Origin of the sequence: uncultured Ramlibacter sp. (genome assembly GCF_936925435.1) — a bacterium.
GTDB lineage: Bacteria > Pseudomonadota > Gammaproteobacteria > Burkholderiales > Burkholderiaceae_C > Ramlibacter.
Genome location: NZ_CAKZHQ010000033.1, coordinates 1 through 48,734, shown reverse-complemented (window position 1 = coordinate 48,734; position 48,734 = coordinate 1). Strand labels below are relative to the sequence as shown.

Annotated in this window: 46 protein-coding genes, 4 tRNA genes and 2 pseudogenes; 31 read left to right on the top strand and 21 right to left on the bottom strand. The window is 67.3% G+C overall.

Annotation, left to right across the window (positions count from 1 at the left end):
* From Q0632_RS14925 to Q0632_RS14915, 3 genes and pseudogenes are all read right to left on the bottom strand, one after another.
* A pseudogene (locus Q0632_RS14925) lies at positions 1–384 on the bottom strand (hypothetical protein); the annotation flags it as partial.
* 256 nt (positions 385–640) lie between these two features.
* A complete protein-coding gene (locus Q0632_RS14920) occupies positions 641–1,645 on the bottom strand; it encodes a response regulator transcription factor (RefSeq protein ID WP_298931529.1) in 1,005 nt (334 codons plus the stop codon).
* On the bottom strand, positions 1,642–5,004 hold the full coding sequence (locus Q0632_RS14915; RefSeq protein WP_298931537.1) for an ATP-binding protein: 3,363 nt from the start codon (positions 5,002–5,004) through the stop codon (positions 1,642–1,644). The genes Q0632_RS14920 and Q0632_RS14915 overlap by 4 nt, the downstream gene beginning before the upstream one ends.
* Positions 5,005–5,232: 228 nt before the next feature.
* Here Q0632_RS14915 and ureA point away from each other — a divergent pair, with 228 nt between their 5' ends.
* From ureA to Q0632_RS14880, 7 genes are all read left to right on the top strand, one after another.
* Positions 5,233–5,535, top strand: coding sequence for an urease subunit gamma (gene ureA / locus Q0632_RS14910; RefSeq protein ID WP_298931527.1), 303 nt, complete (start codon positions 5,233–5,235; stop codon positions 5,533–5,535).
* A gap of 2 nt (positions 5,536–5,537) precedes the next feature.
* Positions 5,538–5,843, top strand: coding sequence for an urease subunit beta (locus Q0632_RS14905; RefSeq protein WP_298931535.1), 306 nt, complete (start codon positions 5,538–5,540; stop codon positions 5,841–5,843).
* On the top strand, positions 5,843–7,561 hold the full coding sequence (gene ureC / locus Q0632_RS14900; protein WP_298931525.1) for an urease subunit alpha: 1,719 nt from the start codon (positions 5,843–5,845) through the stop codon (positions 7,559–7,561). The genes Q0632_RS14905 and ureC overlap by 1 nt, the downstream gene beginning before the upstream one ends.
* 6 nt (positions 7,562–7,567) lie before the next feature.
* Positions 7,568–8,143 (top strand): urease accessory protein UreE, encoded by a 576-nt coding sequence (gene ureE, locus Q0632_RS14895; RefSeq protein ID WP_298931523.1) that lies wholly within the window; start codon positions 7,568–7,570, stop codon positions 8,141–8,143.
* Positions 8,115–8,801, top strand: coding sequence for an urease accessory protein UreF (locus Q0632_RS14890; RefSeq protein ID WP_298931521.1), 687 nt, complete (start codon positions 8,115–8,117; stop codon positions 8,799–8,801). The genes ureE and Q0632_RS14890 overlap by 29 nt, the downstream gene beginning before the upstream one ends.
* Positions 8,798–9,445, top strand: coding sequence for an urease accessory protein UreG (gene ureG, locus Q0632_RS14885; RefSeq protein WP_298931519.1), 648 nt, complete (start codon positions 8,798–8,800; stop codon positions 9,443–9,445). The genes Q0632_RS14890 and ureG overlap by 4 nt, the downstream gene beginning before the upstream one ends.
* A gap of 14 nt (positions 9,446–9,459) precedes the next feature.
* Positions 9,460–9,549: transfer RNA gene (locus Q0632_RS14880), tRNA-Ser, on the top strand.
* Between the two features lie 20 nt (positions 9,550–9,569).
* On the opposite strand, the gene Q0632_RS14875 is transcribed toward Q0632_RS14880, so the two are convergent.
* The 7 genes from Q0632_RS14875 to Q0632_RS14845 form a co-directional block, all read right to left on the bottom strand.
* Positions 9,570–9,734, bottom strand: a complete 165-nt coding sequence (locus Q0632_RS14875; protein WP_298931517.1) for a hypothetical protein — start codon at positions 9,732–9,734, stop codon at positions 9,570–9,572.
* 117 nt (positions 9,735–9,851) lie between these two features.
* Positions 9,852–13,013 carry a DUF4214 domain-containing protein gene (locus Q0632_RS14870; RefSeq protein ID WP_298931515.1) on the bottom strand — a complete coding sequence of 1,054 codons (3,162 nt, stop codon included), beginning with the start codon at positions 13,011–13,013 and terminating at the stop codon, positions 9,852–9,854.
* A gap of 122 nt (positions 13,014–13,135) precedes the next feature.
* Entirely contained in the window at positions 13,136–14,365 is a 1,230-nt protein-coding gene (hemW, locus tag Q0632_RS14865; RefSeq protein WP_298931512.1) for a radical SAM family heme chaperone HemW, read from the bottom strand.
* A complete protein-coding gene (locus tag Q0632_RS14860) occupies positions 14,362–14,910 on the bottom strand; it encodes a non-canonical purine NTP pyrophosphatase (protein WP_298931533.1) in 549 nt (182 codons plus the stop codon). The genes hemW and Q0632_RS14860 overlap by 4 nt, the downstream gene beginning before the upstream one ends.
* Positions 14,911–15,009: 99 nt before the next feature.
* Entirely contained in the window at positions 15,010–15,738 is a 729-nt protein-coding gene (rph, locus tag Q0632_RS14855; RefSeq protein ID WP_298931510.1) for a ribonuclease PH, read from the bottom strand.
* 9 nt (positions 15,739–15,747) lie between these two features.
* The gene (locus tag Q0632_RS14850; RefSeq protein WP_298931508.1) at positions 15,748–16,650 is read right to left on the bottom strand and encodes a PP2C family serine/threonine-protein phosphatase; all 903 of its coding nucleotides are present in this window, start codon (positions 16,648–16,650) and stop codon (positions 15,748–15,750) included.
* Between the two features lie 13 nt (positions 16,651–16,663).
* Positions 16,664–17,656 carry a serine/threonine-protein kinase gene (locus tag Q0632_RS14845; RefSeq protein ID WP_298931506.1) on the bottom strand — a complete coding sequence of 331 codons (993 nt, stop codon included), beginning with the start codon at positions 17,654–17,656 and terminating at the stop codon, positions 16,664–16,666.
* Between the two features lie 77 nt (positions 17,657–17,733).
* Here Q0632_RS14845 and Q0632_RS14840 point away from each other — a divergent pair, with 77 nt between their 5' ends.
* The 4 genes from Q0632_RS14840 (at position 17,734) to Q0632_RS14825 (ending at position 21,912) form a co-directional block, all read left to right on the top strand.
* The gene (locus tag Q0632_RS14840; RefSeq protein ID WP_298931504.1) at positions 17,734–18,651 is read left to right on the top strand and encodes a YicC/YloC family endoribonuclease; all 918 of its coding nucleotides are present in this window, start codon (positions 17,734–17,736) and stop codon (positions 18,649–18,651) included.
* A 21-nt stretch (positions 18,652–18,672) separates the two neighbouring features.
* Positions 18,673–19,293, top strand: a complete 621-nt coding sequence (gene gmk, locus Q0632_RS14835) for a guanylate kinase (protein WP_298931502.1) — start codon at positions 18,673–18,675, stop codon at positions 19,291–19,293.
* A 40-nt stretch (positions 19,294–19,333) separates the two neighbouring features.
* Positions 19,334–19,537 (top strand): DNA-directed RNA polymerase subunit omega, encoded by a 204-nt coding sequence (gene rpoZ, locus Q0632_RS14830; RefSeq protein ID WP_298931500.1) that lies wholly within the window; start codon positions 19,334–19,336, stop codon positions 19,535–19,537.
* Between the two features lie 92 nt (positions 19,538–19,629).
* Positions 19,630–21,912 carry a bifunctional (p)ppGpp synthetase/guanosine-3',5'-bis(diphosphate) 3'-pyrophosphohydrolase gene (locus Q0632_RS14825; RefSeq protein WP_298931498.1) on the top strand — a complete coding sequence of 761 codons (2,283 nt, stop codon included), beginning with the start codon at positions 19,630–19,632 and terminating at the stop codon, positions 21,910–21,912.
* Here Q0632_RS14825 and greB read toward each other — a convergent pair.
* Complete coding sequence (greB, locus tag Q0632_RS14820) at positions 21,909–22,472, bottom strand: transcription elongation factor GreB (RefSeq protein ID WP_298931496.1); 564 nt, start codon at positions 22,470–22,472, stop codon at positions 21,909–21,911. The two genes, Q0632_RS14825 and greB, sit on opposite strands and share 4 nt — an antisense overlap.
* A 124-nt stretch (positions 22,473–22,596) precedes the next feature.
* Between greB and Q0632_RS14815 the strand changes: the two genes are divergently transcribed.
* Positions 22,597–22,896 (top strand): hypothetical protein, encoded by a 300-nt coding sequence (locus Q0632_RS14815; RefSeq protein ID WP_298931494.1) that lies wholly within the window; start codon positions 22,597–22,599, stop codon positions 22,894–22,896.
* A 77-nt stretch (positions 22,897–22,973) separates the two neighbouring features.
* Here Q0632_RS14815 and Q0632_RS14810 read toward each other — a convergent pair.
* The 3 genes from Q0632_RS14810 to hrcA all read right to left on the bottom strand — a co-directional run bounded on the left by Q0632_RS14810 (position 22,974) and on the right by hrcA (position 24,212).
* Positions 22,974–23,050, bottom strand: a tRNA-Arg gene (locus Q0632_RS14810).
* Positions 23,051–23,109: 59 nt separating this feature from the next.
* A tRNA-Ile gene (locus tag Q0632_RS14805) sits at positions 23,110–23,186 on the bottom strand.
* A gap of 24 nt (positions 23,187–23,210) precedes the next feature.
* A complete protein-coding gene (hrcA, locus tag Q0632_RS14800) occupies positions 23,211–24,212 on the bottom strand; it encodes a heat-inducible transcriptional repressor HrcA (RefSeq protein WP_298931492.1) in 1,002 nt (333 codons plus the stop codon).
* Positions 24,213–24,253: 41 nt separating this feature from the next.
* Here hrcA and Q0632_RS14795 point away from each other — a divergent pair, with 41 nt between their 5' ends.
* The 3 genes from Q0632_RS14795 to rapZ are packed head-to-tail and all read left to right on the top strand — an operon-like array spanning position 24,254 to position 27,690.
* On the top strand, positions 24,254–25,144 hold the full coding sequence (locus Q0632_RS14795; RefSeq protein WP_298931490.1) for an NAD kinase: 891 nt from the start codon (positions 24,254–24,256) through the stop codon (positions 25,142–25,144).
* 3 nt (positions 25,145–25,147) lie between these two features.
* Positions 25,148–26,809: a DNA repair protein RecN gene (recN, locus tag Q0632_RS14790; RefSeq protein WP_298931488.1), complete on the top strand. Its 1,662-nt coding sequence runs from the start codon at positions 25,148–25,150 to the stop codon at positions 26,807–26,809.
* Positions 26,806–27,690, top strand: coding sequence for an RNase adapter RapZ (gene rapZ / locus Q0632_RS14785; protein ID WP_298931486.1), 885 nt, complete (start codon positions 26,806–26,808; stop codon positions 27,688–27,690). The genes recN and rapZ overlap by 4 nt, the downstream gene beginning before the upstream one ends.
* On the opposite strand, the gene mutY is transcribed toward rapZ, so the two are convergent.
* The 3 genes from mutY to mutM are packed head-to-tail and all read right to left on the bottom strand — an operon-like array spanning position 27,687 to position 31,547.
* Positions 27,687–28,724, bottom strand: coding sequence for an A/G-specific adenine glycosylase (mutY, locus tag Q0632_RS14780; RefSeq protein WP_298931484.1), 1,038 nt, complete (start codon positions 28,722–28,724; stop codon positions 27,687–27,689). The genes rapZ and mutY overlap by 4 nt on opposite strands.
* Entirely contained in the window at positions 28,721–30,682 is a 1,962-nt protein-coding gene (locus tag Q0632_RS14775) for a dynamin family protein (protein WP_298931482.1), read from the bottom strand. Before Q0632_RS14775 ends, mutY begins: the two co-directional genes overlap by 4 nt.
* A 49-nt stretch (positions 30,683–30,731) precedes the next feature.
* On the bottom strand, positions 30,732–31,547 hold the full coding sequence (gene mutM, locus Q0632_RS14770) for a bifunctional DNA-formamidopyrimidine glycosylase/DNA-(apurinic or apyrimidinic site) lyase (protein WP_298931480.1): 816 nt from the start codon (positions 31,545–31,547) through the stop codon (positions 30,732–30,734).
* Positions 31,548–31,579: 32 nt separating this feature from the next.
* On the opposite strand from mutM, the gene Q0632_RS14765 reads away from it, so the two are divergent.
* The 8 genes from Q0632_RS14765 to Q0632_RS14730 all read left to right on the top strand — a co-directional run bounded on the left by Q0632_RS14765 (position 31,580) and on the right by Q0632_RS14730 (position 37,751).
* Complete coding sequence (locus tag Q0632_RS14765) at positions 31,580–33,319, top strand: tetratricopeptide repeat protein (protein ID WP_298931478.1); 1,740 nt, start codon at positions 31,580–31,582, stop codon at positions 33,317–33,319.
* Positions 33,316–33,828, top strand: coding sequence for an outer membrane lipoprotein LolB (locus tag Q0632_RS14760; RefSeq protein ID WP_298931476.1), 513 nt, complete (start codon positions 33,316–33,318; stop codon positions 33,826–33,828). The genes Q0632_RS14765 and Q0632_RS14760 overlap by 4 nt, the downstream gene beginning before the upstream one ends.
* Positions 33,825–34,670, top strand: a complete 846-nt coding sequence (ispE, locus tag Q0632_RS14755; protein ID WP_298931475.1) for a 4-(cytidine 5'-diphospho)-2-C-methyl-D-erythritol kinase — start codon at positions 33,825–33,827, stop codon at positions 34,668–34,670. Before Q0632_RS14760 ends, ispE begins: the two co-directional genes overlap by 4 nt.
* Before the next feature lie 35 nt (positions 34,671–34,705).
* Positions 34,706–34,782: transfer RNA gene (locus tag Q0632_RS14750), tRNA-Gln, on the top strand.
* A 74-nt stretch (positions 34,783–34,856) separates the two neighbouring features.
* A complete protein-coding gene (locus Q0632_RS14745; RefSeq protein WP_298931472.1) occupies positions 34,857–35,834 on the top strand; it encodes a ribose-phosphate pyrophosphokinase in 978 nt (325 codons plus the stop codon).
* 127 nt (positions 35,835–35,961) lie between these two features.
* On the top strand, positions 35,962–36,630 hold the full coding sequence (locus Q0632_RS14740; RefSeq protein ID WP_298931470.1) for a 50S ribosomal protein L25/general stress protein Ctc: 669 nt from the start codon (positions 35,962–35,964) through the stop codon (positions 36,628–36,630).
* 85 nt (positions 36,631–36,715) lie between these two features.
* Positions 36,716–37,324 carry an aminoacyl-tRNA hydrolase gene (gene pth / locus Q0632_RS14735; protein WP_298931468.1) on the top strand — a complete coding sequence of 203 codons (609 nt, stop codon included), beginning with the start codon at positions 36,716–36,718 and terminating at the stop codon, positions 37,322–37,324.
* Between the two features lie 34 nt (positions 37,325–37,358).
* On the top strand, positions 37,359–37,751 hold the full coding sequence (locus Q0632_RS14730) for a hypothetical protein (protein ID WP_298931466.1): 393 nt from the start codon (positions 37,359–37,361) through the stop codon (positions 37,749–37,751).
* On the opposite strand, the gene Q0632_RS14725 is transcribed toward Q0632_RS14730, so the two are convergent.
* On the bottom strand, positions 37,748–38,038 hold the full coding sequence (locus Q0632_RS14725; protein WP_298931464.1) for a YfhL family 4Fe-4S dicluster ferredoxin: 291 nt from the start codon (positions 38,036–38,038) through the stop codon (positions 37,748–37,750). The two genes, Q0632_RS14730 and Q0632_RS14725, sit on opposite strands and share 4 nt — an antisense overlap.
* Before the next feature lie 45 nt (positions 38,039–38,083).
* Here Q0632_RS14725 and Q0632_RS14720 point away from each other — a divergent pair, with 45 nt between their 5' ends.
* The 7 genes from Q0632_RS14720 to Q0632_RS14690 all read left to right on the top strand — a co-directional run bounded on the left by Q0632_RS14720 (position 38,084) and on the right by Q0632_RS14690 (position 46,039).
* Positions 38,084–39,034, top strand: coding sequence for an ABC transporter permease (locus tag Q0632_RS14720; protein ID WP_298931462.1), 951 nt, complete (start codon positions 38,084–38,086; stop codon positions 39,032–39,034).
* Positions 39,031–39,900: an ABC transporter permease gene (locus Q0632_RS14715; RefSeq protein ID WP_298931460.1), complete on the top strand. Its 870-nt coding sequence runs from the start codon at positions 39,031–39,033 to the stop codon at positions 39,898–39,900. The genes Q0632_RS14720 and Q0632_RS14715 overlap by 4 nt, the downstream gene beginning before the upstream one ends.
* A complete protein-coding gene (locus tag Q0632_RS14710; protein ID WP_298931458.1) occupies positions 39,901–40,893 on the top strand; it encodes an ABC transporter ATP-binding protein in 993 nt (330 codons plus the stop codon).
* Positions 40,890–41,711 (top strand): ATP-binding cassette domain-containing protein, encoded by an 822-nt coding sequence (locus Q0632_RS14705; protein WP_298931456.1) that lies wholly within the window; start codon positions 40,890–40,892, stop codon positions 41,709–41,711. Before Q0632_RS14710 ends, Q0632_RS14705 begins: the two co-directional genes overlap by 4 nt.
* Before the next feature lie 76 nt (positions 41,712–41,787).
* Positions 41,788–43,272, top strand: coding sequence for an ABC transporter substrate-binding protein (locus tag Q0632_RS14700; RefSeq protein WP_298931455.1), 1,485 nt, complete (start codon positions 41,788–41,790; stop codon positions 43,270–43,272).
* 12 nt (positions 43,273–43,284) lie between these two features.
* Positions 43,285–44,721 carry an amidase gene (locus Q0632_RS14695; RefSeq protein WP_298931453.1) on the top strand — a complete coding sequence of 479 codons (1,437 nt, stop codon included), beginning with the start codon at positions 43,285–43,287 and terminating at the stop codon, positions 44,719–44,721.
* On the top strand, positions 44,711–46,039 hold the full coding sequence (locus tag Q0632_RS14690) for a tetratricopeptide repeat protein (RefSeq protein WP_298931451.1): 1,329 nt from the start codon (positions 44,711–44,713) through the stop codon (positions 46,037–46,039). The genes Q0632_RS14695 and Q0632_RS14690 overlap by 11 nt, the downstream gene beginning before the upstream one ends.
* On the opposite strand, the gene Q0632_RS14685 is transcribed toward Q0632_RS14690, so the two are convergent.
* A complete protein-coding gene (locus tag Q0632_RS14685) occupies positions 45,994–46,668 on the bottom strand; it encodes a histidine phosphatase family protein (protein WP_298931449.1) in 675 nt (224 codons plus the stop codon). The genes Q0632_RS14690 and Q0632_RS14685 overlap by 46 nt on opposite strands.
* Positions 46,669–46,729: 61 nt before the next feature.
* On the opposite strand from Q0632_RS14685, the gene Q0632_RS14680 reads away from it, so the two are divergent.
* Entirely contained in the window at positions 46,730–47,434 is a 705-nt protein-coding gene (locus Q0632_RS14680) for an alpha/beta fold hydrolase (protein ID WP_298931447.1), read from the top strand.
* A 50-nt stretch (positions 47,435–47,484) separates the two neighbouring features.
* Here the strand turns inward: Q0632_RS14680 and coaD are convergent, their stop codons facing one another.
* Together coaD and rsmD are read right to left on the bottom strand one after the other, a co-directional pair.
* A complete protein-coding gene (gene coaD, locus Q0632_RS14675) occupies positions 47,485–47,985 on the bottom strand; it encodes a pantetheine-phosphate adenylyltransferase (protein WP_298931531.1) in 501 nt (166 codons plus the stop codon).
* Positions 47,986–48,050: 65 nt separating this feature from the next.
* A pseudogene (gene rsmD, locus Q0632_RS14670) lies at positions 48,051–48,614 on the bottom strand (16S rRNA (guanine(966)-N(2))-methyltransferase RsmD); the annotation flags it as partial.
* Positions 48,615–48,734 lie beyond the last annotated feature (120 nt).

Sequence of the window (48,734 nt, the reverse complement as noted above, 5' to 3'; positions counted from 1 at the left end):
ACGCCTTGTCATGGGTTGGGACAGGCCGGCACGGTATCCAGCCGCGCCGGGGCCGGCCATCGTCCGAATCGACGAAGTTGCGGACACACCGTGGCCGGCCAGGCCAGCCGGTCCCTTGAAGCGGTCCTGATGCCGTCCTGATGCGCCGCCTGCTACCGTGCAACCCATGTCGGACACCAGCACGATGGCGCCCCGCACGGGCGAACTGCCCGCCGCGCCGCCGCTCGCCTTGCCGTTGCCGGCGCGCCCGGCGCTCGCCGCGACCGACAGCCTCACGGTGCCCGTGGAGCGTTTCACCGTCACCGGCAACACGCGCATCGCCAGCGCCGACATCGCCCGCCTGCGGGCCGAGGGGCGGCAGGCCCCCGACGCGGTGGTGGGCACGCAGGTGGGCGATGCTGCTGTCGTATTTGCGCTGCACCTTGGCCAGGGCGGCAGCGGCGTCATCGAAGGGCTGAGGCGGAATGGGCTCGGGGAGGTGGTACATGGTTGGATTCTGCCAGCCCGCCATGACAGTTGCTGCGCTCCAGAGCGAGCATCACCGCCCCGGCAGGCGACGACGGTGCGCCCTCACAGATCCCACTTGACCCCGACACGCAAAGTGCGCGGCGCGCCGGCGGCCAAGTGTGTGCCAGTTCCCTCACCCCTCAAACTGTGGATGCAACTGCCGGATGCGGCTCAGCGCCATGGCCGCCGCCGCGGTACGTGTCTCCACGCCGAGCTTGGCAAACACCCGTTCCAGGTGTTTTTTCACCGTCATGGGGCTGGTGCCCAGGATGTCGCCGATGTCGCGGTTGATCTTGCCCTTGACCACCCAGTACAGCACCTCGGCCTCGCGCGCGGTGAGCTTGAAGGACAGGCTCATGGCCTCGATCACCGCCGCATCCGACACTTCGCGCATGACGATCAGCCAGTCGCCGCCGCCCTCGCTGTCGCCGGTCTGCTGGTGCAGGCGGAAGGACAGGCGCCGCGCGCCCAGTTCGGCCGTCAGCCGCGGCGGCTCGATCTGCGCCTGCGCCTCGCGCAGGTGGCGGCGCAGCCAGTCGGCCACCGGCTGCGGCGCCAGCTGGTGCGGGCCCGGCGCCGGAGGGCCGAAGTAGGCCAGCAGCAGATCGCGCGCCAGCGGCGTCTGCCACATCAGCCTGCCGTCGGAGGCGCGCACCGTGATGCTGGCGTAGCCGAAGGCGTCCAGCGCGTTGCGCGCCTGGCCGGCCTGGCGCGCCTCCTGCCGGGCCTGGCGGGCGCCGCCCAGATGCACGCCCATGCGGGCCAGCACCTCCTTGGGCTTGATCGGCTTGGTGACGTAGTCCACCCCGCCGGACTCCAGCGCCGCCACCAGGTGCTCGGTCTCGGTCAGGCCGGTCATGAAGATGATGGGGATGTGGGCCGTGCGCGGCGAGGCCTTGAGGCGGCGAGCCACCTCGAAGCCGTCCATGCCCGGCATCATGGCGTCGAGCAGCACGATGTCGGGCAGGGCCTGGTCGGCACGCTGCAGGGCCGCCTCGCCGCCGGTGGCCACCAGCACGGTGTAGCCCGACTCGTCCAGCGCGTCGTGCAGCACCGCCAGGTTGTCGGGCACATCGTCGACGATCAGCACCAGGTCGCTGTTGGCGCGCTCGCGGGCCAGGGCTTCGCTGCCGTTCATTTGATCTCCGTCGCAGTGGCGGCCAGGCGCTTGGCCATCTGCTCGAACTGGAACTGGCGCGCCAGCTCGCGCATGGCGGTGGTGAAGCCTTTGCATTCGGGCTCGGCCGCCTCGATGGCGTCGAGCTTGTTCATGATGCCGCGCAGATAGCCCAGCTGCACCACCTGCTGCAGCTCCTGCAGGGCCGTGGCATCGGGCAGGCGGCCCGTGTCTGCGGCCTCAGGTGCCGCCACCGAGGGCGGCGAAACCACTGGCGCCTCCAGCCAGCGCAGACCCAGCTGGCGCTCCAGCCAGTCGAGCAGCTCGCTGTGGCGCAGCGGCTTGAGGATGAAGTCCTCGGGCCGGATGCCCACATCGTTGTCCAGCCCCTTGTCAAAGGCGTTGGCCGAGACGATCGCGATTTTGGAATTGACATGTTCCATGCGGCGCAGCCGCCGGATGGTCTCCCAGCCGTCGATGCCGGGCATGGCCAGGTCCATCAGGATGGCGTCGGGCTGCAGGCCGGCGGCCAGCAGGTCGAGCGCGTCATGGCCGCTGGCGGCGCTGCGCAGCTCGAAGCCCAGCGGCTCGAGCAGGTGCACCAGCAGCTCGCGGTCGGCCTCCTCGTTGTCGACCACCAGCAGCTTGCGGCGCGGACCCTCGTAGCCGTGGCGCGGCCTGGCCGGCGCCACGACAGCAGCGCGCGCGCCATGCACCTCGGGCAGGAACAGCTTGATGCGAAAGGCCGCGCCGGCGCCCGGCGTGCTTTGCACCGTCAGCTCGCCGCCCATCAGGTCGGTCAGCATCTTGGCGATGGTCAGGCCCAGGCCGGCGCCCGGCGCGGCATGGGGCGCACTGGCACTGGCGCCGCGCGCGAAGGGCTCGAAGATCTGCTCGATCTCCTCGCGCTGCAGGCCGGGGCCGGTGTCCTCGATCTCGATGGTGGCCATCTCGCGCGCATGGCGCACGCGGAAGGTCACCTTGCCCTCGCTGGTGAACTTGATGGCGTTGCCCAGCAGGTTGATCAGGATCTGGCGCACCCGCTTCTCGTCGGCCCGCACCACCTCGGGCAGCGTGCCCTCAGCCTCGAAGCGGAAGGCCAGGCCCTTGCCGGCGGCCTGCAGCTCGAACATGCCGGCCATCTCGTGCACGCAATCGGCGAAGTGCATGGGCTTGACGTTGAGCGTGAGCTTGCCCGCCTCGATGCGGGCGATGTCCAGCGTGCCTTCGATCAGCTGCAGCAGGTGCTCGCCGCCGCGCTTGATGACGCTGACCGCCTGGCGCCGGTGCGGCGGGATGGCCGCGTCCTCGCCCATCAGCTGGGCGTAACCCAGGATGGAGTTGAGCGGCGTGCGCAGCTCGTGGCTGATGGCGCTGATGTAGCGGCTCTTGGCCTGGTTGGCCTGCTCGGCCTGCTGCTTGGCCCGCTCCGCCAGCAGCTTGGCGCTTTGCAAGGCCTCGTCGGTCTGGCGGTGCGACTCGATCTCCAGCATCAGCAGATGGGTCTGGCGGTTGGACTCCTCCTGCGCCACCTGGCGGCTCTTGTGGGCCAGCACCAGCCACCAGGCGACGATGCCCGCGATCACCAGCAGGGCCATGTAGGCCTTGAGAAAACCCGAGCGCAGCGTGCCGTCCGAGATCGCCAGCGGTTCGGCCAGCAATGCCAGGGCCTGCAGCTCCTGGCGGTAGAGCAGGCCGAACACCGTGGCCAGCAGCGGCACGACGATCAGCATCAGCAGCAGGAAGTGGCCCAGGCCGGTGTCCAGATAAGGCCAGACCCGGCGCGGCAGCAGATGCCGCAGCGCGCCCGACCACTGCGCCGACAGGCTCGCATGCGGCTTGCAGAGGTCACCGCAGCGCGCGTCCAGCGTGCAGCACAGCGAGCAGATCGGCCCCTGGTAGGCCGGGCAATGGGCCATGTCGGGGCCCTCGTACTCACGCTCGCAGATCACGCAGCGCTGCACCGCATCGCGCTCCGGCGCCGGCCCGCTGTCGCGGGCCAGGTAGTAGCGCCCCTTGGTCGCCCAGGCGATCAGCGGCGAGGTGACCAGGGCCACACCCAGGGCGATCACGGCGGAGAAAGCCTGGGCCATGGGACCGAACAGGCCCAGGTGGGCGGCGATGGACAGGGCCGAGGCCAGCACCATGGCGCCCACACCGACCGGGTTGATGTCGTAGAGGTGGGCCCGCTTGAACTCGATGCCCGGCGGCGACAGCCCCAGCGGCTTGTTGATCACCAGGTCGGCCACCACCGCCATCATCCAGGCGATGGCGATGTTGGAGTACAGGCCCAGCACGTCGCCCAGGGCCTGGAAGACGTTCATCTCCATCAGCATGAAGGCGATCAAGGTGTTGAACACCACCCAGACCACCCGCCCCGGGTGGCTGTGGGTGACGCGCGAGAAGAAGTTGGACCAGGCCAGCGAGCCCGCATAGGCGTTGGTGACGTTGATCTTGAGCTGCGAGATGACCACGAACAGGGCCGTCGCCGCCACCGCCCAGCCGTAGTTGGGAAAAACGTATTCGTAGGCCGCCAGGTACATCTGGTTGGGGTCGACCGCGCGGTCGGTGGGCACCATGTGGGTGATCGCCAGGTAGGCCAGCAGGGCGCCGCCCAGCATCTTGACCACACCCAGCAGCACCCAACCCGGACCGCCGGCCAGCACAGCCAGCCACCAGCCCCGGGCCCTGCCCTCCACGCGCCTGGGCATGAAGCGCAGATAGTCCACCTGCTCCCCCATTTGGGTAATCAAGGCGATCCCCACCGTCAGAGCAGCACCGAAATAGTGCAAATTAAACTGCGATGTGCCGGACTTTTCACCAGAGTAGTGCGTTATTCCATTGAATGCACCTGGATCGCGCATCAACACGTAGACGAAGGGCACGACCAGCATCACCAGCCACAGCGGCTGGGTCCACATCTGCAGCCGGCTGATGGCCGAGACCCCGTGCGTCACCAGGGGGATGACGACCAGGGCGCAGACCAGGTAGCCCCAACTGGGTGGGATGCCCAGGGCGAGTTCCAGCGCGTAGGCCATGACGGCCGCCTCCAGCGCGAAGAAGATGAAGGTGAAGGAGGCGTAGATCAGCGAGGTCAGGGTCGAGCCGATGTAGCCAAAGCCCGCGCCCCGGGTCAAAAGGTCCATGTCCACGCCGTAGCGGGCGGCATAGATGCTGATCGGCAGGCCGGCCAGGAAGATGATCAGGCCGGTGGCCAGGATGGCCCAGAAGGCGTTGAGAAAGCCGTACTGCACCAGCAGGGTGGCGCCCACCGCCTCCAGGATCAGGAAGGAGGCGGCGCCAAAAGCCGTGTTGGCGACCCGGAAGGTGGACCATTTGCGAAAGCGCTGCGGCGTGTAGCGCAGGGCGTAGTCCTCCATGGTCTCGCTCGCCACCCAGCTGTTGTAGTCGCGCCGGACCTTCACGATGCGCTGGGGCGCTTCGCCGGCCGGTACGGGGTGGATGGGAATGGTTTCGCTCACGGAGCGAGGGGTGCAGAAACCGTGCCACGGCCACCTGGGGAGCAGGCCGTCCATGCGGCGTTGGGCGTATGGACCGGCATGGGCTTTGCAATAAGATGGCCCGCACTCCCCCACCGGCCTGGCACCATGGAACTGACCCCCCGAGAAAAAGACAAGCTGCTGATCTTCACCGCCGGCCTGCTGGCCGAGCGGCGCAAGGCCCGCGGCCTGAAGCTGAACTACCCCGAGGCCGTGGCCCTGATCTCGGCCGCCGTGATGGAGGGCGCCCGCGACGGCAGGACCGTGGCCCAGCTCATGAGCGAGGGCCGCAGCGTGCTGACCCGCGCCGACGTGATGGAAGGCGTGGCCGACATGATCCCCGACATCCAGGTGGAAGCCACCTTCCCGGACGGCACCAAGCTGGTCACCGTCCACCAGCCGATCGTATGACCATGACACCTGGCGAACTCCTGACCGACGACGGCGACCACGCCCTGAACCCGGGCCGCCGCACCCTCACCGTGGTGGTGGCCAACACGGCCGACCGGCCCATCCAGGTCGGCTCGCACTACCACTTCGCCGAAACCAACGGCGCGCTGGGCTTCGACCGCGATGCGGCGCGCGGCATGCGGCTGAACATCGCCTCGGGCACGGCCGTGCGTTTCGAGCCCGGCCAGCAGCGCACGGTGGAACTGGTGGACTTCGCCGGCGACCGCATCGTTTATGGCTTTCGCGGCCTCGTGCAAGGAAAACTCTGATGGCAACGATTGGACGCCGCGCTTACGCGGAGATGTTCGGCCCGACCAAGGGCGACCGCCTGCGCCTGGCCGACACCGGCCTCATGGTGGAAGTCGAGGACGACTTCACCCTGCGCGCCGGCGGCTACGGCGAAGAGGTGAAGTTCGGCGGCGGCAAGACCATCCGTGACGGCATGGCGCAGGGCCAGAAGACCCGGGCCGAGGGCGCGGTGGACTGCGTCATGACCAACGCATTGATCATTGACCACTGGGGCATCGTCAAGGCCGACATCGGCATCAAGGGCGGCCGCATCGTGGCCATCGGCAAGGCCGGCAACCCCGATACCCAGCCGGGCGTGGACATCATCATCGGCCCGGGCACGGAGATCATCTCCTGCGAGGGCAACATCGTCACGGCCGGCGGCATCGACAGCCACATCCACTTTATCTGCCCGCAGCAGATCGAGGAGGCCCTGGCCGCCGGCGTGACCACCATGCTGGGCGGCGGCACCGGACCGGCCACCGGCACCTTTGCCACCACCTGCACGCCCGGCCCCTGGAACATCGAGCGCATGCTGCAGGCGGCCGACGCCTTCCCCATGAACCTGGGCTTTCTGGGCAAGGGCAACGCCAGCCTGCCGGCCGCTTTGCACGAACAGATCAACGCTGGCGTGATCGGCCTGAAGCTGCACGAGGACTGGGGCACGACGCCGGCGGCCATCAGCAACTGTCTGGACGTGGCCGATGCCACCGACACCCAGGTGGCGATCCACTCGGACACGCTCAACGAATCGGGCTTCGTCGAGAACACCATCGCCGCCACCAAGGGCCGCGGCCTGTGCGCGTTCCACACCGAAGGCGCGGGCGGCGGCCACGCGCCGGACATCCTGCGCGTGGTGGGCGAGGCCAACTTCCTGCCCTCGTCGACCAACCCCACCATGCCCTACACGGTGAACACGCTGGACGAACATGTGGACATGCTCATGGTCTGCCACCACCTGGACCCGGCCATCGCCGAGGACCTGGCCTTTGCCGAGAGCCGCATCCGCAAGGAAACCATCGCCGCCGAGGACGTGCTGCACGACCTGGGCGCGATCAGCATGATGTCCAGCGACAGCCAGGCCATGGGCCGGGTCGGCGAGGTCATCATCCGCACCTGGCAGACGGCCCACAAGATGAAGGCGCAACGCGGCACATTGCCGGAAGACAGCGCGCGCCACGACAACTTCCGCGCCAAGCGCTACATCGCCAAGTACACCATCAACCCGGCCATCGCCCACGGCATCAGCCACGAGGTGGGCAGCATCGAGCCGGGCAAGTGGGCCGACCTGGTGGTCTGGAAGCCGGCCTTCTTCGGCGTCAAGCCGGCCCTGGTCATCAAGGGCGGCTTCATCGCCCTGGCCGCCATGGGCGACCCCAACGCCTCCATCCCCACACCCCAGCCTGTGCACTACCGGCCGATGTTCGGCGCCTTCGGCGGCGCCATCGCCCGCGGCTCGCTCAGCTTCGTCTCGCAGGCCGGCCTGGACGCGGGCATCAAGGACAAGTTCGGTCTGGCCAAGACCTTGAGCGCCGTGAAGAACATCCGCGGCGTGCGCAAGCAGAACATGGTGCACAACAGCTACCTGCCCAAGATGGAGATCGACGCCCAGACCTATGCCGTGCGCGCCGACGGCCAGCTGCTGACCTGCGAGGCGGCCACCGTGCTGCCCATGGCCCAGCGCTACTTTCTCTTTTAAGAACCGATGTTGCAGATTTCCAAGATCCTGGCCGGCGGCCATGGGCTGGCGCCCGTCCTCCTCAAGCGCGCGGCCACGGTCGAACTCGATTGGGACGTGCGCCAGAAAAGCCGTTTCGACGCCACCGACTCGCAAGGCCGCCACCTGGGCGTCTTCCTGCCGCGCGGAACGGCCGTGCGCGGCGGCGATGTGCTGGTGGCCGAGGACGGCTCCCTGGTCAAGGTGATCGCCGCGCCGCAGCCGGTGCTGGTCATCACGCATTGCAAGGAACACGGCACGCCCTTCGACCTGACGCGCGCCGCCTACCACCTGGGCAACCGCCATGTGCCGATCGAGCTCAAGCCCGACCACCTGAAGATCGAACCCGACCATGTGCTGGCCGACATGCTGCGCTCCATGCACCTGATCGTTCGCGAAGAGAACACCGCTTTCGAGCCCGAGGGCGGCGCCTACGGCGCGCACGGAGGCGGGCATTCGCACAGCCCGGCGCCGGCACCGGTACAGGGCTTCCGGCCTTTCTCGCCCGAGCACCTGGACCGGCAAGCACACAGCCATGAGCACGGCGGCCACCATCACCACTGACGCCGCGCTGCTGCAGCTGATCTGGCTGGCCTCGCCGGCCCTGCCGGTGGGCGGTTTCTCGTATTCCGAAGGGCTGGAGGCCGCGGTCGACGCAGGCCTGGTCAGCAACGAAGACACGGCAGCGCTTTGGCTCGAGGACCAGTTGCACACTAGCCTGGCGCGCTCTGACCTCGCTGTCGTCGCGCAGGCCGTGACAGCCTGGCGCGCGCAAGACATGGCGCGCATCGCCCAGCTCGATGCCTGGGTACTGCAGACGCGGGAAACCAGCGAACTGCGCGCGCAGACGGTGCAGATGGGGCGCTCCCTGGTGGAGTGGCTCAAGTCTGTCCATCCCGAGCAAGCACTGCGGGCCACCCAGCCGCTGACCTACCCCGTCGCCTTCGCGCTGGCAGCCTCCAGTGGCGGCGCTGCGGCGCGCGACATCCTCCTGTGCTTTGCCTTCGGCTGGTCGGAAAATATGGCGCAGGCCGCCCTCAAGTCCGTGCCCCTGGGCCAGAGCTCGGGCCAGCGCATCCTGCAGCGGCTGGCGGCGGCCATCCCCGGCGCGGTAGACCATGCCCTGGGCCTGGACGACGACAGCCGCCAGGCTTTTTCCCCCATGCTGGCCATCCTGTCGGCCCAGCATGAAACCCAATACTCCAGATTGTTCAGATCATGACCATGCACCACATCGCCAACCGCACCAAGAAGCTGCCGCCACTGCGCGTGGGCATCGGCGGGCCGGTCGGTTCGGGCAAGACCACCTTGCTGGAAATGCTGTGCAAGGCCATGCGCGATCAATACGACCTGGTGGCCATCACCAACGACATCTACACCAAGGAAGACCAGCGCCTGCTGACCGTCAGCGGCGCCCTGGCGGCCGAACGCATCATGGGCGTGGAGACCGGCGGCTGCCCGCACACCGCCATCCGCGAGGACGCCTCCATCAACCTGGAAGCTATCGACCGCATGCTGGAGGATTTTCCCGACGCCGACGTGGTGTTTGTGGAATCCGGCGGCGACAACCTGGCCGCCACCTTCAGCCCGGAGCTCTCGGACCTGACCATCTACGTGATCGACGTCGCTGCCGGCGAAAAGATCCCGCGCAAGGGCGGCCCCGGCATCACCAAGAGCGATCTGTTCGTCATCAACAAGACCGACCTGGCGCCTTATGTGGGCGCGGATCTGGGCGTGATGGAAGAAGACACCCAGCGCATGCGGCGCGGCAAGCCCTATGTGATGACCAACCTCAAGACCAAGCAGGGCCTGGCCGAGGTCGTCGCCTTCATCGAGAGCAAAGGCCTGCTGCTGGCCACAGCGTAAAATCACGCCTCCCAGGAAGCGTGGGAGAGTGGTTTAATCCAGCGGTCTTGAAAACCGCCGAGGCCTCGCGGCCTCCGTGAGTTCGAATCTCACCGCTTCCGCCAGACCACAGCCTGCGCGGCTCCTAGTTGGTGGTCTTCTTCTCGCCGTGCTTTTGTGGCCCTGTGGGTGAACCCGATGGCTTGCTTGCGGCTTTCCTCTGTGCCGCCGCCGAAGCGCCGCCGCTGGCGTGCGTGTCTTTCTTGGCGTGCGTCTTGCCGCCCTTGGCGTCTTTGCTGGATTGGGGCATGGTGGTCTCTCCGCAGTGTTGAAGTCCGCCCATGCTGGTGCGCGGCCGGCCGCGCGCTTGTAGGACTGCAGCCCCTGTCCGGCCGGCATCCTCCGACGCCAGCAAATCACGCCCCTCCTAGAGGTATCCGACCGCGCTCGCCATGTCAGTGATGGTGGCGGCACTGCCCGTCATCGTTCCCACCAAGGTCACGGCGAAGTCCCGCGCGCCGGTGGTGTCTTCCACGTAGTAGATGGAGCCGTTGGCGCTGCTGCCAGCTGTAGTTTCAGAGAAAGAGAAGACGACCGCCTTGCCACCATTGGCCACGACCACCTCGCCGGCCACACCGCCGTCGGCCGCCGCCAGAATATTGGCTGCGGTCAGGGTCGCGCTGCCGTAACGCACGCCGATGTTCAGGCCGCCCGTCAAGACCAGCGCGGAGCCGATCAGGGTGGAATCGACGGCGGCATTGTTCAACGACGAAGTGCCGAGAAACGCCGAGAAACTGAAGGTTCCGTTGGTGCGCACCCCGGTCAAGGTATCCACGCCATTGGCGCTGCCGCTGGCTTCGAACACATAGGTCGTGGCGCCGCTGGTGGATGTGGCGATGCTGTCGTTGCCACCGCCTCCGCGCAAGATGCTGGTGACTTCACCTCCCGTCAGGCTGTCCGCGCCCGAGCCACCGGTGATGGTGTTGCTGCCCTTGGCCACGCCGGTCACCGTCATCCCGCGGGTAAGGCCCGAGAGGTCGACCGTCGCTGTGGACCCTGAGGCCTGGTCGCTCGCCAGCTCGATCTTGCTGATGGACCCCAGGTTGGCATCGGCCTGGAATGTGAGCGAATAGTTGTGGACGACCATGTTCTGGGACAGGGTGCGCAGGATCTCTATATTCGTGATGCGCGCCAGCGACTGCGCGCTGCCAATGCTGAAGCTGTCGTCGACGACGATGGAATCGTTGCCGCCGCCTCCATCGAGGCGGTCCACCACCGCATTGCCGGAAATGAACGAGCCCGCGTTCAAATAGTAAAAAACGTCGGTGCTGTTCCCGCCGACCAGCGTGTCCGCGCCGGAGCCACAGATGAAACTGTTGGTGCCGGTGCCCACGCCCTTGAGCGTCATGTCCCGGGTGACGTCCCGCAGATCGAAGGCACCGCTGGAGTTGTTCGCGGTGTCGCCCGACAGGTCGATGGTGGTCAGGCTGCCCAGCTTGACCTCGGAGTTGACGGCGATGTCGTGGACGCGCCGGGCCGTCGACTGCGATTGCGCCTTGAGTTGCTCCACATTGGTCATGCGCTGGAGGTCGGAGCTGCGATCGATCCTGACATTGTCGAAATTGATCACCACCGCGTCGTTGTCGGCGCCACCGTCGATCTGGTCGACCACCCTGTAGCTTGTGAGGAACTGGGCCATCGATGCGTAGAGAAAGCTGTCGTCTCCGCTCTGTCCGTTGAGGGTGTCGATGCCGTCCCCGCCGGTGATGATGTCCGCGCCACCGCCGGCGTCGACGGTGTCGTTGCCGCTGCCCAATGAGATGGTATTGTCCCCGGTCCCGCCCATCACCGTGGTGCTGCCCGTGGAGCCGGCCTCGAGGTTGCCGGCCGTCAGCGTCACGCTGGCCGTGAAGGCGCCCGACAGTGCCAGCGTCTGGCCGGCGGCCAGGGCTTGCGCATTGATGGACTGCGCCGCGCCCAGAGTGGCGGAGTTGTTTGTCGCGGCCAGGGTGAACTTCTCCACCGCCGCATTCAGGACCTCGCCACCGGTGAGCGCCGTCGTCAGGATGATCCTGTCGCTGGCGCCGCCAGCGGTGATGCCGCCGCTGTTGAAGGCGCTGTACTGGGCCGCCGTCATGGTGATGGCGCCGGCCAGCGTGAGGAGCTCGACCGAGGTCGTGGTGGCCGCAGCGATGTTGGCGCCGTCGGTGGCAACCAGCACGTCGGCCGCGTTGGCCAAGGCATAGGTGCCGGTTGCGGTGCTGCCGCCGAGGTTCAACGTGGTCGCCGTGCCGGCCGCGCTGCTGATGTTCTGCGCGGCCGCACCCAGCGTCACGTTGTTGGCGAAGTTGCCCAGGACAAAGGATTCGATGTTGGTGTTGAGCGTGCCGCTGGCCACGGTGGTCAGGGTCACCGCCTGTGCGCCCGGCGCAGCGGTCGCCAACGCGGCCTGTGCCGCCGTCATGGTGTAGTTCTGCCCGCTGGCCAGGGTGATGCCGTCGATGCCGGCCACGGTGATGGCCGAGATGTCGGCGCCCGTGGCAGCGGAGGCGATCACGCTGTCGGCGCCAGCGGCCTTGAGGGCGGTGGCCACGCCATTGCCCAGGGCCGCCAGGGTGTCGCGGACTGTGGTCGTACCGGCATCGGTGAGCGTGCCAATGACGCCGCCGGCGCCGATCCTGGCGATTGCCGCTTGCGCCGCTGTGAGGGTGTAGCTCTGGCCTGTGTTCAGCTGCAGGCCGCTGACGCCGGTGGCGTTGAAGGCCGTCAGGTCTTCACCGGTCGCGTTCGCAATGACCAGCGCCGTGCCGGCGCCGCTGAAGGCCTTGCCCGTCGCCAGCGTGCTGCTGATGTTGAGCGTCGTGCCCACAGGCACGGCGATGCCAGTGATGGGCGCAATGGCGCTGCCGGAGGCGCCACCGCTGGTGAAGGTGAAGCTGCCGCCCCCCGCCTCGGTCACGTCGATCTGCGCGCCGGCGGCGCTGAAGGAGACGATGTTGCCGCCGTCCTTGCTGACGGCGAAAGTGGGGGCTGGCGTTGCAGGCGGCGCGACCGGCAGGGTCTGTCCGGCGCCCGTGATCAGAATGAGCTTGGCCTGCAGTGCCGCCAGCGCGGTGGCCAGGCTGGCCTCGGATGCATCCACGGTTTGGAGGAAGCTGCGCGCCGCCGCCGCCGGGTTCGCGCCCGCATAGCCGGCGATCTCCGCGACGGTGTCAAGCTGCTCCAGGAAGGCTCGCGCCAGCGCCAGCTTGTTGAGCACCGCCGTCTTGTCGGCGTTTTGCGCGCCGTTGAGGATCGCCAGCGCGACCTGCGCGGGGCTGATGCGCCCGGCGTTGACTTCCTGCTGCCAGTACAGCTGGCCCGCCGGCTCGGCATCGCGGTTGAACAGGTTCTGGTAGATCGCGTTGATCTGGGCCGCGCCGAACGTGCTGCCATGCAAGGCCACCGACTCGGGCGACGCGCTGAAGCCGCGCACCACGTCCTCCAGCGCATGCTTGCCCGACGAATAAAACTGCACGCCCCCCACATCCGGCGGACGGCCGAAATAGGCCAGATAGAGCTCAAGCAACTGGGGGGTGGTGATGGCCATTGCAACCTTGCAAGAAGAGCAGGCCCATCGCGTTGCACGCAAGCGCCCACTCGGTGGAACAACTAAGTCCACCGAGCGGGGGACAGGGCGAGTTTACGTGGGAAAACTTGGAAAGCGAAACATCACGCGTCCGCCAGAAACAGCGACTGCAGGTCGCTCAGAAAATCGAAGCCTCGCTCGGTCGGCCGGATGCGCGCCAGGCCGCGCTCGATCAGGCCCTTGTCCTCGGCCTGCTGCAGCGCCGCCTCGATGGCGGTCAGCGGCAGGCCCGTGCGCTCGGCAAACTGCTGCACGGCAAAGCCCTGGCGCAGGCGCAGCGCATTGAGCATGAACTCGAAGGGCAGTTCGGCGCGCGCCACCTCGTCGTCCTGCGCCCGCGCCTGGCCGGCCAGGGCCTTGTCCATGTACAGCTTGGGATCGCGGTAGCGCACCTGGCGCACCACGCGGTGGGCGAAACTGAGTTTGCTGTGCGCGCCCGCGCCGATTCCCAGGTAGTCGCCGAACTGCCAGTAATTGAGGTTGTGCCAGCAACGGTGGCCGGGCTTCGCATAAGCCGAAATCTCGTAGCGCTCCATGCCAGCGCCGGTCGTCACCTCGGTGATGCGGTCCAGCATCGCGTAGGCCAGGTCGTCCTCGGGAATCTGCGGCGGAAACTTGGCGAAGTAGGTGTTGGGCTCGATGGTCAGGTGGTAGACCGAGAGGTGCGGCGGCATCATCGCCATGGCCTGGGCCAGGTCCTGCTCCAGCTGGTCCAGGGTCTGGCCCGGCAGGGCGTACATCAGGTCCAGGTTGAAAGTGTCGAAAGACTGGGCCGCCTCTTCCAGCGCCGCGATGGCCTGGGCCCGGTCGTGCACCCGGCCCAGCGCCTGCAAGTGGGCGTCGTTGAAGCTTTGCACACCGACCGACAGGCGTGTCACGCCGGCGGACCGAAAGGCCTTGAAGCGGTCCTTCTCGAAGGTGCCGGGATTGGCCTCCAGCGTGATCTCGCAATCGGGCTCCAGCTTGAGCCGGGCACGGATGTCGCCCAGCAGGCGGTCGATGGCCTGCGGTGAGAACAGGCTGGGCGTGCCGCCGCCGATGAAGATGCTGTGGATGGTGCGGCCCCAGATCAGGGGCAAGGCCGCTTCCAGGTCGGCCACCAGGGCATCGAGGTAGCGCTGCTCTGGCATTTCAGCCGCGCGCATCTCGTGCGAGTTGAAGTCGCAGTAAGGGCACTTCTTCAGGCACCAGGGCAGGTGCACGTAGAGCGACAGCGGCGGCAACGCGCCCAGCTGCAGCGTGCCGGGCCGCATGTAGTGCTGGATGTCCTTGGGCCCGGGCGCGGCCGGGGACGCCGGCACGATGGGAATCATGGCAGCCAGCGCTCGCGCATCAGCGCCAGCATCTGCCGCGCGGCCTGGCCGCGGTGGCTGTGCGCGTTCTTCACTTCCAGCGGCAGCTGGGCGAAGGTCTGGCCGAACTCGGGAATGAACATCACCGGGTCGAAGCCGAAGCCATTGCTGCCCACAGGCTCGCGCGCGATCTCGCCGCGCACCCGGCCCACCGCGATCAGCGGCTCGGGGTCTTGCGGCGTGCGCACGGCCACCAGGGTGCTGACCAGCGCCGCGCGGCGGTCGGCAACCTGCGCCATCTGCTCGAGCAGCGCCCGCACATTGGTGTCATCGCCCTTGGCGTAGCCGAACTGCGTCGCATAGAAAGCCGTGTCCACGCCGGGCAGGCCGCCAAAGGCCTCGACGCACAGGCCGGCGTCATCGGCCAGCGCCGGCAGGCCGCTGGCCTGGGCCGCATGGCGGGCCTTGGCCAGCGCGTTCTCGACGAAGGTGCGGAAAGGCTCTTCGGCCTCTGGGATGCCCAGATCCCCCTGGCGCAGCAGCTCCACGCCCAGCGGCGCCAGCATGGCCTGCAACTCGGCAAGCTTGCCGCGGTTGTTCGACGCCAGCACAATCTTTGAAATCAAATCGACCCCTAGCCCCCGTGAAACGGGCCTCAGTAGCTATCAGTTCGATAGCGCGCGCTGTTGCAGAAGCACCAGTTCGGCGATGCCCTTTTCGGCCAGGCGCAGCAACTCGTCCATCTCGGTGCGGGTGAAGGCCACGCCCTCGGCCGTGCCCTGCACTTCGACGAAATGGCCGGCGCCTGTCATCACCACGTTCATGTCGGTGTCGCAGGCCACGTCCTCGATGTACTCCAGGTCGAGCAGGGGCAGGCCCTGGACGATGCCCACCGAGACTGCCGCCACCGGCCCGGTGATGGGCGAGGCAGTGAGCTTCTTGTCGGCCAGCAGCTTGTTGACCGCATCCTGTGCGGCGACAAAGGCGCCGGTGATGGCGGCCGTGCGGGTGCCGCCGTCGGCCTGCAGCACGTCGCAGTCCAGGTGGATGGTGCGCTCGCCCAGGGCCTTGAGGTCGAACACGGCCCGCATGGAGCGGCCGATCAGGCGCTGGATTTCCTGCGTGCGGCCGCTCTGCTTGCCCCGTGCGGCCTCACGGTCGCTGCGGGTGTGGGTGGCGCGCGGCAGCATGCCGTACTCTGCCGTCACCCAGCCTTCGCCGCTGCCACGCTTGTGCGGCGGCACCCGGTCTTCGACCGAGGCGGTGCACAGCACGCGTGTGTCGCCGAACTCGATCAGCACCGAGCCTTCGGCATGGATGGTGAAGCCGCGCGTGATGCGGATGGGGCGCAGCTGGTCGGCGGCACGGCCACCGCTTCTTGCAAATTCAGTCATTTTCGGGTTTCAGGATCTACGGGCAGCCGAGCGCTTGATGGCTTCGTTGATCTCGGCGATGGACCGCTCGATGGCGGCGTCGTCGAGGTCTTCGACCATGGTGTCGAGCACGCCGGCCTGGATGGTCGAGGCAAACACACCGTCGCTGATGCTGTCGGTGGAGATGCCCCGGGTGGATTCAAAAGTGTCGGGGGTTTCCCACTCGAAGGCGATCACCGTCACGTTGTCCGAGTGCTCGCCGCCGTTACGCAGCGCTGCCTCGACCAGGTCGGGCACCGCGTCGGACACCGGCTGCGTCGTCAGGTGGCGCACGATGTCGTTGTCGTTGAGGCTGCCCCACAGGCCGTCCGAGCACAGCAGGACCTTGTCGCCCTGCTGCAGCGTGACCGGTCCGGTAACGTCGAAGACCGGCTTGGTGGGCGAGCCCAGGCAGGTGAACAGGATGTTGCGGTTGATGCGGTCCATGCCGACCACGGCCGAGCCCTGCTGCTCCAGGTAGGAATGGTCGCGCGTGCGGGTCAGCAGCTCGCCGTCGCGCACCACGTACAGGCGCGAGTCGCCGCAATGCACCCAGGTCGCCGTGTTGCCCTGCACCACGGCAGCCACCAGGGTCGTGCGCGGCGTGTCCAGCATGCCTTTTTCGCTGGCGTAACGGATGATCTGGTGGTGCGCCGCCATCAGCGACGCGGCCAGGAATTCGGTCACGTCCTTGACCAGGGGCCGGGCTTCCTTCTGGTACAGCGCGGAGATGGTCTGCAGCGCCAGCTGGGCCGCCACCTCGCCCTCGGGGTGGCCGCCCATGCCATCGGCCAGCACGAACAGGCCCGACTCGCGCGTGTAGCAGTAACCCATGCGGTCTTCGTTCTTCTCGCGGCCGCCCCTGCGGCTGATCTGGAAGACGGAGAATTTCATCGACTGGCCTACCTTACTTCAACGTGGCGCGTTTGAGGTTTTTCTTGCCGTCCGACACCATGTTGTCGAATTGCAGCCGCATCTTCTCGCCCACCGACAGCTTGGTGTAGCGGCGCTCGCCTTCGCGGCTGAGCTCCTTTTGCAGCGCGAACACAGACTGCGGCCGCGACAGCGGATCGAGCGACATGCACCACTCCACCACCTCGATCAGGTTGTCGGAATAGACGCCACGCAGGCGCGACAAGGCCAGGGCCAGCCTGTCCTTCTCCAGCCGCTGGGGCGCATCGTTGGGCGGGTAGCCCTGCATGCAGGCATAGATGCAGGCGCCGATGGCGTAAATGTCGGTCCACGGCCCCATCGACGAATCGCGCCTGTACATCTCGGGCGCGGCAAAGCCGGGCGTGTACATGGGACGGATGAAGTTGCCTTCCTTGGACAGCACCTCGCGCGCCGCGCCGAAGTCGATCATCACCGCCTTGTTGTCGTCGGTGATGAAGATGTTGGCCGGCTTGATGTCCAGGTGCAGCATCTTGTGCTGGTGCACGATGCGCAGGCCGCGCAGGATCTCGTCGAAGAGAGAGCGGATGGTCGACTCGCGGAAGACCTTCTGCTTTTTCAGCTCGCGCGCGGTGATGATGAAGTCCTGCAGGGTCCCGCCCTCCAGGTAGTTCATCACCATGTAGACGGTCTCGTTCTCGCGGAAGAAGTTCAGCACGCTCACCACCGAGGCGTGCGAGATCTGGGCCAGTGAACGGCCTTCTTCGAAGAAGCTTTTCAGGCCCAGGCGGTACAGCGAGAGCTTTTCGGGCTGGACCTGGGGCAAGAGCTCGCCCGGCGGGCGGGTGGCCAGGGAGGACGGCAGGTATTCCTTGACGGCGACCTGCTGGCCCTCATTGTCAACGGCCAGATACACCACGCCGAAACCGCCTGCGGAGAGCTTGCGGACCACGCGGTAGCCGCCAATCACCGTGTCGGGAGGCAGAGGTGCCGGTTTGACCTTTGACATAATTTAAGAATGATGGGGGTCCAGTGCGGGCCCCGGTTATTCTCGCAACCCCGAAACGAACTGTTAGAAGTGCCTCAATGCCAGTTTACAGCATGACCGGTTACGCAAGCGCCCAGCACGCTGCGACCCAGCCTCCCGCCGGCCAGGACAGCAAGGGCACGGCGTCCGGCCGCCTGGGACTGGAGATCCGCTCGGTCAACAGCCGCTTTCTGGATCTGAGCTTTCGCCTGTCCGAGGAATTGCGCCAGCACGAGCCGGCCCTGCGCGAGCTGCTGCAGGGCAAATTGAAACGCGGCAAGGTCGAGGTGCGCGCCGGCGTGGAAACGCCGGCGGGTGAAGCCTTGCGCGAGCCCACTGTCAAGGTCCTGCAAAGGCTGGGCGCGCTGCAGGACACGGTGCGCAGCTGGTTGCCGGACGCCCGGGCCCTGAGCGTGGCCGACGTGATCCGCCTGGGCGCGGCCGATGACAGCCCCGATGCACAATGGGGCGAGGCCGTCCAGGCCCTGGCCACCACCGCGCTGAAGGACCTGATGGCGGCCCGCGAGCGCGAAGGCGGCCGGCTGACGACCATGCTGGTGGGCCACCTTGCGCAGCTGCGCGAACTCGCCGGCCAGGCCAGGCCTCTGATCCCGCAACTGGTCGAGCAGCAGCGAGTCCGCTTTCTGGAGCGCTGGAAGGAAGCCATGGCCCTGGCCGATGGCACCGTGCTGCCCGAGGCTGCGCAGGACCGGGCGCTGAGCGAGGCCACCGCCTTCGCCATCCGCATCGACGTGGCCGAGGAGCTGACACGCCTGCTGTCGCACGTGGAAGAGATCGAACGCCTGCTCAAGAAGGGCGGTGAAGTCGGCAAGCGGCTGGACTTCCTGATCCAGGAACTGCACCGTGAAGCCAACACCATGGGGTCGAAATCAGCCGCGCTGGAACTGACGCGGATTTCCGTGGACATGAAGGTCCTGGTCGAGCAGATGCGCGAGCAGGTTCAAAATATCGAGTGAACACGAGCCCCCACGCCTGATATGGACTACCCCGGAAATCTCTTCGTCGTCGCAGCCCCCAGCGGGGCCGGCAAATCCAGCCTGGTCAAAGCCTTGCTGGAGCTCGATTCGCGCGTCCAGCCCTCGGTCTCGCACACCACCCGGCCGCCGCGCGGCCAGGAAAAGCACGGCCGGGAGTACTTTTTCGTCTCGCCCGGCGAGTTCGACACCATGGTGCTGGGGGACGGCTTCGTGGAATGGGCCCATGTCCATGGCCAGCGCTACGGAACGTCGAAGAAGGCCATCGAGGAACGTATCGCCATGGGCGCCGACGTGATCCTGGAAATCGACTTCCAGGGCGCACTGCAGATCAAGCGCATCTTTGCCAATGCGGTGCTGATCTTCATCCTGCCGCCCAGTTGGGCAGAACTGCGTTCGCGGCTGGAGCGGCGCGGCGAAGATGCCCCCGACATCATTGACCTGAGGCTGAAAAACGCGGCCGAAGAGATGGCCCAGGCCAGGGAATTCGATTTCGTTATAATTAACGAGTTATTTGAACGCGCGCTTTTTGACATGAAAGCGATAGTTCACGCCCAGCGCTTGAAATTCTCGGCCCAGCGCCGCGCCCGGGCCGACACCTTCAAAGCCCTCAACATCAGCTGACTACCCGCAGTCGCCGATTCATTCACTGGAGAAATCTCTCATGGCCCGCATCACCGTTGAAGACTGCCTGCAGAAGATCCCGAACCGCTTTCAGCTGGTGCTGGCAGCCACCTACCGCGCCCGCATGCTCAGCCAGGGCCATGCCCCCAAGATCGAAAGCAAGAACAAGCCTTGCGTGACGGCCCTGCGCGAGATCGCCGACGGCAAGATCGGCCTGGAAATGCTCAAGAAGGTTCCCGGCTGAGCCTGACCCCGGAAACCCCCGAAAAAGCACCGCGCCGCGGTGCTTTTTTATTGCCGGCCACCGTTATTCCAGGCGCAGGCTACATTTGAGGCATGAGCGCGGTGCTGCATCCTCCCCCTGGCAAAGGCAGGCGTCCCGCGCCTCCGGTGCGGCCCAGCCCGGCCGCGGCCAATGCCGCAGCCGCCAGTTTTGCTGCGCTCACGGCCAGGCTGGACTACCTGGAGCCGGCCGAGGTCGAGTCCGTGCGCAAGGCCTACCGCTTCGCCGACGAAGCCCACCTGGGCCAGATCCGGGCCAGCGGCGAGCCCTACATCACCCACCCGATCGCCGTTGCGGCCCAGTGCGCCGAATGGAAGCTCGATGCCCAGGCCCTGATGGCGGCGCTGCTGCACGATGCCATCGAGGACTGCGGCGTCACCAAGCCGGAGCTGATCGAGCGCTTCGGCGCGCCGGTGGCGGAACTGGTGGACGGCCTGACCAAGCTGGACAAGCTGCAGTTCAACACCCGCGAGGAAAACCAGGCCGAGTCCTTCCGCAAGATGCTGCTGGCCATGGCGCGCGACGTGCGCGTCATCCTGATCAAGCTGGCCGACCGCACCCACAACATGCGCACGCTCGACGATGTGCCGCGCGAGAAGTGGCAGCGCATCTCGTCCGAAACGCTGGACATCTACGCCCCCATCGCCAACCGCCTGGGCCTGAACCAGACCTACCGCGAACTGCAGGAGCTGTCGTTTCGCCACCAGCAGCCCTGGCGCCATGGCGTGCTGAGCAAGGCCGTGACCAAGGCGCGCAACCGCCGGCGCGACCTGATCCAGAAAGTGCAGCGCGAGGTCGAGTCGGCTTTCGAGGCCAACGGCATGCAGGTGCGCATCGCCGGCCGCGAGAAGACCCTGTACTCGATCTACCGCAAGATGGACGACAAGCACCTGAGCTTTGCCCAGGTGACCGACATCTACGGCTTTCGCGTGATCGTCAACTCGGTGGTCGACTGCTACACCGCGCTGGGCGTGCTGCACCAGCTGTACAAGCCGGTGCCGGGCAAGTTCAAGGACCACATCGCCATCCCCAAGGTCAACGGCTACCAGTCGCTGCACACCACCCTGGTGGGCCCCTCGGGCGTGAACGTGGAGTTCCAGATGCGCAACGAGGCCATGCACGTGGTGGCCGAGTCGGGCGTTGCAGCCCATTGGCTGTACAAGGCCAACCGGCCCGACGGCGACGGCGCCGACCGGCTGGGCACCAAGTGGCTGCAGTCGCTGCTGGACATCCAGCACGAGACGCGCGACGCCGCCGAGTTCTGGGACCACGTCAAGATCGACCTCTTTCCCGATGCGGTCTACGTCTTCACGCCCAAGAGCCAGATCATGGCGATGCCGCGCGGCGCCACGGTGGTCGATTTCGCCTACGCGATCCACAGCAACATCGGCGACCGCACCGTCGCCGCCAAGATCAACCACGTGCAGGTGCCGCTGCGCACCGAGCTCAAGAACGGCGACGTGGTGGAGGTGGTGACCGCCCCTGTGTCCACGCCGAATCCGGCCTGGCTGGGCTTTGTGCGCACCGGCCGGGCCCGCTCCAAGATCCGCCACCATCTCAAGACCCTGGCGCAGGCGGAGTCGCAGGAACTCGGCCAGAAGCTGCTGACCCAGGCCCTGCGCGCCGAAGGCATGGAAAAGCTGCCGGCCGACGATGCCGAGCACAAGGAGCTGTGGGACAGGCTGCTGCGTTTCACCGGCAACCGCACCCTGGCCGAGTTGCTGACCGACCTGGGCCTGGGCAAGCGCATCGCCAGCATCGTGGCCAAGCGCCTGATGACGCTGCTGGCCGAGCGCGGCCAGCGGCCCAACGCCCTGCTGATCACCCAGGAGCGCTACACCGCGCATGAAAAAGTGTCGCAGGGAGCCGTCACCCTGGACGGCAGCGAGAACGCCTCGGTGCAATTCGCCTCCTGCTGCCGGCCAGTGCCGGGCGACGTCATCGTCGGCTACCTGGGCCGCGGCGAAGGCCTGGTGGTGCACACGGCAGACTGTGGTGTCGCCCGGCGCCTGCAGCACAAGGACAGCGAGCGCTTCATCGGAGTGGAGTGGGCCGATGAGCCGATCCGCCCCTTCGAGACCAATCTGCTGGTCACCGTGGCCAACGGCAAGGGCGTTCTGGCCCGGGTGGCCGCGGCCCTGGCCAGCGCCGAGGCGGACATCGTTCACGTCGACATGGACGACGACCGCGCGCAGGACGCAACCGACCTGCGCTTTGTCGTCGCTGTGCGCGACCGCACGCACCTGGATACGGTCTTGCGCGTTCTCAAGCGCACGCCCTCTGTGATCCGGTCGCAGCGCGTGCGCCCGGGCAACTCAGGCGATTCCGGCGACTAGGCCGGCGGGCCGGGCGCAGGGTAGCGCACCTCCAGCACTTCGATCTCCTGGGCGCCGGCCGGCGTCATCAGCTTGACCGCATCGCCTTCGCGCGCCTTGAGCAGGGCCCGGGCGATCGGCGAAATCCAGCTGACCTGGCCCTGGGCGGTCTCGGCCTCGTCGATGCCCAGGATGGTGACTGTGCGCTCCAGGCCCGCGCCGTCCACATAGGTCACGGTGGCCCCGAAGAACACCTGGTCGCGCCCGTGGTGCGCCGAAGGATCGGTGATTTCGGCGATCTCCAGCCGCTTGGTCAGGAAGCGGATGCGCCGGTCGATCTCGCGCAGCCGCTTCTTGCCGTAGATGTAATCGCCGTTTTCCGAACGGTCGCCATTGCGCGCCGCCCAGTGCACGGCTTCGACCACCTTGGGCCGCTCCTCGTCGATCAGCGACAGCAACTCCGCGCGCAGGCGGGCGTAACCTTGCGGCGTGATGTAGTTCTTGCTGCCGGCGGGGATGGGAGGCGCCGCCAGGTCGTCATCGTCCGCGTCGTCGCTTTCCTTGGTGAAGGCCTTGCTCATGGCCCCAGCATAGCCCGCCGGCGGCGGTGTGGATGCAGCGCTGTCCTACAGCGGACTTGGCACAACGTCCTATGGCACGGACGGCTGGGCCCGTCCATGATGGGAGCAAACGCAGGAGATCGGCATGGCATTCCACGAGGATCAGGCTCCCGTCATCAACCCGACCGCGGAAGAAGCGCATTGGCGCAATGTCTTCCGCGACGAGCCCTATTACCGGCCGGAGCTGGGCTACGACGACTACAGTCCGGCTTACCGCGTTGGCTATACCGGCCCGATCCGCCGCGAAGGCAGCTTCAGCGCCCTGGAAAACGAGCTGCGCCAGGATTGGGACCGCGTCAAAGGGCGCTCGCGCCTGACCTGGGCCGAGGCCCGCCTGGCCACGCGGGCAGCCTGGGAGCGGGTGACCGAAGGCCATCCGGCCTGAAACCGCCACAAAAGCGTTCGCGCAAAGAAAAACAGCCTAGTGCCGGAGCACTAAGCTGTTGTTCTAGAACGATGTTCTGGTGCGGCTGGCAGGAATTGAACCCACGACCCCTTGGTTCGTAGCCAAGTACTCTATCCAACTGAGCTACAGCCGCGCAGCCTGCAATTATATACGAATTGGCGGGGCCGATTGTTCGGGAGGCTGGCAAGGGGGTGGTAGGGCGTGTTGGACTTGAACCAACGACCAAAGGATTATGAGTCCTCTGCTCTAACCAACTGAGCTAACGCCCCGAACCAGCGCGCATTGTAGGTGCGCTATTTGTTGTGGCTGAGCGCGTTGCTCACCAGCTTGGAGGTGATGTCGACGATCTGGATCATGCGGTCGTAGGGCATGCGGGTCGGACCGATCACGCCCAGGGTGCCGACGATCTGGCCGTCGACCTCGTAGGGCGCGCTGACGATGGAGAGCTCCTCAAACGGCACGACCTGGCTTTCGCCGCCGATGAAGATGCGCACACCGTCGGCCTGGGCCGAGATGTCGAGCAGGCGCATCAGCTGGGTCTTCTGCTCGAACAGGTCGAATGCGCGGCGCAACTGGCCCATGTCGCTGGAAAAATCGCTGACCGCCAGCAGATTGCGCTCACCCGAGATCACCACCTCGTCCTGCTGCGTCATTGCCTCCGAGCCGACCTGCACCGCTGCCTGCATCAGCGCGCCGATCTCGCCGCGCAGCTTGTCCACCTCGCCCTTGATGCGCTCGCGCACCTGCTCGATCGCCATGCCGGCGTAGTGGGCGTTGAGGAAATTGGCGGCTTCCACCAGCTGGGTCTGGGTGTAGTCGCTTTCGGTGAACACCACGCGGTTTTGCACATCGCCCTCGGGCGAGACGATGATGACCAGGTAGCGCCGATCCGACAGCCGCAGGAACTCGATGTGGCGAAACACCGAGGTGCGCCGCGGCGCCATCACCACGCCGACGAACTGCGACAGGTTGGACAGCAGCTGCGCCGCATTTGTGATCACCCGCTGCGGCTGGTCGGCCGCCAGCGTGGGCGGCGCCAGCTGTTCGCGCTTGGCCGTGAGCATGGTGTCGACAAACAGGCGATAGCCGCGCGCCGTGGGAATGCGGCCGGCCGATGTATGCGGGCTGGCGATCAGGCCCAGCTCCTCCAAGTCGGACATCACGTTGCGGATGGTGGCCGGCGACAGCTCCAGGCCGGAGGCGCGCGACAGCGTGCGCGAGCCAATGGGCTGGCCATCGGCGATATAGCGCTCGACCAGCGCTTTCAACAACAACTTGGCACGGTCATCGAGCATGTTGGACGGCTTTTGCGCGATTTTAATGATGTAATTTGACGATGAAATCCCAATACCGCCACGTCGCACTGATAGGCAAATACGCCTCGGTGCCAGGGGCGGGCGCCGCTTCAACCCGCGACGCGCTGGAAGACATCGCACACTTTCTGGACTCCGAAGGCTGCGAAGTCGTGGTGGAAGCGGAAACGGCGGCCAATGCCGGCATTGTGGGCTATCCGGTGCTTGATGTCGCGGCGATCGGCGCGCAATGCGACCTGGGCCTTGTTGTGGGCGGTGACGGCACCATGCTGGGCATCAGCCGCCAGCTGGCCCCGCACAACGTTCCGCTGATCGGCATCAACCAGGGCCGGCTGGGATTCATCACCGACATTCCGCTGGAGGGCTACCGCACCGCCCTCACGCCCATGTTGCGCGGCGAGCACACCGAAGACAGGCGCAGCCTGATGCACGCGCGCGTGATGCGCGGTGGCGATTGCGTCTTCGACGCCCTGGCCATGAACGACGTGGTGGTCAACCGGGGCGCGACCTCGGGCATGGTGGAACTGCGCGTCGAGGTGGACGGCCATTTCGTCGCCAACCAGCGCGCCGACGGCCTGATCGTCGCCTCGCCCACCGGCTCCACCGCCTACGCACTGTCGGCCGGCGGCCCCCTGCTGCACCCTGCCAACCCAGGCTGGGTGCTGGTGCCCATTGCGCCCCACACCTTGTCGAACCGGCCCATCGTGCTGGCCGACGCCGCCGAGATCGCCATCGAGGTGGTGGCCGGGCGCGACGCCAGCGCCAATTTCGACATGCAGTCCCTGGCCTCGCTGGTGCACGGCGACCGCATCACGGTGCGGCGCTCGCAGCACCAGGTGCGCTTCCTGCACCCCAAGGGCTGGACCTATTTCGACACCTTGCGCAGGAAACTGCACTGGAACGAGGGCGCCTGACCCATGCTCAAGCGGATTGCGCTGCGCGACTTCGTCATCGTGCGCGAACTGGAACTGGACCTGTCCGCGGGCTTTAGCGTGCTGACGGGCGAGACCGGCGCGGGCAAGTCCATCCTGGTCGATGCCCTGCAGCTGGCGCTGGGCGCACGCGCCGAGGCCGGCGTGGTGCGCGAAGGTGCGGCGCGCGCCGACATCAGCGCCGAATTCGAGCTGCCGCAGGCGTTGCGGCCCTGGCTGGAAGAAGCCGGCTTCGACAGCGAAGACGCCCTGCTCCTGCGCCGCAGCATCGACAGCCAGGGCAAGAGCCGGGCCTGGATCAATGGCGGGCCGGCGACGGCCACCCAGTTGCGCGAGCTTGGCGAGCAACTGGTCGACATCCATGGCCAGCATGCTTGGCAAAGCCTGACGCGCGCCCAGGCCGTGCGCGGCCTGCTCGACGCCTATGCCGGCGTCGACGTGCAGCCCATGCAGCAAGCCTGGCAGCAATGGCGCGCTGCGCGAAAGACCGTCGCGGATGCACGGGCCGCCCAGGATTCGCTGCAGCGCGAGCGCGAACGCCTGGCCTGGCAGGTGGCCGAGGTGGACAAGCTGGCGCCCGGCGCCAGCGAGTGGGACGAACTCAACGCCAGCCACACCCGTCTGGCCAACGCCCAGGCCCTGCTCGACGCCGCGCAGGGCGCGCTGGAGGCGCTGGAAGCCGACGGTGGCGGCGCTGCCGCCCGGCTTTCCCAGGCGCTCGGCTTGCTACAAAATCAGGAGCATCTCGAGGCCGATTTCCGGGGGCTGGCAGAGGTTTTGGCATCCAGTCTGGCGCAGGCGGAAGACGCTGCACATTCACTGCACGGCTATCTGCGCAAGACCGACCTCGACCCCCAGCGCCTGGCCGAACTCGATGAGCGCATGTCGCTGTGGTTGTCGCTGGCGCGCCGCTACAAGCGCACGCCGGCCGAACTGCCGGCGCTGTTGGCCGGCTGGAGGGACGAGCTGTCGCGGCTGGACGCCGCCGCCGACCTGGCAGCGCTGGAAGCGGCCGAACACAAAGCCACTGCGGCTTACATGGCGCAGGCCCGTGAGGTCTCGCGGCTGCGCAGCAAGGCCGCGCCACAACTGGCCAAGGCCATCACGCAGGCCATGCAAGGCCTGGGCATGCAAGGCGGCCGCTTCGAGGTGGCGCTGGCCCAGGCCGCCGAGCCGGCCGAGGGCGGGCTGGAAGAAGTCGGCTTCCTGGTCGCCGGCCACGCCGGCAGCACACCGCGCCTCGTCGGCAAGGTGGCCTCCGGCGGCGAGCTCTCGCGCATCGCGCTGGCCATCGCCGTGACCACCAGCCAGCTGGGCGCGGCCCAGACCCTGATCTTCGACGAGGTGGACGCCGGTGTCGGCGGCGCCGTCGCGGAAACCGTGGGCCGGCTGATGAAGCAGTTGGGCCGTGATCGCCAGGTCCTGGCCGTCACCCACCTGCCACAGGTGGCGGCCTGCGCCGACCACCATCTGGTGGTGGCCAAGCACAGCGATGCAGCCGGCACCTCCAGCGCCGTCGCGCCGGTGCAGGGCGAGCAGCGTGTCGCCGAAGTGGCGCGCATGCTGGGCGGCGAAAGGCTGTCGGGTACGACACTAGCCCACGCCAAGGAAATGCTGGGCGGCGGCGCAACCCGCGCGGGATCATGAACATGGAAGTCGTCCTGATCACCGGCATGTCCGGCTCGGGCAAGTCGGTGGCCTTGCGCGCCCTGGAGGACGCGGGCTACTACTGTGTCGACAACTTGCCGCCGGAACTGCTGCGGCCCTTCATCACCTTGGAGCAGGCGAGCACGGTCGAAAGAGTCGCGATCGCCATGGATGTGCGCAGCGCCACCTCCCTGCCCCAGGTGCCGGCCCAGCTGCGCGAGCTGGCCAGCCAGGGCATCACGGTCAGGCCACTGTTCCTGGATGCCACCACCGACACCCTGGTGCGCCGCTTCTCGGAAACCCGGCGGCGCCACCCCTTGTCGAGCAAGCGCCCCGCCAGCGCCGATGCGCCGGCCGATGATCTGCAGCGCGCCCTGGTGGATGCCATCGAGCTGGAGCGCGAGCTGCTGGCCGATCTGCGCGAAGAGGCCCATGTCATCGACACCAGCGTGATCCGGCCTGCGCAGCTGCAAGCCCACGTGAAGTCGCTGCTGTCGGCGCCGGCCAGCCAGCTGACCCTGGTGTTCGAATCATTCGCCTTCAAGCGCGGCATCCCGGTCGATGCGGACTACGTGTTCGACGTTCGGATGCTGCCCAACCCGCACTACGAGCCGGCATTGCGCCAACAGACCGGCCGCGATAGCGAGGTCATCAGCTTCCTGGAAAAGCACGCCGAGGTGGCGCAGATGCTGGACCACATCGGGCAATTCCTGGACCACTGGCTTGAGCCCCTGGCGCGCGACCACCGCAGCTACGTCACGGTGGCGGTGGGCTGCACCGGCGGCCAGCACCGCTCGGTCTACCTGGTCGAGCAACTCGCCGCCCGTTTCGGCCAGCGCTGGACGGCGCTCAAGCGCCACCGCGAACTGGACCTCGGTTAGGCCGGCGCCAGCAGCTTGCGGATGGGCGCCGGCAGGCCCAGCCCGGGCCACCGCCCCTGGGTAAACCAGCCGCCCTCCAGCTTGGCCAATGCAGACGGCGCAAGCTGCGCGGCCACCGGGTGCAGATGCAGATCCTTGTGGGTCAGCACGTGGACAAAGGGCTGCGCATCCCTGAGGCTCTTCCTGGCCTTGGCCGGCAACACCGCCTCCAGCGCCTCGCGCGTCTCGAACACCGGCAGGCAGTACAGGCCGGCCCAGACACCGGAATCGGGCCGCTTCTCCAGCCAGACCGCGCCGTCGGCATCGCGCGCATCGAGCAGCCAAAGCGACTGGGCGCTGCGTTTGAGTTTGCGGGTCTTGAGCGGATAGCGCTCGGGCTGGCCTTGTTGCTGGGCGATGCAATCGGCCTGCAGCGGGCACAGCAGGCAGCTGGGATTGCGCGCCAGGCAGACGGTGGCGCCCAGGTCCATCAGCCCCTGGGTGTAGGCCGGCATGTCGGTGCCCGCCTTGGGGAGCAAGGCCGTCGCCGCGTCCCACAGCCTGCGCTCATTGGCCGCCACGGAAAGGTCATCGCCAAAGCCCAGCGCCCGCGTCAGCACACGCTTGACGTTGCCGTCCAGGATGGCGGCGCGCTCACCGAAGCAAAAGGATGCGATGGCCGCCGCCGTCGAACGGCCTATGCCCGACAGGGTCTGCAGAATTTGCGCACTGCGGGGAAATTCGCCGCCGTGCAAGGCCACAACATCCTGGGCGCAGCGGTGCAGGTTGCGCGCCCGGCTGTAGTAACCCAGGCCGCTCCACAGGGCCAGCACGTCGTCCTGGCTGGCCGCGGCCAGTGATTGCACGTCGGGAAAGCGCTGCAGGAAACGGGGGTAGTAATCCAGCACCACCGAGACCTGGGTCTGCTGCAGCATGATTTCCGAGAGCCAGACCCGGTAGGGATCGCGCGTTCCCTGCCAGGGCAGGCCACTGCGTCCGTGGGTGCGCTGCCAGCGCACCACACGCCCGGCCAGGTCCTGCCCTGCCACGCTCATGCCCGTTGCAGGACGGGCTCGGCGACCGGCGCATCCGCGCCGGGAATGCTGGTGAGGTGGGCTGTCAGCTCGGTGAGCTTGGCATCGAGCTGGTTCAGGGCGCTTTCATGGCCCTGAATCTCGACGATGCGGTCGTCCAGACCGGTGGCGGCCTGCTGGATGCGCTCGATGGCCTCGATGCGGCGGCCGAAGTTGCGGCGGCGCTCGCGCAGCTGCGCATCGAGCTGGGCAGCGGCGGACTTGTTCCACAGTTCGACCTCGCCCAGCGCGGATTCATAGATCACGCGCAAGCGGGTGGCCAGGGCACGCACCAGACGGTCGGCGAACTCCGGCTGGGCCAGCCGCAACACATTGCTCACGCCCAGGTACTGGTTGTGGCTGCGCTCGACCAGGTCGAGGTCGCGCTCGTAGCCGGCCAGGTCGGGCTCCTTGGGGGCTTGCAGCGAGAAGCCGTATTCGGCGTTGAGCTGGCGGAAGGTGCCGCCCAGCATGGAGTGGATCTCGGCGCTGGTGCGCTGGGCCTTGCGCAGCCCCTCGCGCAGGCGGTCGAAGGTCAGGCCGTAGGCCTTCCTCACGCCCAGCTTGATGCCCGGCTGGCGCAGTGCATCGGTCAGCTCCGTCATTTCGACCTTGAGCGTGCTGGTGCCCAGCAGGTTGAAGACTTCCCGCAGCAGCTTCAGGTGGACCGAGCGCACTGCGTGGATCTTGGCGCCGCTGACGTCGAAGTCGGTCTGTTCCTGCTCGATGCGCGTGCGCATGTGCTTGATCACCGAGATGTTCTTGCCGCGCAGGCCCTTGAGCTCGATGGTCTGCTCGGCCAGGTCGCGCCGGCGGATGTTGATCGCACGGCCGGCTTCCACCCGTAGCTCACTGATGCCGCCGGCCACCGCCGAACGCAGGATCTTCTGGCGCTGGCCCATCACGCCCAGGCTGAGCGCGCGCTCGAGCACCGGCAGCTGGCTGGCCTGCAGCAGCTGCGCATCGTCGTTGACCTTGGCCACCAAGCCCTTTTGCGCCGACACCGGGATGACCTGCTCCTGCGGCAGGCCCAGGATTTCGGCCGATGTCGCGCGCTGGCGCTCGATCTGGGCCTGCACCTGGGCAGGTGTGCTCAGCGAGTCCCACATGGTGTCGATCTTGTTGAGCACCACCAGGCGGGCGTCGGTGTTGCCGGCCTCGGTCACCAGGTGTTCGCGCCAGATCGCCAGGTCCGATTTGGTCACGCCGGTGTCGGCGGCCAGGATGAAGACCACGGCATGGGCCTGGGGGATCAGGTTGACAGTCAGTTCGGGCTCTGCGCCGATGGCGTTCAGGCCAGGTGTGTCCAGGATCACCAGGCCCTGCTTGAGCAGCGGATGGGCGATGTTGATCAGTGCATGGCGCCAGCGCGGCACCTCGATCAAGCCGTCGCTGCGCATCATGGGGTTGTCTTCCGGCACATCGTCGTGCCAGAAACCCAGGGCCTTGGCCTCGTCCTTGGTGACGTGGCGCACTTCGGCCACCTTCTCCAGGGCCTGGGCCAGCTGCGCCGGGTCGTTGACATCCAGGTCGACCCGGGTCCATTTCTCGGGCGCGCCGCGCCATTCCATCAGGGCCTGCGGCTGCAGGCGTGTTTCGATCGGCAGCAGGCGCAGGCAGGGCGGGACGTCGGCGTCGTAGCCCAGCTCGGTCGGGCACATCGTGGTGCGGCCTGCGCTGGCCGGCATGATGCGGCGCTTGTAGCCGGCAAAAAAGATCGCGTTGATCAGCTCGGACTTGCCGCGCGAGAACTCGGCGACGAAGGCCACCATGACCTTGTCCGAGCGCATCTGGGTTTCCAGCCTGCGCAGTCGTTCCTCGACGGCGGCGTCGAGCAGCTCATGGTCCCGCAGCCACTCGGACAACAGCTTCAGCCGTAGCGCGAACTCGCGCCGCCACGTGCCATGTTGGTCGAATTGTTCGTTGAAGGAAGTGCCCACTATGCCCCCGCAGTGCATTTGAATATAGCACCCCTGCTCACCATCTCCCTCAGGGCTTCTGGCACTGTGGGCAGAAGTACGTAGCCCTCTGGCCCTGGACGATGCGCTTGATGGGCGCAGCACAGACGCGGCATGGCTGGCCGGCCCGGTCGTAGACCATGGCATCGAGCTGGAAGTGGCCCGCCTCGCCATGGGCATTGGAAAAGTCGCGCAGTGTGCTGCCGCCCTTACGCACCGCTTCGGCCAGCACCTGCCGGATGGCTGCGTGCAGCTTGCGGGCCCGCGGCAGGCTGATGCGTGAAGCCCGTTGGGTGGGACGGATGCCGGCCAGGAACAGCGCCTCGGAGGCGTAGATGTTGCCCACGCCAACCACCAGGGCACCGGCCAGCAGCACCTGCTTGATGGGCGACTGGCGGGACTTCAGGGCCGCATGAAAAACCAGGGCGTCGAAATCCCCTGTCAATGGCTCTGCACCCAGGCCACCCAGCAGCTTGACCGCTTGCGCGGCATCCTCGCCGTCCGCATAGACCACGGCCCCAAAGCGCCTCGGGTCGTTCAGCCGCAGCACGCCCTGGCTGGTGGCAAGCTCGAAATGGTCGTGTGGGCCGGGTGGCGGGAGGCGGTCCGCAAACCCCAGGCTGCCCGACATGCCCAGGTGCAGCAGCAGCAGGCCGCGGTCCAGGTCGACCAGCAGGTACTTGCCGCGCCGCCGCACCCCCAGCACCGTGCGATCGGCCAGATCGGCCGGATCGCAACCCAGGGGCCAGCGCAGCGGCTTGCCCAGCCGGGCCGACAGCACGCGTGCACCGGCGATGCGGCTGGCAAAACTCAGGCGCGTGACCTCGACTTCTGGTAGTTCAGGCATATGGATGGACGGGCCGGATTATGATGGTTTCAATGAAGCGCCCCACCCGCCTTGCCACCGGCACGCTGCTCCTGTTGGCCCTTGGCCAGCAGGCCCTGGCGCAATCCCCGGACACCTCCCCGGCCGAAACCGCCGAAATCCCCAGCGCGCTCGATGCAGAAATGTTCTACCAGCTGCTGCTGGGCGAGATCAATGCCCGCGGCACGGAGCCTGCGGCAGGCTATGCCCTGGTGCTCGATGCCGCCCGCAAGACCAATGACCCGGCGCTCTACCAGCGGGCAGTGGACATCGCATTCCAGTCACGCTCGGCCGATGCGGCGCTGCAGGCGGCTCGCGCCTGGAAGCAGGCCCACCCCGGCTCGCGGGAGGCCAACCGCTATGTGTTGCAAATCCTGCTGGCGCTCAACCGGGTGGCCGACAGCGCCGAACCGCTCAAGAGCGAGGTCGCTCTGGCCCCCGCCAAGGATCGCAGCGCCGTGCTGGCCCTGGTACCGCGCAGCTATGCGCGCGTGAGCGACAAGAAGCTGGCAGCCAGCGTGGTCGAACAGGCGCTGGCCGAATACCTGGCGAGCCCGGCCACCGGCGCCGCCGCCTGGACCAGCGTCGGCCGTGTGCGCCTGGCTGCGGGCGACAGCACAGGCGCGCTGGAAGCTGCACGCCGCGGCCAGGCGGCCGGCCCGCGCGCCGAAGCGCCGGTGCTGCTGGCCCTGGAAATGATGGATCCCAAGCAGCCCCAGGCCGAGGCCATCGTGCGCAAGTACATGGAGGGCAAGCCCCTGCCAGAACTGCGCATGGGTTACGCCCGCGCACTGTTGGACAGCCAGCGCTACGCCGAAGCCTCCCAGCAGCTGCAGGTCATCACCGCGGAGAAGCCCGACTTCCCCGAAGCCTGGCTGGTGCAGGGAACCCTGCAGGTCCAGGACAATCAGCTCGGTCCGGCAGAAGCTTCGCTCAAGCGTTATGTGGAACTGGCGCAGGCCCAGCGCTCCGGCGAAGACCGCAGCCGCGGCCTGGCCCAGGCCTACCTGGCACTGTCGCAGATCGCGGAAAAGCGCAAGGACTACGTGCTGGCCGGCGCCTGGCTGGACAAGATCGAGAACGCCCAGGACCTGGTGTCGGCGCAGAACCGGCGCGCCTCCATCCTGGCGCGTCAGGGGAAGCTGGATGAGGCCCGAAAGCTGCTGCGCGCCCTGCCCGAACGCACGCCGGCCGACGCCCGCGCCAAGTTGATGGCGGAAACCCAGCTGCTGCGCGAGAACAAGCAGTACAAGCCGGCGTACGACCTGCTCGCCGATGCGATCGCCAAGGATCCCAAGGACATCGACCTGGTCTATGACCAGGCCATGCTGGCCGAAAAGCTGGGCGACATGGCGCAGATGGAACGGCTGCTGCGCCAGGTGATCGCGGCCAAGCCCGACTACCACCACGCCTACAACGCGCTGGGCTACTCCTTTGCCGATCGCAACGTCCGCCTGCCCGAAGGCAAGGAACTGATCGAAAAAGCCCTGCAGTACGCGCCTGGCGACCCCTTCATCAGCGACAGCCTGGGCTGGGTGGAGTTCCGCCTGGGCAACAAGGCCGAGGCCTTGCGCATCCTGGACACGGCCTACAAGGCCAAGCCCGACGCCGAGATCGCCGCCCATCTGGGCGAAGTGCTCTGGAACATGGGCCAGCGCGAGCGGGCGCAGGCCATTTGGAAAGAAGGCCTGCTGCTGAACAACGAGAACGAAACCCTGCAGGAAACCTTGAAGCGCCTGCGCGTCAAGCCATGAGCCGCCGGGCCGCGCTGGCGCGCCTGGCCGCGGGCGGGCTCGCAGTCGCTACTGTTTTGATAGCTGGCTGCGCCCATCCGACGGGGTCTAGAGGGCCAATTGACCCTGAAATCGGGCCCTGGACCGGGCGCCTTGCCTTGCAGGTCCAGGACCGCCCCGACCAGTCCTTCTCGGCCGGCTTCGAGCTGCGCGGCAAGGCCCCACAGGGCGCGCTCACGCTGTTCAACCCCATAGGCGGGACCCTGGCGGTCCTCAACTGGGCACCCGGTTCGGCCACCCTGCAGTCCGGCGGGCAGTTGCGGCAGTTCGACTCGGTCGACGCCCTGGTCGTCCAGGCCACGGGCTCGGCCATTCCGGTCGCGGCGCTGTTCGAATGGCTGGCAGGCCGCAACACCGCCGTCCCCGGCTGGCAGGCTGACCTCAGCCAGCTGGGCGAGGGCAGGCTGCGCGCCCAGCGCCAGAGCCCTTCGCCCGCCGCCGACCTGCGGGTGGTGCTGGACCGGCCATGAAAGCGCTGTACGACGTCCCGGCACCGGCCAAGCTCAATCTCTTCCTCCATGTGACAGGCCGGCGGGCCGACGGCTACCACCTGTTGCAGTCGGCCTTCATGCTGGTGGACTGGCACGACAGCCTGAACTTCGAGCTGCGCACCGATGGCGCGCTGAGCCGGGAAGATCTGGGCGCGCCCTTGCCGGCGGACGATCTGGTGCTGCGCGCCGCCCGCGCCCTGCAAGCGGCCTCCGGCACCGACCTGGGCGCCCACATCGGTATCGACAAGGTGCTGCCGGCGCAGGCCGGGATGGGCGGAGGCTCCTCGGACGCCGCCTCCTGCCTGCTGGCACTGAACCGACTGTGGCAGTTGAACCTGCCATTGGCGCAACTGGAGGGCATCGGCCTGACGCTGGGTGCCGACGTTCCTTTTTTTCTGCGCGGGCGCAATGCCTGGGTCGAGGGAATCGGTGAGAAAATCGTCCCCATCGCCTTGCCGCCGGAGCATTTTGCGGTGGTCAAGCCCGCGCAAGGACTGGAAACCTCACGCATCTTTAGCGACCAGGCGCTGGACCGCAGCACCAAGCCTGCTATAATTTCAGGCTTTGCTGCAGACCCCTACGGATTTGGCCGTAACGACTTGCAGCCGGTTGCCCAGAGGCTTTGCCCCGGCGTCACCCAGGCCCTCGATTGGCTTGGCACGCAGGGCCTGCAAGGTAGGATGACAGGCTCGGGAAGCGCGGTGTTTGCGAGATTGCCTCAGGGCCAGGAACTGTCACCGGTTCCGGCCGGCTGGCAATCCAGGGAATGCAGCAATCTGGAGGTTCATCCCTTGGCGGGATGGGCATCCAGCGACGATTGATCGGTGGGCCGCTGATTGCAGCGGTCGACCAGTGTAGGGGAGTCGCCAAGTTGGTTAAGGCACTGGATTTTGATTCCAGCATGCGAAGGTTCGAATCCTTCTTCCCCTGCCAAAATTCGAACGATGCGCGTCTACGCGTCGTCACGCCGGGCGTACGGCAACAAGGTTAAACACTCTGGGACCGTCATGCAGGTTGCTCCCCATCCCGATTTCATGGTGTTCACCGGCAACGCCAATCCCGGCCTTGCTGCCGAGATTGCGGGCCACCTGGGCATCACGCTAGGCGCCGCAAGCGTAGGCCGCTTCTCCGACGGTGAGGTCACCGTCGAGATCAACACCAACGTGCGCGCACGTGACGTCTTCGTGGTGCAGTCGACCTGCGCCCCGACCAACGAGAACCTGATGGAACTGCTGATCATGGTCGACGCGCTCAAGCGCGCCTCGGCCGAGCGGATCAGCGCCGTCATCCCCTATTTCGGCTATGCCCGCCAGGACCGCCGCCCGCGCTCGAGCCGGGTTCCGATCTCGGCCAAGGTGGTGGCCAATCTGCTGCAGACGGTGGGTGTGTCGCGGGTCCTGACCATGGACCTGCACGCCGACCAGATCCAGGGTTTCTTCGACATCCCGGTGGACAACATCTATGCGTCGCCGGTGCTGCTGAGCGACCTGCGGCTGAAGAATTACGAAGACCTGATCGTGGTCTCGCCGGATGTCGGCGGCGTGGTGCGGGCCCGGGCCCTCGCTAAGCAGCTCAACACCGACCTGGCCATCATCGACAAGCGCCGGCCCAAGGCCAACGTGAGCGAAGTGATGCACGTGATCGGCGAGATCGAAGGCCGCAACTGCGTGATCATGGACGACATGATCGACACGGCCGGCACGCTGGTCAAGGCCGCCGAAGTGCTCAAGGAGCGCGGCGCGAAAAAGGTTTACGCGTATTGCACGCACCCGATCTTCTCGGGCCCGGCCATCGAGCGCATCGCCAAGGGCAGCGCGCTCGACGAAGTGGTGGTGACCGACACCATCCCGCTGTCCGACGCCGGCCGCGGCTGCGCCAAGATCCGCCAGCTGTCCGTGGCGCCGCTGATCGCCGAGACGATCCAGCGCATCGCCAAGGGCGAGTCGGTGATGAGTCTGTTCTCGGACCAGGAAAATCTCTTTTAAGAGATTTCAATCAAAACCTTTCAAGGTTTCGAAACCTGTTCTGAGGCATCGAGTGGACCGGGCACTACCGGTCCTTTTTTGAAACGGAGCCACACTGGTCGCGGTGGGCTCTTGACTGGAGTTGACTATGAAATTCGTCGCTTTTGAGCGCGCCAAGCAGGGCACGGGTGCGAGCCGCCGTCTCCGCATCACCGGCCGCACGCCCGGCATCGTTTACGGGGGCAGCGAGCCCCAGATGATCGAGATCGATCACAACGCCCTGTGGCACGCCCTGAAGAAGGAAGCGTTCCACGCCACCATCCTCGAGATGGAACTGGGTGGCAAGACCGGCAAGGTGCTGCTGCGCGACGTGCAGATGCACCCGTACAAGCAACTGGTCCAGCACGTGGACTTCCAGCGCGTGGACGCCACGACCAAGCTGCACATGAAGGTGCCGCTGCACTACGTCAAGTCCGAAGAATCCCAGGCCATCAAGTTCGAGCACTGCGTGGTCAACCACGTCCTGTCCGAAATCGACATCTCCTGCCTGCCGGCCGACCTGCCCGAGTTCATCGAGGTGGACCTGTCGGGCCTGAAGAAGGGCGTGTCCCTGCACCTGAACGACATCACGCTGCCCAAGGGCGTGATCGCCGTCACCCGCGGCAAGCCCAATCCGGTGCTGGTCTCGGTCGTGACCGTGGCTGAAGCCGAAGAGCCGGCCGCAGGCGCTGCCCCGGCAGCCGACGCCAAGGCTGATGCCAAGGCCGCCCCGGCCAAGGATGGCAAGGCCGCTGCCAAGCCCGCCGCCAAGAAGTAAGCCTCCCGGCTTGCGCCCAGACGGCCCGCTTCGGCGGGCCGTTTGCATTGCGGGCCCCCAATTGCAGCCTCGATAATCCGTCCCCATGATCAAACTGTTCGTCGGCCTGGGCAACCCGGGCGCTGAGTACGAAGCCACCCGCCACAACGCCGGCTTCTGGTGGGTCGACGCGCTGGCGCGCGACCTCAAGCTCAATCTCAGCCACGACCGCAGCTACCACGGCCTGGTGGCGCGCACCAGCGTGCAGGGCCAGACCCTGTGGCTGCTGGAGCCGCAGACCTTCATGAACGTCTCGGGCAAGTCGGTGGCGGCGCTGGCGCGCTTCTTCAAGATCGCGCCCGAAGAAATCCTGGTGGCGCACGACGAGCTCGACGTGGTGCCGGGCCAGGCCAAGCTCAAGTTCGGCGGCAGCCATGCCGGTCACAACGGCCTGCGCGACATCCACGCCCAGCTGGGCTCGGGCGACTACTGGCGGCTGCGCCTGGGCATTGGCCACCCCGGCGTCAAGGCCGAGGTGATCAACTGGGTGCTGAAAAAGCCCTCGCCTGAACAGAGGACCGCGATCGAGGACTGCGTAGATCGCACACTCAAGGCCGTGCCCGCCATGCTGGCCGGCGAGATGGACAAGGCCACGGCCATCGTCCACACCAGCAAGCCGCCCCGGCCCAAGCCACCACGGCCCGAAGGCGTCTGAGTCCCGTCAGGTGGTGGCGCCAAGGAGGGTATCCATGCTGCGCAAAACCGCTTTCGCTACATTTTTCATAGCGCCATTCGTCCAGTGGACGGGGGCTACAGCCCAGAACGTCTACAAATGCGGGCACAGCTACAGCCAGCAGCCCTGCGCCGGAGGCTCCGCCGTGCAGGCCGGCGACGCACGTAGCCCTGAGCAGAAGGCCCAGGCCGACGCCGCCACCCGGCGTGACGCCAAAACTGCGGACGCGATGGAAAAAGAGCGCGTCAAGCAGGAGGCCAGACCCGCGCAGGTCTCCATCCCGCCGCCCCGGCCGCAAGCGGATGCGCCCAGCGCCAAGGCGAAAAAACCCGAAGTCTTCAAGGCCAGCGCACCGGCTCAACCTGACGCCAAGCCGCAGAAAAAGAAGACGGCGAAAAAAGAAGGCTAGGCCGCGCCCGGGGACGGCGGCAGGCTTGCCGCGTCGGCCTCCTGCTGCGTCAGGCGGTGGTACTTCTGCCACAGGGTCTCACGGCCCTCCACATGGGCTGGGTTGACCGGGATGCAGGCCACGGGGCAGACCTGCACGCATTGGGGCTCGTCGAAGTGGCCCACGCACTCGGTGCACTTGGATGGGTCGATCTCGTAGATTTCCACCCCGAGATAGATCGCCTGGTTGGGGCATTCGGGTTCGCAGACATCGCAGTTGATGCACTCGTCGGTAATCATCAATGCCATCTGCGCAAAACCTCCTGGTACGGTTCTGGCATTATCGGCGCCTCGATGAGTCTTTTCCTTTTCAAGCGCCTGATCACCCTGGTAGCAACACTGGTGGGCGCCTCGGTGGTGGTGTTCCTGGTCCTGGAGATTCTTCCGGGCAATGCGGCGCAGATCCTGATGGGCCCCGATGCCTCGCCCGAGGCGGTGCAGGCGCTGGCGGCCAAGCTGGGCATCGACCGGCCAGCCTTCGAGCGCTACTGGCATTGGGTGAGCGGCATGCTCACGGGCGACCTGGGCCTGAGTTACGCCTACAGCACGCCGGTGTCGGAACTGGTCGCCGAGCGCCTGGCCCTGACGGTGCCACTGGCCGTGATCGCCATGGCCCTGACCACCGTGATCGCCCTGTCGGCCGGCATCTACGCAGCGGCCCGCCACAACAAGCTGGGCGACGTCGGTGTGATGGGGCTGTCGCAGATCGGCATCGCCATCCCCAATTTCTGGTTCGCCATCCTGCTGATCCTGCTGTTCGCCGTGCACCTCCAATGGTTCTCGGCCGGCGGCTTCCCGGGTTGGGACGAAGGCGTTCTCGAGGGCCTGAAGGCCTTGCTGCTGCCGGCGATCTCGCTGGCCGTGGTGCAGGGCGCCATTCTGGCGCGCATCACGCGCTCGGCCGTGCTGGAAGTGCTGCGCGAGGATTTCGTGCGCACTGCGCGCGCCAAGGGCGTGTCCCGCCGGCGCACGCTGTGGTTCCATGTGCTGCGCAACGCCATGATCCCGGTGGTGACCGTCATGGGCCTGCAGTTCGCCGAACTGCTGGCCGGCACCATCGTGGTGGAAAACGTCTTCTACCTGCCGGGCCTGGGCCGGCTGATCTTCCAGTCCATCTCCAACCGCGATCTGATCGTGGTGCGCAACTGCGTAATGCTGCTGGCGGCCATGGTGGTCATCGTCAACTTCGTGGTCGACGTGCTCTATGCCGTGATCGATCCGCGCGTGAAAGCATCTGACATATGAGCGCTGTTGCTGTCGCCTTGCCGCCGGCCGGCCCGGGTTTTTGGCGCCGCGCGCTGCGCCATCCCAGCTTTGCCATCGGCGCCGTCCTGAGCGTGCTGCTGGCGGCAGCGGCCGCCCTGTCCTATCTGTGGACGCCTTACTCGCCGTATGAGGTCGACATGGCTTCCAAGCTGCTGGCGCCAAGTGCCAGCCACTGGATGGGCACGGACGTCTATGGCCGTGACGTGGTCAGCCTGCTGCTGGTGGGCGCGCGCGCCTCCATCGCGGTGGGCGTGATCGCCGTGGGCATCGGCCTGGTGATCGGCACGGCCCTGGGCCTGCTGGCGGCAGCGCGCCGGGGCTGGGTCGAAGAGGCCATCATGCGGCTGTCGGACTTCGGCTTCGCCTTCCCCGCCATCCTCTCGGCCATCATGCTCACCGCCGTCTTCGGCCCCGGCATGGTCAACGCCATCGTCGCCATCGGCATCTACAACATCCCCACCTTTGCGCGCATCACACGCGCTTCGGCCAACGCCGTCTGGTCGCGCGAGTTCGTGCTGGCGGCGCGGGCCTGTGGCAAGGGTGCCTTGAGCATCACGATCGAGCACGTGCTGCCCAACATCGTCTCTGTTCTGGTGGTCCAGGCCACCATCCGTTTCGCCATCGCCATCCTGGCCGAGGCCGCCCTGTCCTACCTGGGCCTGGGCACGCAGCCGCCCCAGCCTTCCTGGGGCCGCATGCTCAGCGAAGCCCAGACCCTGATGTTCCAGGCACCCCTGCTGGCCGTGTTCCCCGGCGTGGCCATCGCGCTGGCGGTGATGGGCCTGAACCTGCTGGGCGACGGCCTGCGTGACCTGCTGGACCCGCGCCTGGCGAGGAAGAGATAAATGGCTTTGCTTGAAGTCTCCCACCTGGGCGTCGTGCTGCAGACCCACCGCGGGCCGGCGGCAGCGGTGCGCGACGTCAGCTTCACGCTGGAGCGCGGCCAGACCCTGGGCCTGGTGGGCGAGTCGGGCTGCGGCAAGTCCATCACCGCCATGTCCTTGCTGGGCCTGCTGCCGGACAACGCCCGCGTCAGCGGCAGCATCCGCCTGGACGGCCAGGAACTGGTGGGCAAGAGCGACGCGCAAATGGGCCAGCTGCGCGGCGACCGCATCGGCATGATCTTCCAGGAGCCGATGACGGCCCTCAACCCGGTCCACACCATTGCGCGCCAGGTGGCCGAGCCGCTGCGCCTGCACCGCGGCCTGGGCGCCAGCGAGGCGCGCAAGCAGGCCATCGCCCTGCTCGATCGCGTGGGCATCCCCGACGCAGCGCGGCGCGCCGACGCCTATCCGCACCAATTCTCCGGCGGCCAGCGCCAGCGCATCACCATTGCCATGGCCCTGGCCTGCGGCCCCGACCTGCTGATCGCCGACGAGCCGACCACGGCGCTGGACGTCACCGTGCAGCAGCAGATCCTGGACCTGATTCGCGAACTGGTGGCCGAGCGCGGCATGGCCATGATCCTGATCTCGCACGACCTGGGCGTGATCGCCCAGAACGTGGAACGCATGCTGGTGATGTACGGCGGCAGCGTGGTGGAAAGCGGCAGCACGGCCGCGGTCTTCAGCCACCGAGCCCACCCCTACACCCAGGGCCTGTTCGGCGCCCGGCCGGCCCTGGGCGCGCCCAAGGGCCAGCGCCTGACCACCATCGCCGGCACCGTGCCCGAGCTGGTCGACCTGCCGCGCGGCTGCCCCTTCGCCGGCCGCTGCCGCTTGACCATCCCCGAGTGCCACGTCACGGCGCCGCCTCCTGAGGCGCTGGAGCCGGGCCACACCGTGCGCTGCATCCGCCTGGATGCCGTGGCAGCCGAAACCAGGGGGGTGCTTGCATGAATGCACCACTGCTGCAGGTCGAGAACCTGGTGCGCGAATACACCATGCCGCGCGAGAAGCTCTTGGGCCCGCCGCCCAAGGTCCATGCGCTCAACGGCGTGAGCTTTCGCATCGAGGCCGGCCGCAGCCTGGGCATCGTGGGCGAGTCGGGCTCGGGCAAGTCCACGCTGGCACGCCTGGTGATGGCGCTGGACCAGCCGACCTCGGGCAGCGTGCGCCTGCTGGGGCGTGACCTGCACACCCTGCCGCGCGAGGAGCTGCGCCTGGCGCGGCGCGACTTCCAGATGGTGTTCCAGGACCCCTACGGCTCGCTGGACCCGCGCCAGACGGTGGAGCGCATCGTCACCGAGCCGCTGTCGGCCCAGGGCGGGACCAGCCGCGCCGACCAGCGCCAGCGCGCGCAGCAGACCCTGGATTCGGTGGGCCTGCGCGCCAACGACCTGGACAAGTACCCGCATGAATTCTCCGGCGGCCAGCGCCAGCGCATCGCCATCGCCCGCGCCCTGATCACACGGCCGCGGCTGATCGTGGCCGACGAGCCGGTCAGCGCGCTGGACGTGTCGGTCCAGGCCCAGGTGCTCAACCTGATGCAGGACCTGCAGACGGAGTTCGGCATCACCTACATGCTGATCAGCCATGACCTGGCCGTGGTGCACCACCTGTGCGACGAGGTCGCGGTGTTGTTCCAGGGCCGCATCGTGGAGCAGGGTCCGCCCGAAAAGCTGTTCCAAGCGGCCGAACATCCCTACACCCGCACCCTGCTGGCCGCCGTGCCGCGCGCCGAGCCGCCTGCGCGCAACGCCGTCAGCCCTGCATAAGCAAATCCCTCTTGCCATCCCCGGCCGATCAATCTACCTTCGTGCTTTCCCTTCGTCCTTGCCTGGAGTTTTTCTCATGCTGAACCGACGCACAGTTCTCACTTCCGCCGCGCTGACCGCCACCCTGCCCCAGTTCGCACTGGCCCAGGGCCGCAAGGACTCCATCGTGATCGGCATGTCGCTGGAGCCGCCGGGCCTGGACCCGACCGCCGGCGCCGCTTCGGCCATCGCCGAAATCGTCCAGTACAACATCCTGGAGACACTGACCAAGATCAATCCGGACGGCAGCATCACGCCGCTGCTGGCCGAGAGCTGGGAAGTCTCGCCCGACCTCAAGACCTACACCTTCAAGCTGCGCAAGGGCGTGAAGTTCAGCAACGGCGAGCCCTTCAACGCCGACACGGTGAAGTTCGCCTTCACCCGCGCCGGCGGCGACAAGAGCACCAACAAGGACAAGCGCACCTTCGCCAACATCGGCGTGCAGGTGATCGATCCCTACACCGTGGTGCTGTTGAACAAGGAGATCGACCCTGATCTGCCCTTCCTCCTGGGCCAGGCCACGGCCGTGATCGTCGAGCCCAAGAGCGCCGACAGCAACGCCACCAAGCCCGTGGGCACAGGCCCTTACCAGTTGGATAGCTGGAGCAAGGGCTCCTCCGCCGTGCTGACCAAGTGGGCGGGCTTTCGCAACCCGGCCCTGGCCAAGATCAACAAGGTCACCTTCCGCTTCATCGCCGACCCGGCGGCCCAGGCTGCCGCCCTGCTGGCCGGCGACGTCGACGCCTTCCCGCGCATCGGCACCCGCGTCGTCCCGCAGTTCAAGAACAACGGCCAGTTCCAGGTGATCCTGGGCGGCACGCGCGCCAAGACCATCCTGGCGTTCAACAACAAGCGCAAGCCGCTGGACGACGTGCGCGTACGCCGCGCCATCCTGGCGGCGGTGGACCGCAAGGGCTTCATCGAGGCCGCAGCCGACGGCATGGGCACGCCCATCGGCAGCCACTACGTGCCGGGCGCCCCCGGCTATGTGGACACCACCGGCGTCAACCCCTTTGACGTGGAGAAGGCCAAGAAGCTGCTGGCCGAAGCCGGCGTGAAGACGCCGCTGGAGCTGACCATGACGCTGCCGCCCCCGCCCTACTCGCGCCAGGGCGGCGAGTTCATCGTGGCGGCGCTGGCCAAGATCGGCATCGTCGTCAAGACGCAGAACGTGGAGTGGGCCCAGTGGCTGTCCAACACCTACGGCGGCGCCAACAACTACGACCTGAGCATCATCTCGCACGTCGAGCCCTTCGACCTGGGCAACTACTCCAAGCCCGGCTACTACTGGGGCTACGAAGGCAAGGCCTTTGCCGCGGTCTACGACAAGCTCAAGACCACAGGCAACGCGGCCGAACGCAACAAGCTGCTGGGCGAGGCGCAGAAGATCCTGGCCACGGACGCGGCCAACGGCTTCCTGTACCAGCCGCAGTTCCCCACCATCGCCAAGAAGGGCGTCAAGGGCCTGTGGAGCGCCATGCCCATCCTGTGCAACGACCTGTCGACGATGTACTGGGGATAAAGTTGGTGATGCATGTCTGAGCAGTCCCCCCATGCGTTGCATGAACTTTCCGCAACCGAACTGATTGAAGGCTACCGCCGGCGCGATTTCTCGCCGGTGGAGGTCACGCAGTCCGTCCTCGGCCACATCGAGCGCTGGGAACAGCACCTGCACGCGCTCTACCTGCTGCGTCCCGAGCTGGCGCTGGAGCAGGCCAGGGCCAGCGAGGCGCGCTGGCTGCGCGGCGCGCCGCTGGGCCCCATCGACGGCGTGCCCACCACGGTCAAGGACAACATCGCCACCAAGGGCGACCCGACACCGCTGGGCACGGCCGCCATCGACCTGGTCCCTGCCGCGGCCGATGCGCCGCCGGCGGCGCGGGTGCGCGAATCCGGCGGCGTCATCGTCGCCAAGACCACCATGCCCGACTACGGCATGCTGTCCTCGGGACTGTCGAGTTTCCACAAGCTGGCGCGCAACCCCTGGGACCGTAGCAAGACGCCGGGCGGATCCAGCGCGGGCGCGGGTTCGGCGGCGGCCGCAGGCTATGGGCCATTGCACATCGGCACCGACATCGGCGGCTCGCTGCGCCTGCCGGCCGGCTGGTGCGGCATCTTCACCCTCAAGCCCAGCCTGGGCCGCATCCCGATTGACCCGCCCTACATGGGCCGCGCGGCCGGGCCAATGACGCGCACAGTTGCCGATGCGGCCCTGTTCATGCAGGTGCTCAGCGGAGCCGACGCGCGCGACAGCATGAACCTGCCCTGGCAGGACATCGCCTGGGGCGACCATGACCAGGGCGTGGCCAGGCTCAAGGGCTTGCGCATCGGCCTGATGCTCGAGGCCGGCTGCGGCCTGGCGGTGGAACCTGAAGTGCGCGCCGCAGTCGAGCATGCCGCCCGGCTGTTCGAGCGCGCCGGCGCCGTGGTCCTGCCCATGCAGCCCTTCATGACCCAGGCCATGCTCGACGGCATGGACCATTTCTGGCGCATGCGCTCGTGCATCGACATGAACGCACTGCCGCCAGCGAAGAAGGCCAAGGTCCTGCCCTACATCCAGGCCTGGGGCGACAGCGCCAACGGCATGAGCGGTGAAGCGGTGTTCAAGGCCTTCAGCCAGTTCCATGCGACGCGTCTGGCCGCCGTGCAGGCCACGGGCGGCTTCGACTACGTGATCTCGCCGACCTCGCCGGTGCCGGCCTTCGCAGCCGAACTGCCCTCGCCCACCAACGACCCGCTGCGGCCGCTGGAGCACATCGGCTTCACCGTGCCCTACAACATGTCGGAGCAGCCGGCCTCGTCGGTCAACTGCGGCTACACCGCCAGCGGCCTGCCGATCGGCCTGCAGATCGCCGGCAAGCGCTTCGACGACCTGGGCGTGCTGCAGGTCTCGCGCGCCTTTGAACTCATTCGCGAGGGCCAGCGGCCCTGGCCGCAGCCGCCCTCAGAAGCGCTGCACCATGTGGACTGACAGCCTCGGCAATCCGCTCACGCTGCAGGGCGCGGCCAGCCTGCCGGCGCTCAACGATTTCGTCGAGGGCTTCATCGCCAGCGAGGCCCGCGCCGCCGACATCCTGGCGGCAGCGCAGCATGACGGCAGCCCCATGGTCCAGGGTTACGCCGCGGCGGTCCACATGTTCGCCGAGTCCGCCGACGCGCCCGGCAATGCGCGGCCCTTCATCGAGCGCGCGCTGGCCGGCGCGGACCGCTGCACGCAGCGCGAGCAGCGCTTCCTGCAGGCCGTGAAGGCCTGGGTCGATGGCGACATCGGCAAGGCCATCGTGCTGCACGAAGAGCAGGCGCGTGAGCACCCGCGCGACCTGGCCTCCATCAAGCTGGGCCACTACCACCTGTTCAACCGCGGCGACTCGCCCGGCATGCTGCGCATGGCCCTGGCCGCCCTGAGCGCCGCCGGCGACGTGGCCTACCTGCACGGCATGCTGGCCTTTGCCTGGGAGCAGTGCCATGCGTTGCAAGAGGCCGAGGCCGCGGCGCGCAAGGCCATTGCCATGTGCCGCAAGGAACCCTGGGCCCACCACGCGCTGGCCCATGTGATGCTCACGCAGGGCCGCCTCAGCGAAGGCCACGCCTTTCTGCAGGAGGTCAGCTCCACCTGGACGGATCTGAACTCCTTCATGGTCACGCACAACTGGTGGCACCAGGCGCTGTTCGCGCTGGAACTGGACCGCCACGATGAGGTGCTGGCCCTGTACGACCAGCAGGTCTGGGGCGTGGCCAAGGCCTACAGCCAGGATCAGATCAACGCGGTTTCGCTGCTGGCACGGCTGGAACTGGCCGGCGTGGATGTGGGCGAGCGATGGGTCGACCTGGGCCAGTACCTGGCCGAGCGCACCGGCGACCAGGTCCTGCCCTTCCTGGACATGCAATACCTCTATGGCCTGGCGCGCTCAGGCCGGCCGGAGGCGCAGGCTCTGCTGCACAACATCGAGGCCCGCGCGCGCGAGGATGTGGAAGGTGCCTGGAACCAGGTCTGCCTGCCGGCCAGCCGCGGCCTGCTGGCCCATGCCGAGGGCGACATGGCTGCTGCCGTGAAAGAGTTGGGAAGCGCGCTGCCGCGCATGCTGGAGATCGGCGGCAGCCATGCCCAGCGCGATCTGTTCGCGCAGGTCCATCTCGATGCCATGGTTCGCAGCGGCCATCTGGGCGGCGCGCAGAACATCCTGCAGCAGCAGGTCCGCGCCCAGCCTGAATCCAGGCGCCTGCGAAGGCAGGCGGCGGCGCTCTACGCGTCGCTGGGGCTGTCTTCCGTCACGACCAGCTTCTTCTGATCGTAGACAGGCTGCTCGGGCATGTCTGCCAGGTGCGCCGTGTCGGCCCAGGCCAGGATGTCGATGCCGCCCTCGCGCATGCGCACACGGTTCACGCCTGCATTGGGGATGTCGCTCTGGCGCGGGCCGTTCAGGCCCAGCGACTGAGCCGTGCGCCAGACCATGTCGAGCACGCCGCCATGGGTGACGACCAGCAGGGTCTGGCCCGCATGCGCGGCTGCGATGCGGCGCATCGCTTCCATGACACGGGTGTGGAACTGGCGAGTGGACTCGCCCTCGGGCATGCAGTAGTCCTCGTGGAAACGCAGCCAGCCTTCCCAGGCGCCCGGGTGCTGGGCCTGGATCTCCTCCACGCTCATGCCGTCAACACGGCCAAAATTCTGCTCGCGCAGCGCGGCGTCGGTGACTGCCGGCAGGCCCAGTGCGCGCGCGGCGGGACCGGCGGTCTGCTGGGTGCGCAGCAGGTCGCTGGCGTAGATGCTGTCGACCCGCTCGCCGGCCAGCCTCTCGCCCAGCCGCCTGGCCTGCTCCAGGCCCATGGCGTTGAGGCCTGCATTGAAGTGGCCCTGGAAGCGCAGCTGGCGGTTCCAGTCGGTCTCGCCATGGCGGATCAGGATCAGTTCTGTCATGGGCAAATTATCCCAAGGGCTGCGCCAAGCGCCGATAGGCATTGCCCTTAAGCTGTTGCAAATGGCACAACTCCTTCTTCTTCCGGGGCTGGCAGGCGACAGCGCGATGTGGCGCGACCAGCTCGCCGCGCTCCATGGCCACGGGCCGCTGGTGACCGATGCCCACACACGCGCGTCCACCATCGAGGCCATGGCCGCGACCTTGCTGGCCGAGCATCCTGGCGATCTGCTGCTGTGCGGCGCCTCCATGGGCGGCATGGTCGCCATGGAGGCAGCACGCCAGGCCCCGCAGCGCGTGCGTGGACTGGCCTTGCTGGGAACGACGGCGCGGCCGGAGACGCCCGCCATGCAGGCCCTGCGCGAAGCGGCCATCGTGCTGTTCGAGCAGGGCCGCCTGGCCGAGGTCATCGAGCCCAATGTGGCCTTCGCTTTCCACCCGGACAACGCGAACAAGCCGGCCCTGGTCCAGGCCTACCTGGACTTCGTGCTGGGCGCCGGCGCCCAGCAGCTGGTAGCGCAAAACCGCGCCGTCATCGCCCGCCCCGATGCGCGCGTGCACCTGCCGCGGCTGCAGTGTCCGGTGCTGGTGCTGTGCGGCGAGGCCGATCAGCTGACACCGCCCGAATGCTCGCGGGAAATTGCTGCGCTGGCGCCGCGCTCGCGCCTGGTGATGCTGGCTGGCAGTGGCCACATGCTGACCATGGAACAGCCCCAGGCCGTCAACCAGGAGCTGCTGCGCTGGCTCCAGTTGCTACAAATACAGTAGCACATGAAGAAGCAGGGCCGGAGGCTATCGGCCTGCAGAGCCTTAAGAATCTAATCGCGGCCGAGACTGCGGACCTTTTCGGCCAGGCGCTGCTGCACGGTGGCCGAGACGAACTTGTCGACCTCGCCGCCCAGCACGGCGATCTCGCGCACGAAGGTGCTGCTGATGAACTGGTACTTGTCACTGGGCGTGAGAAAGACCGTCTCCACGTCGGGCATCAGGCTGCGGTTCATGCCGGCCAGCTGGAACTCGTAGTCGAAGTCGGTGACGGCGCGCAGGCCACGGACCATGGCCTTGCCGCCGCGGGAGACGACGAAGTCGCGCATCAGGCCGGAAAAACTCTCGACCTCGACCTGCGGGTAGGGCTTGGCCACCTCGCGTGCCATCTCGATGCGTTCCTGCAGCGTGAACATGGTCTTCTTGTGGTGGCCAGCCGCCACTGCCACGATCACCCGCTCGAACAGCTGGGTGGCCCGGCGCACCACGTCCTCATGGCCCAGGGTCATGGGGTCGAAGGTGCCGGGATAGACGGCGATCACGGGATGGGACAGGGGCATGGGCTCTCCTCAACGCAAGGAACCAACGGCAACGGTCGGACGCCGTTTGCTGCGCTGCATTATGACCTTTGGGCGGCGTCCGCGCGGCGCAGCAGATGGGCATGGACGGCGCCTGCCTTGAGGTGACGCTGCAGCGCCAGACCCAGCGGCGCCAGCGCCTCGTCGGACCAGGCCGTGGACGCCTCCAGATAGACCAGACCGTCCGCGGCCAGCGCCGGCAGGGCGGCGGCCAGGGCCTTGTCGTAGAGCCCGGCATCGAAAGGTGGGTCCAGGAAAACCAGGTCGGTCGCGCCCGGCGTCAGCCGCTGCAGGGCCGTCAGGCCGTTGCCACGCTCGACATGCACGGCCGTGGCCTGCAGCTTCTGCTGCACGGCCCGCAGCTGCGCCACCAGCTGCGGATCCTGCTCCACCAACAGCACCTGTGCGGCGCCGCGCGAGGCGGCTTCGAAGCCCAGGGCGCCGGTGCCGGCAAAGGCATCGACGCAGCGCCAGCCGCCCAGGTCCTGGCCCAGCCAGTTGAACAGGGTTTCGCGCACGCGGTCGGGGGTGGGGCGCAGGCCCGGCTTGTCCGCGACCTGGAGCTTGGTGCGCTTCCATTGGCCGCCGATGATGCGCACCTCGTTCGCGGGTCGGGACGGTGCGGTGGTGGGGGGGGGGGGGGGGGGGCCGGGGGGGGGGGGGGGGGGGGGGGGGGGGCGCGCCGCCCCGCCCGCGCCCCCCCCCCCCCCCAAAACCCACCGCCC

Coding starts and splice junctions, on each gene's coding strand:
- ispE (WP_298931475.1), top strand. CDS start 33,825: ATGAAAGCGCTGTACGACGTCCCGGCACCGGCCAAGCTCAATCTCTTC.
- Q0632_RS14915 (WP_298931537.1), bottom strand. CDS start 5,004: ATGGAGGACTACGCCCTGCGCTACACGCCGCAGCGCTTTCGCAAATGG.
- Q0632_RS14730 (WP_298931466.1), top strand. CDS start 37,359: ATGCTGCGCAAAACCGCTTTCGCTACATTTTTCATAGCGCCATTCGTC.
- pth (WP_298931468.1), top strand. CDS start 36,716: ATGATCAAACTGTTCGTCGGCCTGGGCAACCCGGGCGCTGAGTACGAA.
- Q0632_RS14740 (WP_298931470.1), top strand. CDS start 35,962: ATGAAATTCGTCGCTTTTGAGCGCGCCAAGCAGGGCACGGGTGCGAGC.
- Q0632_RS14905 (WP_298931535.1), top strand. CDS start 5,538: ATGACACCTGGCGAACTCCTGACCGACGACGGCGACCACGCCCTGAAC.
- Q0632_RS14705 (WP_298931456.1), top strand. CDS start 40,890: ATGAATGCACCACTGCTGCAGGTCGAGAACCTGGTGCGCGAATACACC.
- Q0632_RS14715 (WP_298931460.1), top strand. CDS start 39,031: ATGAGCGCTGTTGCTGTCGCCTTGCCGCCGGCCGGCCCGGGTTTTTGG.
- Q0632_RS14700 (WP_298931455.1), top strand. CDS start 41,788: ATGCTGAACCGACGCACAGTTCTCACTTCCGCCGCGCTGACCGCCACC.
- gmk (WP_298931502.1), top strand. CDS start 18,673: ATGGACTACCCCGGAAATCTCTTCGTCGTCGCAGCCCCCAGCGGGGCC.
- Q0632_RS14765 (WP_298931478.1), top strand. CDS start 31,580: ATGAAGCGCCCCACCCGCCTTGCCACCGGCACGCTGCTCCTGTTGGCC.
- Q0632_RS14870 (WP_298931515.1), bottom strand. CDS start 13,013: ATGGCCATCACCACCCCCCAGTTGCTTGAGCTCTATCTGGCCTATTTC.
- Q0632_RS14760 (WP_298931476.1), top strand. CDS start 33,316: ATGAGCCGCCGGGCCGCGCTGGCGCGCCTGGCCGCGGGCGGGCTCGCA.
- ureA (WP_298931527.1), top strand. CDS start 5,233: ATGGAACTGACCCCCCGAGAAAAAGACAAGCTGCTGATCTTCACCGCC.
- Q0632_RS14725 (WP_298931464.1), bottom strand. CDS start 38,038: ATGGCATTGATGATTACCGACGAGTGCATCAACTGCGATGTCTGCGAA.
- ureC (WP_298931525.1), top strand. CDS start 5,843: ATGGCAACGATTGGACGCCGCGCTTACGCGGAGATGTTCGGCCCGACC.
- rapZ (WP_298931486.1), top strand. CDS start 26,806: ATGAACATGGAAGTCGTCCTGATCACCGGCATGTCCGGCTCGGGCAAG.
- Q0632_RS14720 (WP_298931462.1), top strand. CDS start 38,084: ATGAGTCTTTTCCTTTTCAAGCGCCTGATCACCCTGGTAGCAACACTG.
- Q0632_RS14890 (WP_298931521.1), top strand. CDS start 8,115: ATGAGCACGGCGGCCACCATCACCACTGACGCCGCGCTGCTGCAGCTG.
- Q0632_RS14815 (WP_298931494.1), top strand. CDS start 22,597: ATGGCATTCCACGAGGATCAGGCTCCCGTCATCAACCCGACCGCGGAA.
- Q0632_RS14860 (WP_298931533.1), bottom strand. CDS start 14,910: ATGCTGGCGCCGCTGGGCGTGGAGCTGCTGCGCCAGGGGGATCTGGGC.
- Q0632_RS14875 (WP_298931517.1), bottom strand. CDS start 9,734: ATGCCCCAATCCAGCAAAGACGCCAAGGGCGGCAAGACGCACGCCAAG.
- rpoZ (WP_298931500.1), top strand. CDS start 19,334: ATGGCCCGCATCACCGTTGAAGACTGCCTGCAGAAGATCCCGAACCGC.
- hrcA (WP_298931492.1), bottom strand. CDS start 24,212: ATGCTCGATGACCGTGCCAAGTTGTTGTTGAAAGCGCTGGTCGAGCGC.
- ureE (WP_298931523.1), top strand. CDS start 7,568: ATGTTGCAGATTTCCAAGATCCTGGCCGGCGGCCATGGGCTGGCGCCC.
- Q0632_RS14680 (WP_298931447.1), top strand. CDS start 46,730: ATGGCACAACTCCTTCTTCTTCCGGGGCTGGCAGGCGACAGCGCGATG.
- Q0632_RS14850 (WP_298931508.1), bottom strand. CDS start 16,650: ATGAAATTCTCCGTCTTCCAGATCAGCCGCAGGGGCGGCCGCGAGAAG.
- ureG (WP_298931519.1), top strand. CDS start 8,798: ATGACCATGCACCACATCGCCAACCGCACCAAGAAGCTGCCGCCACTG.
- Q0632_RS14685 (WP_298931449.1), bottom strand. CDS start 46,668: ATGACAGAACTGATCCTGATCCGCCATGGCGAGACCGACTGGAACCGC.
- recN (WP_298931488.1), top strand. CDS start 25,148: ATGCTCAAGCGGATTGCGCTGCGCGACTTCGTCATCGTGCGCGAACTG.
- rph (WP_298931510.1), bottom strand. CDS start 15,738: ATGACTGAATTTGCAAGAAGCGGTGGCCGTGCCGCCGACCAGCTGCGC.
- Q0632_RS14840 (WP_298931504.1), top strand. CDS start 17,734: ATGCCAGTTTACAGCATGACCGGTTACGCAAGCGCCCAGCACGCTGCG.
- mutM (WP_298931480.1), bottom strand. CDS start 31,547: ATGCCTGAACTACCAGAAGTCGAGGTCACGCGCCTGAGTTTTGCCAGC.
- Q0632_RS14825 (WP_298931498.1), top strand. CDS start 19,630: ATGAGCGCGGTGCTGCATCCTCCCCCTGGCAAAGGCAGGCGTCCCGCG.
- Q0632_RS14745 (WP_298931472.1), top strand. CDS start 34,857: ATGCAGGTTGCTCCCCATCCCGATTTCATGGTGTTCACCGGCAACGCC.
- Q0632_RS14695 (WP_298931453.1), top strand. CDS start 43,285: ATGTCTGAGCAGTCCCCCCATGCGTTGCATGAACTTTCCGCAACCGAA.
- hemW (WP_298931512.1), bottom strand. CDS start 14,365: ATGATTCCCATCGTGCCGGCGTCCCCGGCCGCGCCCGGGCCCAAGGAC.
- mutY (WP_298931484.1), bottom strand. CDS start 28,724: ATGAGCGTGGCAGGGCAGGACCTGGCCGGGCGTGTGGTGCGCTGGCAG.
- Q0632_RS14795 (WP_298931490.1), top strand. CDS start 24,254: ATGAAATCCCAATACCGCCACGTCGCACTGATAGGCAAATACGCCTCG.
- Q0632_RS14690 (WP_298931451.1), top strand. CDS start 44,711: ATGTGGACTGACAGCCTCGGCAATCCGCTCACGCTGCAGGGCGCGGCC.
- greB (WP_298931496.1), bottom strand. CDS start 22,472: ATGAGCAAGGCCTTCACCAAGGAAAGCGACGACGCGGACGATGACGAC.
- Q0632_RS14920 (WP_298931529.1), bottom strand. CDS start 1,645: ATGAACGGCAGCGAAGCCCTGGCCCGCGAGCGCGCCAACAGCGACCTG.
- Q0632_RS14845 (WP_298931506.1), bottom strand. CDS start 17,656: ATGTCAAAGGTCAAACCGGCACCTCTGCCTCCCGACACGGTGATTGGC.
- Q0632_RS14710 (WP_298931458.1), top strand. CDS start 39,901: ATGGCTTTGCTTGAAGTCTCCCACCTGGGCGTCGTGCTGCAGACCCAC.